The following is a 57671-nucleotide window of genomic DNA, read 5'->3' as shown; positions in this document are numbered from 1 at the left end:
CAAATAACTTATTTGATGTGTACCCAGATGAAAATACTATAGGTAATTCACGTACTGGTACTATTGTAGATGCCCAAGGCAATACCATTGTAAGCAGCCCAGGGGTATTTAAATACTCTCGCCGTTCAGCCCCATTTGGCTTTAACGGTGCGTATTACTACCTAGGTGCAGAATACCGCTTTTAATTATAGATACTCCCATTTTATACTTAATATAAAGCCCAGCATTTAAGAATGCTGGGCTTTTTTAATTGTTTAACCTGAACTCAGCTTTAGGTAGAGTTATTATCCAGAATTTAGGCTACTTACTGCTTTTTCATTCGGCTCATTTCAGCATGACAGCTTTGCATTGTTAGTAATGCTTTAGCTAGTACAGCTTCGCAGTCTGCGGGTTGTGGTTTTTTCATTGCATCTTTAATTTCTTCGAGGGTTTTATCCTCAACTTCTTCTAGCTCTTTAATATACGTATCGTCGTTATTGCTGCTAAATTTAGTGATAAGCGCAGTGTAAGCACGGCGCGCTTCTACCGCAAATGATGAGCCATCCTCACGTTCGCCTTGTTCATTAACAGCAAAAGGTTGTAAGCGTTCAACGGTTACCTTACGCGCATCAATCATGCGCTGGAAAAGGGCGGCAACAGCGGGATCTTTTACGTTCTGTTGGGCTTTTTCGTAAAAATCTATACCACTATTCATTACTTGGATGATGTCAGAAATATGATTTACTTCATTACTTTGATGGGTGTTCATAATGACCTCTCTTATAAATGAAATTAAATGTTCATTTATATAAAAGCAAAGGTTGTTCCACTATAAATACTTTCGTAATCATTTGTTTTTATTGGTATAAATATATTTTTAGGATGATGTTTGCTTACTTGTTAGATTAAGTAAGCAAATTTTACAAAATTTTTGTAACGGTATTACTTAAGTTCTTCAGCAACTTCGGCTACTTTTTGACGTAACCAAATATGACTAGCATCGCGATGTAACAGCGGGCTCCAAATCATATCTAACTCAAACGGTGGAATAGGAAAAGGAGGTTCTAATATTTTAAGACTAGGATCGTCTATATAAATGTTAGCGGCTTTGGAGGGCAATGTTGCTATTAAGTTTTGTACTTTGGCTAAATGTACCGCCACATGGTAGTTACGGGTAAAGGTGGCAATATTACGGTGTTTACCAAAATGAGCGAGTGCTTCATCAACCCAGCCGAGTTTTTGCACATCTTTAGGATCCATTCCTACGCCTACACCAAAACCGGTTTTACTTACCCAAATATGGCGTGCTTTTAAGTAGCTCTCTAGGCTAAAATTGTCAATAATCGGGTTATCGGATTTAACTAAACAGCAAAAACTGTCTTTCCAAATGCGTTTATGATGAAACGATTGCGGTAGGTTTTCAAAGCGATTGATTGCCATATCCACTTTGCCATTTTCCACATCATGAAAGGTCACATCACTAGGGGTGAGTATATCTAAGGTGGTGTCGGGGGCTTCTGCGTGTAATTTACTTAATAGCTTGGGCGCTAAGGTACTGGCCGCATAGTCACTGGCCATTATTCTAAATACGCGCTTACTTTGGCTTGCTTCAAACTCACGATTAGGCGCAAGTGTTTCCTCTAGGGTCATTAATATACCGCGAATAACGGGTTGTAACTCTAACGCGCGCTCTGTGGGTACCATGCCATCGCTGGTGCGTACTAAAATAGGATCGTTAAATAAGTTACGAAGGCGCTTTAAGCCATTGCTCATGGCAGGTTGAGTAATACTTAACCGGTTTGCTGCGCGGGTAACATTACATTCGCGCAATAAAGTATCGAGATAAACCAGTAAATTTAAATCTATTTTACTTATATTCATTGTGTGTCCTTAACGCTTTACCAGTGATGGATAAAACGTTGTGCTGTCGGGTATGGATAAATATGACTAACCAGACCATTTTTAATATTTTGCTGTGCTTGCTTCCAAAAGTTAACATCAATAAGCTCTGGATGTGTGCTCATTAAAAACTGCTTGTAGATTGGGTTAGGCATTACAAAGGTGCAAAGTTGCTCAGGAAATACATCTTGCGGTGCAACCGAATAGCTTTGCTCATCCATTAAGTAGTCGTCATACGTTTTTGCTTTAGGCAGTGCTCTAAAATTCATGTCGGTTAAATATTGCACTTCATCGTAATCATAAAAAATAATACGTTTGTGTTTACTAACACCAAAGTTTTTTAACAGCATGTCGCCGGGAAATATATTAACAGCAATCATTTCTTTTAGTGCCTGGCCGTACTCTTCAATCGCATCGGCGGCACTGGCATCATCGGCATTTTCTAAAAATAGATTAAGCGGTGTCATGCGTCGCTCAATATATAAATGTTTGATAATAAGCCAGTCGCCTTCAATTACCATGGATGAGCCAATGGTTTGGTGTAACTGCTGCAACAAGTTACTATCAAACCGCGCTAAAGGAAATACGACGTTAGAATACTCTATGGTGTCGGCCATGCGGCCAACCCGATCGTGTTTTTTAACTAACTGGTAGCGCTTTAACACGGTATCACGACCAAAAGGTTTACTTTCGCCAAATTTATCTTTAATAACTTTAAATACATAGCCGAATGAGGGCAGGGTAAATACCATCATCACCATGCCTGGTGTACCAGGGGCAATAGTAAATTCGTCGTTAGAGTGAGTTAAATGATTTAAAAACTCACGGTAAAACTCGGTTTTACCTTGTTTATGAAAGCCAATAGCGTTGTAGAGCTCAGCTATGGTTTTATTGGGCATTAATTGGTTTAAAAATCGCACTAATGCGCAAGGCGCATGGGTTTCTACCATAAAGTAGGCACGCGCAAAACCAAAAATAACTCGCATTTGCGACGATTTAGTAAGTAGTGCGTCTAGGTACAAGCCTTTATCTTCATGGTGTAGTACTGCAATAATAAACGGCTGTACGCCGCTTTGCGATACCACTCGCCCTACAATATAGGCGGCTTTGTTACGGTAAAATGGGGTGTGTAGTATATCAAAGCGCATTTGCCATGCTTTATGGTGCGTATCGGGCGCTTGTTTATAAAATGCTTTTACCAGCAGTCGTATGTCTCGCTCTAAGTTTACAAAGGGAGCTTTAAAATCAAAGTGATTAATGATCTGTTTAATTGTGGGCTTTAGGCCGTCAACCACAGGAAAATAGCTGCGATACTCAGCTTCTACGGGCACTGCAGGCGCATCTTTTAGAGTGGCTTCTACAAAAATAAAGTCGTTATGAAAATAACGGCGATGATACAAGCGGCAAAATACCGAGTTATAAAAAGTTTCGGCAAGCTCAGCCTGAGGATGAAAACATAAAAAGTGTTGATAGAGCTTTTTTACTTCTAGCCACAGCTGTTCGTCGAGTTGTTCGGTTTGTTGTTGTCGAAGCGTGGCGGTGGTTTCGTTAACCCGATCATCATAATGGCTAATACGTAATCGGCTTATATCATTAATTGCTTGCCAGTCTCTTTTAGCAAACGCCAGCGGTGCTTTTGCCGTGGTTTTTTGAAATAACAGGTAGTGCTTTTTAAAGCCCGTTAAAATTAATTCAGCAATATGACGAGGCTGCATCATTACTCCTTATTAGACGCTAGAGCTTATACTCTATCATTGTTAAGAGTATGTTATTCTCGATTTAAAACCAAGCTAAATTAAGATGTTATTTATTCATGAGATAAAGGTTACTGATAGTTGTCTATTTTTTTTTGTAATTTATTAATGCGCTTTTTTACCATATTAATTTGTGCTTTATAGTTTTTGTTAATTACTTTTTGTTTTTTAGCAATATCGGCGGCAATACGTTTTTTATCTTCCTTGGCTAAAATATGGTTAAGGCGCTGTTGCTGTTTATAATCAGCTTGGTCTTTTTTACGATCTAATATTGCTAACTTATGTTGATTACTGCGCAGCTCTGCCTGTAAGCCTGCTAGTAAGCTTTCGCGCTCCAGTTCGTTTAATTGCTTGGTGTAATCTACTTTAGGGCCTACTTGCTGATTTATTATGGTGTTAACTTTGTATACGGTGGCGTTGTTATCGCACGGGAATTGAGAAAATGTGGTGCCTTCTTGTGTAACACACTTGTAGTAACTGGTTGCACTGAAACTGTTAAAGCTTAAGGTTGTAAGCAAGAGGAAAATAAAAATACAGTTCAGTTTAATCATATTGGCTATCCCTAAGAGTGTTTTACTGCGTTAAATTAATAACGTTAAAGTAAAACTATAACCTAGCTTGGCGGTATAGCAAGCTAGGTTAATAATAGCCTTATTGAGTAAAGGTTTTTAACTTTTTGATACTGTGAACTAAAAATGGAATGTCTAAGCCTTGCTCAATCGAAAACCCTTCGGCGGCAGAAATATTTTTAAAGTCGCCATCAGGATCAATTAAGGTAATTCTATCCTTTTTATACGCTATAACCACGCCTTGAGAATAATTAACACCCATATTATCTTTTTTCTGGTGTAAGTTAACACCAAGCATAGTTTGCTCAGCAATAGCGTTGCAGTTTAAATACTGCCCAACAGCGGTCGCTATTATATCGCTAGGTTGAATAAGGCCATTAACGCGAGTGATCCGTTTATCTGAACTATAAAGCGTTGAGGTAATTACCACCTCTTTATTATTATCAGCCAAACTAAAAGCATAAACATGAGTATTTTTATCGCGAGGTGCTAAATCATCAGTGCCTTTAATAATTCTAATTGCACTATTAGTGTGGGTTTGATCGTTAATAAAATTTAACGCTGCAATACCCGTTACTTCAACACTGCGACGTTGGCTTTGCCATGCGGGTAATGTTTGCTCATTTATAATTGTAGATTTATAAAATGCTGGTAAACCATAAACTAAACTAAAGAGCATATCGTTATGATCGGTTGGTTGTAAAAACTGCTTAGTGCTATACAAGTTTTTATTACTGGCAAATTGAGCAAGCTGCTGCGCTGTTTCAAATACAAAAATATCAATTTTAGCCGGTGTGTAATCTTCGCATTTTGTCAGCGGAGTAGGCAATTGGTAGCTAATGTTTTGTTGATTAATTTGCACATTATGCGCTTGTTTATAGCTTTCTATGTCTAGTAGATCATTTTTAGCTAATAAGCTTTTAGCCGTTGTAGGGTAAGAGAGTGGTAAAAAGTTATCTTGTTTAGTTACATCAAACTTTAAATTAGCGTCTGCCCAAATATGAATACTATGACTTAAAGCAAAACAAATCACTAAAAATGAACTCGCGTAGCGAGCAAACTTGAGCTGCTTTAAACGCGCTAAATTTTGCCAAGTAAAATTACTGACCGTTAACTGAAAACCTAAAATAACTAAAACTATGCCACCGGCTAAAATAGTTGTTAAAGCGGGTGAGCTGTTTAAGCGGTGCCATAAAAGCGAAATGATCTCAGGTAAAGCAGAACTACTTAAGTGATAACCTAAATTAAAATAAACATAAGCATCAAGTGTGAGTAAAGAGGCGCCAAAGGTAGCAATAACTGCAGCCATACCGCGAATATGGCGAGGGTATGGAAAAACTAAACTGAGCGGAAATACCGTCAGCACAAACGCTAAAAAGGCAATAAAGCTAGTATGGCTAAGCCAAGTAACTAGCATATAAGTAATACCCATAAAGCTTGTAGGTGGCGAGTCGGCAAACAAGTAGCTTAAGCTAATTAAGAGCGCTAAGCCAATATTGGCAAAGGTAAACCAATGCCCCCAACTTAGTAATTGACTCGCTTTTGATGAAAACTGATTGTGCTGCGATAAATTCATAGAGTTTATTTAACCGACTGTGCGAGAGCTTTAGCAAAGTTCTCGGTAACGGCTTGTCTTTTCCCTGTTGGTACATGCTCTTTTAAGATATGCGTGATAGAATTTCCTAAACACATAAGACTCAAATCAACCGGCGCATTGTGTTGAGTTAACACATCAATAAGCTGATCGACGATTTGTTCTACTTGTTCATTAGAGTATTTTGATAAGATTGGCATCAGTTGGTTCAATTTAATAGTTATATTCTCACATTTTAACACCAGAGGCGTGAAAAACAAAGATGGCAACAGACGTTAAAAAACTAGTCGTTCATTATGTAGACAAAAAAGACGGCGATACTCAAATTCATTTACGTAATGATGAAATGCTAATCAACGATAAAGTAGCTGTGTTTATTGAGCAATTGCATCATGCATATAATGGTAAGCCAGGTAAAGGCTTTTGCGCTTTTAGTGGCGATAAAAATAGCGTAGTTGCATCGGCAATGCAAAGTTACCGTAACAACGAACTTGGCTTTTGGCATATGACAGATCAAGCATCGAGTGTGTTAAAAGAGGAACTTGATAAATACGCATTTAATGAAACCGGTTATTTAGTGTTTTGTCACTATCAGTATGTGGCTACAGACTACATGCTGATTGCGATGATTAATATTAAAGAGCATTACTCAATTACCTCTGAACTTGATTTAGCGTCGTCACGTCATTTAGATATTTCGCGTATGCAATTAGCGGCACGAATCGATTTAACCGCTTGGGACACCCAAGCGCAAGACAATCGTTATATTTCATTTATTAAAGGCCGCGCAGGGCGCAAAGTTGCCGATTTCTTCTTAGACTTTTTAGGCTGTGAAGAAGGTATTGATCCTAAACAACAAAGCCAAGTAATGCTCAGTGCTGTAGAGGATTACTTATCAGAGCAACAATTTGATAAATCAGAAAAAGATGATTTACGTAAACAAGTATTTGATTACTGTAATGATTGTGTAACGACAGGTGAAGATGCCAACGTAAGTGAGCTTTCGGCAACACTTACAAAAGGCGATGACAGTCCGTTTGACAGCTTTTGCAAAGAGCAAAGTTACGATTTAGAAGAGTCATTCCCCGTTGATAAAAAAACAGTGGCAAGTATGGTTAAGTTCTCCGGTTTAGGTGGCGGTGTAAGTGTGAGCTTTGAGCGTAAACACTTAGGTGAACGTGTTACTTATAATGAAGCAACCGATACCTTAGTGATCAAAGGCATTCCGCCAAACTTAAAAGATCAGTTACAACGCTTCATGGAAAAAGAACAAGACTAATGCGATTGATCTAAAGTTACAGGTACAAAAAAGCCCCGCTAGTTAATAATTAACTAGCGGGGCTTTTTAATGAGTATTGTTAATCAACACTCATTGTTTTAGTCATTGTAGAACTTGCACGACCAGCAGGTTTGATTGAACCCGCACGTAAACCACTGTCTGGCACTAGTTCACGTTTATCGTGAGCCATAGCAACAGATGTATGTTTTACTTCGCTATCAGCTACAGGGGTAGGCTGTGCCATTGGCGCACTTGCTGACCCTTGAGCTATCGCTGTTTTAACATGTGGTGCTGCAGTTACTACTGGAGTTTCAACTTTAGCTGGCTCTTCAGTTACCACTGGAGTTTCAACTTTAGCTGGCTCTTCAGTTACTACTGGAGTTTCAACTTTAGCTGGCTCTTCAGTTACCACTGGAGTTTCAACTTTAGCTGGCTCTTCAGTTACTACTGGAGTTTCAACTTTAGCTGGCTCTTCAGTTACCACTGGAGTTTCAACTTTAGCTGGCTCTTCAGTTACCACTGGAGTTTCAACTTTAGCTGGCTCTTCAGTTACCACTGGCGCTTCAACTTTAGCTGGCTCTTCAGTTACCACTGGCGCTTCAACTTTAGCTGGCTCTTCAGTTACTAATGGAGTTTCAACTTTAGCTGGCTCTTCAGCTGCTACTGGCGTTTCAACTTTAGCTGGCTCTTCAGCTGCCACTGGAGTTTCAACCTTAGCTGGCTCTTCAGTTACTACTGGAGTTTCAACTTTAGCTGGCTCTTCTACAGCTTCAACTTTGGCTAAGTCTTCAACCGCAACGGCTTGTTCAACTTGTTGCGCTGCATCCGCAGGTGTAGCTGCAGATTTAGCTTTAAGCTCTGCTTCATACTCTGCAGCAGCTTGGTCGGCAACAGGAACAAATGCCGGTGCTTCATCTGACTTAGCTTCATTGCCTTCACCTTCAGGGCGACGACGACGCTGACCTGATGCACGAAGATGACGAGGTGAGCGACGTGAACGTGTACGAGTTTGCTCTTGCTCGTCTTCGGTTGTAGGTGTTTCATCGTTAGAATCAACATCTTCAACTTTTTCTTCTTTAATATGAGCTGTTTTTTCTGCCGCTGTTTGAGTTTGCTTTTCTACAACAGGTGCTTGCTCTTGGGCTACTGGTGTTTCTTTTTCTGTAGCTTGTACAGGTGTTTCATCTGTTGTTTGTACCTGCTCAGCATTTTCATCTTGCAGGCGTACTTTTTTACGCAAATTACGACGCTGGCGACGAACCTTTGGTTTTTGATCCTTTGGCTCTTCGGCTTGAACTGGCTTAGTTTCAGCTTCTGCTTTTGCAGGTGCATCAACTTTTACTGCATCTTTATCTTCAGTGCGTGGCTCTGGGCGCTTACGTGAATTAGGATTGCGACGACGCTTATTGCGATTCTCGCCTCTCTCTTGGTTCTCGTTAGCTTGCGTTGCTGCTTCAGGTGTTGATACAGAGTTAGTTTTAACCTCTTCATCCGCAGTACGCTCAGTGCGTGGCTTAGAACGAGGGTTATTACGGCGACGCTGATTGTTTGTTGTTATTACGGCGACGATTATCGTTATTACGCGTATTATCGCGCGTTTCTTGTTGCTGTTTTTGTGTTTCTTCTTTTTTCACTTCAACGGTTTCGCTGGCGAATAAAGATTTAAACCACTTACCAATTGCATCCAGTAAACCGCTTTGCGCTTTAGTTTCAGCAGGGGCAACAACGTTAGCAGGAGCCGCTTGTGGAGCTGGTGCTGCAGGCATTACAACGCCTTTTAACATTGGCTCTTCACGTACTGGTGCTACAGGCGACTTAGACATTTCAAATGCTTCAGGCTCTGGAGCAACAATTTGTCCATAGCTTACTGTTTCAATCGTTTCGTCTTTACGTAAGCGCATTACTTCGTAGTGTGGTGTTTCCATGTGTTGATTAGGAATGATCACTATGTCGCACTTATGTTGTTTTTCCATGCGATGAACACTACGGCGCTGTTCATTTAATAAATAAGCGGCAACAGCAACAGGCACTTGAGCATTAACTTGTGCAGTGTTGTCTTTAATTGCTTCTTCTTCAATTAAACGCAAAATAGACAGTGCAATTGATTCGTTAGAACGAATCGTACCTTGACCACTACAACGTGGACATGGGCCTTGGCTTGCTTCACCTAATGAAGGGCGCAGACGCTGACGCGACATTTCGAGTAAACCAAAACGTGAAATTTTACCAATTTGCACACGAGCACGATCAGGACGAACAGCGTCTTTTAGACGGTTTTCTACTTCACGCTGATGGCGTGGTGGTGTCATATCGATAAAATCGATAACAATTAAGCCACCTAAGTCGCGAAGACGTAATTGACGTGCAATTTCATCTGCTGCTTCTAAGTTAGTATTAAGTGCTGTTTCTTCAATATCGCCGCCTTTTGTTGCTTTAGACGAGTTAATATCGATAGAGGTTAATGCTTCTGTAGGATCAATTACAATTGAACCACCTGAAGGCAAGCGTACTTCACGCTGGAACGCAGACTCAATTTGGCTTTCAATTTGGTAATGCGTAAATAATGGCGTATCACCTTGATAAAGCTTAACACGGCTCATAAAGTCAGGGCGAAAACGTTCAATATGCGCTTTAGCTTCTTCAAAAACACGTGGTTTATCAATTAATATTTCGCCAATATCACGACGTAAATAGTCTCGAATTGCACGAAATATTACATTGCTTTCTTGGTGTATTAAAAACGGCGCTTTAGCACTGTCGGCTGCAACACCAATTGCTTCCCAATGAACAAGTAAGGCTTTTAAATCGTAGTTTAATTCTTCAAACGATTTGCCAACACCAGCAGTACGAACAATTAAGCCCATACCTTTAGGAAGTTCTAAACGACTAAGTGACTCTTTTAGTTCAGTACGCTCATCACCTTCAATGCGACGAGATATACCGCCAGCACGAGGATTATTAGGCATTAAAACTAAGTAGCTACCGGCAACGCTGATAAAGGTAGTAAGTGCTGCGCCTTTTTGGCCACGCTCTTCTTTATCAACTTGTACTATAACTTCTTGACCTTCTTTGATCACGTCACGAATATTCGGACGGCCATGGAAAGTATACCCAGCTGGGAAGTAAGTACGGGCAATTTCTTTTAAAGGAAGGAAACCATGACGATCAGCACCGTATTCAACAAATGCTGCTTCAAGAGATGGTTCAATGCGAGTGATTTTGCCTTTATAAATATTGGCTTTTTTCTGTTCGTGACCTGGGCTTTCTATATCTAAATCATATAGGCGCTGGCCGTCAACCAGTGCTACGCGCATTTCTTCTTGCTGCGTTGCATTGATTAGCATACGTTTCATATTGTTACTCTACTAGTTTGTGTCGCTGACATGACGCTGTTTTCACGTCTGTTCAGTTATTCCTATTTTTAGAATGTGCAGCCTCACGACTGGGTCTTTAATGGAACGGCTCTGTTTTTTGCGTACGCAGTATTTTTAAATGCAGGCAAACAATAGTGTATTTATTACTATTAAATTCATAGCAGGGCTAAAACTGTCGGCTTTTCAGCTACGTTACACGTTTTACCCAGAAGTTGGCCTGTCATACTAATCTTATTAAATGCCGTTCATATTTAGGCGCATAGGGCTCGTTAAGTAAGTGAGTAATACAATGTGATGTACTACTAAAATCCATTTTTGTGAGCAAAAATCGCTGCCAATGTTAATGACGACTTATTTATTAGATTTTTTTAGTTCTAAATAAGCTGCTGTACGGTACTACAATTGAGCAAGTGCTGAACGACGTTTTTACGTCGTCACTATCAGACAAATTATCTGTTCATTGCTTTTTCAATCGCATTAAAAATCAATTCATGTTCAAACTTAACTGGCAATATATTACGCGCATTGCCGCTAATTGATCGCACGTGTTGACTGGGTATGTATAAAAGCTTTGGAAAACTTAACTCGGATCTGTATGATCAATTACCCAGAATGTGCATCACGAATGTATTACTGCGTTAAAAAGCACCGTTGTTATTTGCAAATACTAAATATTTGCGCTGCTGATTATCCCACTATTATAACTGTGTTAGCAACTAAATTATTTTTCTTAAATTAGTGATTAGGCAATGTCAGAAAAAAACGACTTACAAGTAACTTATGTCACGATCAACGAAGACCATTTAGGTCAACGAATTGATAACTTTCTTATTACCCATTTAAAAGGGGTGCCTAAAAGCGCAATTTATAAACTTTTGCGTAAAGGTGAGGTGCGCGTTAATAAAAAACGCATTAAGCCGGTATATAAACTGCAGCTAGAAGATGTTCTTCGTATTGCGCCAATTAGGGTGGCAGAACGAGAAGAGTTTGTGCCTTCAAAACTTGATAAAGTAACACGCCTTGAAAATGATATTATATTTGAAGATAAATACCTGATTGTTATTAATAAACCATCGGGTATGGCGGTACATGGTGGTAGTGGCTTAAGTTATGGTTTAATTGAAGCGCTGCGAGTATTACGCCCAGAAGAGCGCAGTTTAGAGCTTGTGCATAGACTAGATCGCGATACGTCGGGGTGTTTATTAATTGCTAAGCGCCGTTCAGTACTGACTGCTTTACATGAGCAGTTACGTGAAAAAACCATGGAAAAAAACTATTGGGCGCTAGTTGATGGCCAATGGGACTCTAAAACTAAAAATGTTACCGAAGGGCTGCGTAAAAATACGCTTAAGTCTGGGGAGCGCGTAGTGCGTGTAGATAACACTGAAGGTAAACCCTCACATACCCGCTTTAAAGTGCTTGAGCGCTTTAACGAGTGCTCGTTAGTGCAGGCGTCACCGGTTACCGGGCGTACTCACCAAATACGTGTGCATACACAATGCAAAGGGCATCCCATTGCGTGTGATGATAAATATGGCGATGAAGAGTTTGATAATTCGATGCGTAAAACAGGGTTAAATCGTTTGTTTTTACATGCTCATGACTTAACTTTTTATCATCCTAAAAACGAAACAACCATGCGCGTAGAAGCACCGCTTGATAAAGCACTGGCTAATTGCTTAGTTAAATTGCGTGCTAATAAAACGTGATAGCAGTCAGTTCGCTCAAAAAGTACAAGCTGGTTATTTTTGATTGGGACGGCACAGTAATGGATTCAATAACTAAAATAGTTAATTGTATTCGCAGCAGTGCCGTTGCGTTAAATATAGAACCGCCAAGCAATGAAGCAACAAAAAGCATTATAGGTTTGTCGCTTGATAAAGCCATTGCGGTATTATTTCCGCTGCATAGAGCGCAGCACCAAGCGTTAATTAGTGGATATAAGCAGCATTACCAAACAGATACTACGGCTACACCATTATTTGCCGATGTAGAAAAAGTGCTATTAGCACTACAGCACAGTGGCATTATTTTAGCCGTGGCAACAGGTAAAGGGCGCGCAGGACTCGATCGTTTATTACATCAAAGTGAGTTAGGGCATTATTTTAGTGCAACGCGTAGTAGTGATGACGCAAGCTCTAAGCCATCGCCGGATATGTTGTTTCAATTATTAGCAGAGCTTGGCATAAGCGCCGATGAAGCGGTTATGATTGGCGATACAAAAATTGATATGGCAATGGCGCAAGCCGCGGGTATGGATAGCATAGGTGTCACTATGGGTGTACATAACGCAAAGCAACTTAGCGAGTTTAACCCGATTGCAACTGTTGATAGTTATCAGCAGTTGCAACAGTTATTGCTGCCTGAGCATTAACTAAGGGGGGTATTTGATTGCGCACTTAGCACATCAAGGCCAAACTCAGCTAATAATTGGCTGAGTTTGATCAGTGGTAAACCAATTAAACTGTTGGGATCGTCTCCAGTTAATTTTTCAAATAAACAAATCCCTAGGCCTTCACTTTTAAAACTGCCTGCGCAATTATAGGGCTGCTCAGCATCGCAATAAGCACTTATTTGCGCATCAGTGAGTGTTTTGAAAGTAACATTAAATGGTTCAATGCAGGTTTTACTCTCCCCAGATGTAAGATCGTAAACGCACAGGCCAGTTAAAAATGTTACACTATGGCCGCTAAAAAGGGATAACTGCTTTACGGCATTGTGTTTATTATGAGGTTTACCTAAAATTTGCTCATTAAATACAGCAACCTGATCTGAGCCAATCACTAAGCCTTTACTAAAGTGTTTACTAGCTGCGCGGGCTTTTAATTCACTTAAACGCTTAACTAGTTGTGCAGGGGTTTCATTGTTTAATGCTGACTCGTCAACATTCGGTGAAAATGTATCGAATGGCAGATTGAATTTTTGTAATAAAGACTGCCTAAAGGGTGAGCTTGAGGCTAATATAAGTGGGTACTTCATAGATTGTTTTCCTAACCAAAATCAGATTGAGTTAGGATAAATCAGATCCGTGAGTAAAACACGTGAAAAACCACGTAAATATGGTTTTTTACTTTGACTAACCAACTAACTATCTATATGATGCAGCCCCTATGCAAAAGGTGAAAATTCCCATCACTCTTCATCCAGGCAAAGCAGCGCAACACCGTTTAAAGTATGACGGCATTGTACCGCTTGAGAAACTAACTCGTTTACGAGAAGTTGTGCAGGAAGAAGTAGGTGAAATAGCGGTAAAAATTCATTGCAAAAACGACGACCAAGGTTTTGTTGTGATTAGAGGCAATTTGTCCACACACGTAACTGTCACTTGTCAACGTTGTAATGGTGATTTAGGGTTGGATTTGGTGCAAGATTTTGTTTATTCACCAGTTGGTGATGAAACAGAATCAGACATTTTTCCAGAAGACTACGATGAAGTAGCGCTTGATGAAAATGGTGAAATTAACGTTTTTAATTTAATTGAAGACGAATTAATTTTAGCAGTTCCATTAGTCTCTACCCACAACGAAGCTTCATGCAGTTATTCAGCAAAGCCTGCCAGCTTTGGTGTTTTAAAGGCGGAAGATGAGAAACCTAATCCATTTGATATTTTGAAACAACTTAAGAAAGATTCTTAGGAGAAGACTATGGCTGTACAAAAAAGCAAAAAGTCTCGTGCAAGACGCGGCATGCGCCGTTCACACGATGCGATTAGTGGTCCAAGCTTAACTGTAGATCAAACATCTGGTGAGACTCATCGTCGCCACCATGTGACTGCAGATGGTTACTACAAAGGCGTTCAAGTAATTTCTAAATAAGAGATTTCTTTATGCTGAATAATCTAACCATAGCGTTAGATATGATGGGGGGCGATTACGGCCCCCGTTCATCTATCCCCGCTGCCGTTAACGCGGTAAATGCTCATGCTAATTTAACGCTAATTTTATGCGGTAATGAGCAAGTCATATCAAAACAACTCGAATCACTCGATTCACTAGCACACCCTCGACTTATTATTCGCCACTGTAGCGAAGTTGTTACAAATGCATGTAAGCCCGGTGTTGCTGTACGCTCCAAAAAAGATTCATCTATGCGCGTTGCCCTTAACTTAGTTAAATCGGGCGAGGCTCAAGCATGCGTAAGTTCAGGTAATACTGGCGCGTTATTCTTTATGGCACATTACGTGTTAAAAATGCTTCCTGGTGTAAAACGTCCAGCACTTATTTCTGCGGTACCTACAGAGCGAAAAAACCCTGTTTATTTACTCGATCTGGGTGCTAACGTACATTGCGATGCGCAAACCTTATATCAATTTGGCATTATGGGGTCGGTAGTCGCAGGACAAGCACTTGGCTGCGATAATCCCAAAGTAAGTTTATTAAATATTGGCTCTGAAGATATCAAAGGCCATGAAGATATTAAGCAAGCTGCACAATTAATGCAGCAAAGCCCTTTAATCAACTATATTGGTTACAGTGAAGGTAGCGATATATTTACCGGAAAAGCCGATGTTATTGTATGCGAAGGCTTTGTGGGTAATGTGGCGCTTAAAACCTGTGAAGGGATTGCAAAACTTATAATGAATAAGTTTACCGCCGCGCTTGAAAAGCACCTCGTATACAAATGCATGGCGTTTATGCTGAGCCCTATAATAAAAAAACTCTATAAAAGGGTGAACCCCGACCAGTATAACGGTGCAAGTCTGGTAGGATTGCGCGGTATTGTGGTTAAAAGCCATGGAAATGCCTCAGCTAAAGCATTTCAAGCAGCAATTGATGAAGCGGTAAAGGAGGTTGAACGCCAACTTCCTGACAAAATAGCCGCAATTTTTGAAAAAATACATTCTAAAGACACGGTGAACGAGTAGTAATTGAGTTGCCGTGTTTATAACATTATTTATTTGTTTAATTAAAAAGAGCAAAATATGGCACAACAAATTGCAATTCTATTTCCAGGTCAAGGCTCACAAAGTGTTGGCATGTTAACTGAGTTACTCCAAAGCTCAGACATTGTTAAAGCAACTTTTAGCGAAGCGTCAGCGGCGTTAGGATATGACCTAGCAGAACTGGTTCTTAATGGCCCAGAAGAAAAGCTAAATCAAACTCACCGCACTCAACCTGCATTATTAACAGCCAGTGTTGCTATTTACCGTGACTGGTTAGCAGCAAACCCAGATGCAGATGTTGTTATGGCTGGACACAGCTTAGGTGAGTACTCAGCATTAGTATGTAGCGAAGTAATAAGCTTGAGTGAAGCGGTAAAGTTAGTAGAAAACCGTGGTTTATATATGCAAGAAGCCGTACCTGCAGGTGTGGGTTCAATGGCTGCTATTATTGGCTTAGGCGACGATGAAACCAAAGCGGCTTGCGCCGCTGCAGCGCAGGGTGAAGTGGTTTCTCCGGTAAATTATAATTCTCCTGGGCAAGTTGTTATTGCAGGCCATAAAGCGGCTGTAGATCGCGCTTCTCAAGCGTGTAAAGATGCAGGTGCAAAACGTGCATTGCCACTTGCTGTTAGCGTACCATCGCATTGTGAGCTAATGAAGCCGGCCGCTGAAAAGCTAGCTATTGATTTAGCTGCGTTAACATTTAACACGCCTAAATGCGCTGTTATTAATAATGTTGATGTAAAAGCTGAAACGTCAGCTGATGCAATTAAAGACGCATTAGTACGCCAGTTATACAGCCCAGTACGCTGGACTGAAACAGTACAAGCATTAGTTGCACAAGGTGTAACGCAAAGCTACGAATTTGGCCCAGGCAAAGTATTAACTGGCCTTGCAAAACGAATTGATAAAGCAATGATCTGTGGTTCAGTTAACGACTGTGCCTCAATTGATGCTGCAAAATAAGAGTATAAAATATGACTAATTTATTTTCATTAGCGGGCAAAGTTGTCCTGATCACGGGCGCTAGCCGTGGTATTGGTAAAGCCATTGCAACTACTTTAGTTGCCCAAGGCGCAAAAGTAGCGGGTACGGCCACCAGTGAGTCGGGTGCTGCTAAAATTAGCGAGTATTTAGGTGAAAGCGGTAAAGGTTATGCGTTAAACGTAACTGATCCTGCATCTATTGAGGCGACATTGGCGGCGATTAAAGCTGATTTTGGCGATGTTGACGTATTGGTTAATAATGCCGGCATCACTCGCGATAATTTATTAATGCGCATGAAAGAAAGTGAGTGGGATGATATTATCGACACTAACTTAAGTTCTATATTCCGTTTATCTAAGGCGGTATTACGCCCAATGATGAAGAAAAAGAACGGTCGTATTATCAATATTGGCTCAGTAGTGGGCACTATGGGTAATGCTGGGCAAGCTAACTATGCAGCGGCTAAAGCCGGTGTTATTGGCTTTTCTAAGTCACTAGCACGCGAAGTAGCGTCGCGTGGTATTACGGTAAACGTAGTTGCGCCTGGTTTTATTCAAACCGATATGACTGATGGTCTTACGGATGAGCAAAAAGCAGCCACACTGGCAAATGTACCAGCAGGGCGTTTAGGGCAACCAGATGAAATTGCTGCTGCTGTATGTTACCTAGCGTCAGATGCGGCTGCGTATGTATCGGGTGAAACTTTGCATGTAAATGGTGCGATGTACATGGTTTAATAGCCTATGTGCAAAGAAAGTAATTAAATATAAGTAATTAAATTGCCAAAAAAGATTGAATTATTGGCAATCTTGCTTTAAACATACTTGAAATCGTGGTTAAAATAAGCGATAAAAGACGAAACGTACACTCAAGAGGTTTGACCAGACAATTATTTATGGTCAAAAGATTGAATCAGAGAATTATGCGACGTAAACTACGCCGCAATCTGAAAATAACGCATTGGCGTTTTTAATAAAGGAAAGAAGAATGAGCGATATCCAAGAACGCGTAAAGAAAATTATCATCGAACAACTAGGTGTTAAAGAAGAAGAAGTGAAGAATGAATCTTCTTTCGTAGATGACTTAGGTGCAGATTCTCTTGATACAGTTGAATTAGTAATGGCTCTTGAAGAAGAGTTTGATACTGAGATCCCTGATGAAGAAGCTGAAAAAATCACTACAGTACAATCTGCTATCGATTACGTTACAGCTCACGCTGAGTAATTAATCGCATATTAAGGGCAGCATTCGCTGCCCTTAATCTCTATATCCAAACCACTTCAAAGTATATGATTCAAAGCAAAGCTAAACATCAATCTAATTTACACTGATTTTATTGGTATTATGCGTTTTAAATCTAATTTGAGACGAGTACTTTGAAGTTGCTTGGGTATTATTATCCCCTTATAAAACACCTTATTGGAGGCAAACCGTGGCTAAACGTCGAGTTGTCGTAACTGGCTTAGGAATGTTGACGCCGCTAGGTAATGATGTGCAATCAACCTGGCAGGGCTTATTAGATGGCAAAAGTGGTATTCAAACTATCACACACTTTGATACATCAAAATTTGGTACGCATTTCGCGGGTCTAATCAATGATTTTGATGCATCGGCTTATATGCCAGCAAAAGATGCTAAAAAAATGGATTTATTTATTCAATACGGCATTGCCGCGGGGATCCAAGCATTTAAAGATTCAGGCCTTGAAGTAACTGAACAAAACGCGACGCGTATTGGCGTAGCAGTGGGTTCAGGTATTGGTGGTTTAACGCTTATTGAAGAAAACCATATAAAACTACTTAATAGTGGACCGCGTAAGTTATCCCCATTTTATGTACCTTCTACCATTATTAATATGATTTCTGGTCATTTATCAATAATGAATGGACTACGTGGCCCTAATATTTCTATTGTTACAGCCTGTACTACGGGTTTGCATAATATTGGCCATGCTGCTCGTATGATAGCGTATGGCGATGCAGATGCTATGGTAGCTGGCGGTGCTGAAAAAGCCTGTACACCAATTGGTATGGGGGGCTTTAATGCTGCTCGTGCACTTTCAACACGCAACGATGATCCACAAGCGGCTTCGCGTCCTTGGGATAAAGACCGCGATGGTTTTGTATTATCAGATGGTGCGGGTGTTGTGGTTGTTGAAGAATACGAACACGCAAAAGCACGTGGTGCAAAAATTTACGCAGAACTAGTTGGTTTTGGTATGAGTGGTGATGCATTTCATATGACTTCACCACCAGAAGATGGTGCAGGCGCAGCATTAGCGATGGAAAATGCGCTAAACGATGCGCAAGTAAATGCGGACCAAATTGGTTACATTAACGCACATGGTACATCGACTCATGCAGGCGACAAAGCAGAAACCTCGGCCGTTAAAAGTGTTTTTGGCAGTGCAGCAAAAGACGTAATGGTGAGTTCATCTAAATCTATGATGGGTCACTTATTAGGTGCTGCTGGTTCGGTTGAGTCGATTATTTCAATATTGTCGTTAACCGATCAAAAAGTTACCCCAACAATTAATCTTGATAACCCAGATGAAGGGTGCGATTTAGACTATGTACCGCACACTGCCCGAGATGCAAAATTAGAGTTTGCACTATGTAACTCGTTTGGCTTTGGTGGTACTAATGGCTCGTTACTGTTTAAAAAGGTATAATCTTTTTTAACAACAGACCAGACTATAAGAGCTCAGTTGTTTAACTGGGCTTTTTTTATATGCAAAAAACACAAAAAAACACACAAACTATTATTACAACAGTTAAAAACAGCACTATAAGCGCGTACGATCGAGGCTTAAATTATGGTGATGGCTTTTTTACAACTGCAAAAGTAGTAAATGGTCAAGTAGAGCATTGGTCACATCATAAAGCACGTTTAATTGAATGTGCTGCACGACTTGGTTTTCCATTAGTAGATATTGCTGAACTTGAAGCGCACATAGCTAAAAGTATAGCGGAGCATACGTTGTGTGTGCTTAAAATTGTAATAACGCGAGGCGAAGGAGGGCGCGGTTATGGTTTGCCGCAAACCTGTAATGTAACCGTGTTATTGAGTGTTTTAGAGTATCCTCAAAATTACAGCAGACTGGCAAATGAGGGTATAAGCCTTAACATCAGCCCCATTAAACTAGCCGCACAACCCTTGCTTGCAGGGCTCAAAACACTAAACCGCCTTGAACAAGTATTAATAAAAAAAGCGCTGCAAACGCAACTTTGTGACGATGTGCTTGTACTTGATTATAACAACAATGTGATAGAAGCCTCTGCAGCAAATATTATTGCTATTAAGCAAAATAAATTATTTACCCCAAGCCTTAATGAGTGCGGGATAAAGGGGGTTTATCTACAATCATTATGTGATAAATTAGCCGTTGATTTTAAGTGCGTGAGTATTGCAGACTTACTTGAAGCAGATGCGGTTTTTATCTGTAATAGCTTAATGGGTGTAGTACCTGTTAATCGTCTTGAGCAGCGTAGCTTTGATATTGTGCATAGCCAGTTATTATTAAATAAATTATTAGCCAAGGAGGCTAAGTGTTAAAAGTTACTTTATCGGTATTATTATTAGCTATAATTACCAGTGTTTTTGGTTATCAGCAATTACAAGCAACGCTCCACAGCCCATTAAAAGTAGCGAATAACACCCAATTTGAAGTGAAAAAAGGTACTGGCTTTAATCAGTTATGTAAGCAATGGCAAGCCAATAACTGGGTAGAAAACTGCTGGCGTTACCAATTACTTGCTAAACTAGACCCAACACTCACAGATTTAAAAACGGGGCTTTACGCACTTAATAGCGATAGTGTTATTAGCAATATAAAAAAAATAAATAACGGCCAACAAGTTAGCTTTAGTTTTACAATTATTGAAGGCCAAGCGCTGCGCGAAGTATTAGCTGCTATTAAAAATGCCAATAACTTAAAAAATGATTTAAAAGAGCAGCAACTAAGTCAGCAAATACTTGGCAGTGATATGCACTTAGAAGGCTGGTTATTTCCCGAAACCTATCACTATCATAATAACGACACAATTAGCAGTGTGCTAAAACGCGCTGCCCAAAAAATGCAGCAAACCCTTGATACTGCTTGGCAGCAGCGTGCACAAAATTTACCCTATAAAACAGCGTATGAAGCACTGATAATGGCCTCCATTATTGAAAAAGAAACGGGCCTTGCCAGTGAGCGGCCATTAATCGCCTCTGCATTTGTAAACAGACTAAATACTAATATGCGTCTACAAACAGATCCAACCGTAATTTACGGCATTGGGGAGAGCTTTGACGGCGATATTAAACGTAAAGACTTGCGTAACTACACGCCCTATAACACCTATCGTATTAATGGCCTGCCGCCAACACCCATTGCCATGCCATCAAAGGCAGCTATTTTAGCCGCGGTTAATCCACCCACAACTGAGTATGTTTACTTTGTTTCAAAAGGTGATGGCAGTCATCAATTTTCAACCACATTGAAGCAACACAATGCGGCAGTTAAAACGTATATATTAAACAAAAAGAACTAATTTTTTATGAAACCTAAATTTATAGTAATCGAAGGGTTAGAAGGGGCCGGTAAATCTACCGCTATTGCTTTGTGCCAGTCGTTTTTAAACAGCAAAAAAATTGATTTTATTAATGTGCGTGAACCCGGTGGTACGCCGCTTGCTGAATCGTTACGTACATTAGTAAAAGCACAACATGACGAAGAAATAGCGTTCGAAACTGAGTTATTAATTATGTACGCCGCACGCTCGCAGCTAATGCATAATGTTATTAACCCAGCACTTGAGCAAGGGCAATGGGTACTTGCCGATCGTCATGACTTGTCATCGCAGGCGTATCAGGGTGGTGGGCGTGGTATTAGTGCTAATACACTTGCATCACTTTCTTCCATGGTATTAAAAGGGCTAAAACCCGATTTAACCATTTACTTAGATATTGATCCGGTTATTGGCCTTGAACGCGCTAAAGGTCGAGGCGAATTAGATAGAATAGAACAAGAAGCGATTGAGTTTTTTCAGCGTACACGGATGCGTTATTTAGAACTTGCTAATGACGACAACTCCATTAAAACTGTTGACGCAAACCAAAGCATTGAGCACGTACATCGTGATATAACGAATGTATTACGCACATTTTTTGCAGAGCAAAAATAATATGAGACTGCCTTGGCTACACGATATAGAGCAACGCTTAACACAAAGTTTTAAAGCACAGCGCTTTCATCATGCGCAGTTGTTTAGTGGTCCTATTGGTGTTGGCAAGTTTGCTTTTGCAAACCAGTTAGCAAATGCATTGTTGTGCAACAATATAGCCGAGCAAGTTGCGGCAAAAAAAAGTGTATTATCGGCTTGTGGACAGTGTAAAAGTTGTTTATTAATAAAGGCAGGTACTCACCCTGATAAGCGCTTAACGCAAGTTGATGGGCAGAGTATTGGCGTAGACGATATACGTGGTATTAGTGATTTTATGCATCATTCGGCAGCGCAAAATGGTAATAAAGTCGCTATTATCGAAAACTGCGAAAAAATGACTACCGCTGCTGCAAATGCGTTATTAAAAACGCTAGAAGAGCCAAGTCAAAGCCGGTTTTTAATTCTCACAACCAGTCAAGCTACACAATTGCCAGCCACTGTTTTAAGTCGCTGTGCAAAAACGGATGTAAAAGTAACAAACTTAGCACTTGCTCAGCAATGGTTAGAATCGCTAGAAATAACTAATTACACCTGGTTGCCGCTGTTTTACAGCCAACCACTGCAAGTTAAATACTGGCAAGAGCAAAATCAGCTAAAAAATATAAATACACTTTATAAATTTGCAACTGAGTTTAAACAAAGTCATAATTTTACTGAGTTAATAGCAATAATAAATAAACAGCCTGAGCTTATTCGTATATTTACGTTGTTTTTAAGCGAGCAATTAAAACAACAGCTTATGCAAGGCATGAGCTTTGACGCTTATCAAAATGTGCAACATGCTCTAAACGAGTTTTTACAAAATAATACCAAAATACTCGGGCTAAATTTACCGCTAGCAGTATCGAGATTAGCGTCCGTACTGCGAAATAATTAAAGGACTGAGCATGCAAGAGCTATTAGTAGATATAGACGATTTAGATGAATTATATTGCTGTTATATGCCTTATTTAAAAAAAGGCGGCTTATTTGTACGCACTAATATGCGTTACGAAGTAGGGCATTCACTCGCTTTACGAGTTACCCTTCCAGATGCGTTAGAGGATGACGTTGTGACCGGGAAAGTGTCGTGGATCACACCACAAGGAGCGCAAAGCTCTAACCCGCCTGGCATAGGTATTAGTTTTTTAGATGATAAAACAAACCTAAACGCCAAGATCGAAAAACTACTGGGGACTATGTTAAACTCCGGTAATCCAACTTATACCATGTAAAGTAGTACCATGATTGTAGATTCTCATTGCCATTTAGACCGCCTTGATTTTGATAAGCTCGATTTAAACCTTGACCAAGTGCTTGATAAAGCGCGTGCAAAAAAGGTTGAACACTTTTTATGTGTAAGCGTAACACTTGATCAATTCCCGAATATGCTTGATAAAATTAAGCATTATGATGATGTGTCAGCTTCGTGTGGCGTACATCCACTTGATCAAAAAGATGCGCTTAATAAGCAACAATTAATCGATTTAGCGTCGCACGATAAAGTCGTCGCCATTGGTGAAACAGGACTTGATTACTACTACGCAAAAGACACGCATGCCGTACAACAGGCAAGCTTTGTAGGTCATATAGAAGTAGCAAATCAACTACAAAAGCCATTAATTATTCATACTCGTGACGCTCGTAGCGATACCATTAATTTAATGAAACAGCATAACGCCGAAAATTGTGGTGGTGTACTACATTGTTTTACTGAAGATTGGGATATGGCTAAAAAAGCCATTGATATGGGCTTTTATATTTCGATTTCGGGCATTGTTACCTTCAAAAATGCCGTAGAGTTAAAAGAAGTGGTAAAACAAATACCGCTCGATCGCTTGTTAATAGAAACCGACTCTCCATATTTAGCACCAGTACCGTATCGCGGAAAAACTAATCAGCCAGCATATGTAGAAGATGTGGCTTATTACATTAGTGAATTAAAGGGAATTAGCTTTAACGAGCTGGCAAAAGCGACTACAGAGAACTTTTACTCTTTATTTAAATTAGCAGCCAAAGGCTAAATACATGAAAACTCACACGGCGCAACTTCCTATTTTATTAATGGGGCCTATGGTGCGCCGTGCAGAGCAAACCAGTGTATGCATTCAGTTTGCTACCTCTAAGCCTGTAAACTGTCGCATTGAACTGTTAAATTATGAATGTTACAGCGATCAGCACAGTGTTTCTCTCGGCGAGCACTTATATCTGCATTTCGTCATTATAAAGCCAATAAATCATAAGTTTCCTACTGACAGCTTATTAAGCTACGAACTTATAGTTGACGATACCCCAATTGATTTATCGCCTTGGTGCTATAGCAATCAAGCAACACCTGCATTTGTAATTCCCAATAAACTCAGTGATATTTTGCACGGATCATGTCGTAATGCACATCATCCCGCAAAAGACAGTTTAGTTTCTGCAAGTCATTGGCAAAATACTCAGCGCGGTAATAACAACCAAGGTGCACAATTGCTATTACTGAGCGGTGATCAGGTTTATGCCGATGACGTAGCAGGACCTATGTTATTAGCCATTCATCAGTTAATTGAAGCCTTAGGTATTTATAAAGAGCAACCACTTACAGTTGAGCTACCGAACGATATAAATGAGCAGCTTTATAATCGCCATTTGTTCTTACCAAAAACACCTTGGCAAAAACGCTCAAAGTTAGGTGTTAGTTACTGGCTGAAAAAAGATGAACCTCACTTTTCAAGTGTAAAAGCCCACAATCACCTTATTCACTTTGAAGAATATATAGCACTTTATTTATTAAATTTTAGTGCTGCAGCTTGGCAATGTGTAGATATACAAAGCATAACGTATGCAGGTCAAAACGAGCAAAACAAGACTATTTTTAACGCCGAAAAATCAGCACTGATTGATTATACAAAAGGATTGAGTGATGTAGAGCGGTTGTTTGCCAATGTATCTACATTAATGATATTTGACGATCATGATGTAACCGATGACTGGAACCTGACAGCTGGATGGGAGCAAGCGATTAGTCAAAACCCAGTGAGTAAACGTATTGTAAGCAATGGTTTAATTAGTTACTGGTTGTTTCAAGGGATGGGAAATGATGCACTCACTAAAACGGGCACATTAATCGCTGCGTTTAAGCACAGCTTAGCGAGTAGTAATATTTGGCAATTTAAAGCATTTGATAAAACACTAACAGAATTTAGTCATTGGCATTATGAACTGACAACGGTTCCTAAAGTGGTGGTGCTCGACACTCGCACACATCGTTGGCGTAATGAGCAAAATTTTAATGAGCCCTCTGGTCTACTTGATTGGGAGCGACTTACTGATCTTGAGCAGAGCTTATTGAGCCATGATCAAGTTATTATTGTATCGCCCGCGCCAGTATTTGGCGTTAAATCGATTGAAGCTATTCAAGCGCTATTTAATATGTGCGGCCAACCGCTCACGGTAGACGTAGAGAACTGGATGGCTCACGAAGGCTCGGCAAGAAAATTGCTCGATACTTTTAGAAGAGACGATACCCCAAACGAAACGCTAATTTTATCTGGTGATGTACATTACTCCTTTTGTTTTTCGGTGCAAAAACGTTTTGGCGATCATCCTAATAGAGTGTGGCAGCTGACTGCCAGTGGTATAAAAAATGAATTTCCGCGTAAATTAATAAATATACTCGATAAACTCGATTCAATTTTATATAGCCCGAAAAGTCCGCTGAATTTCTTTACTAAACGTTGGCATATGGAGGTTGATAAACACCAAACCAAAGGCGATGGGCAAAAGTATTTAGTGAGCGATTCAGCTATTAGCTTAATAACGCTAGAACAAGGTAATTTGGCCCGCTATCAGCTTATTCATGGCGACGGTCACTTAACAGAGTTTGATTTAGCACAGCACTAGTCGGCTTGATTACGTCTTTTTTTTATAGTTTTAGGCGCAGGTAATTTATTAGTTAAAATAGCTAAGCATAAAATAGCCAAAAACAGCATTGAATTAGCGCCAGCTTGCAGCGAATAGTCGACTAAAGAATGCAGTAGCATAGTAATAATAGCTACTGCACAGCCAAATGCTACTCCTTGATAAAGTGCGGTTTTGCGTTGGCGCATGGTCGCAATACAGAGCCATAAACAATAAAGTATCAGCAAACCAAGTGCTAATGTTGCCGGTATACCTAGCTCCACAGCAAATTGTATATAATCGTTATGCGCATTATCGTAGTAGCCAGAAAAGGGCTCTGATTGATACGCAGGGAAAGCAGTGTAAAAAGTACCCCCACCTGATCCCAGCAATGGTTTATCTAATATAAGTGGTATAGAGTCGCGTACCACTTCGTCACGCGTTTCTGAGTGTATACTGGTTTCGCTAATACGCTGTTTTACTTTTTCAACGTCAAATATTGCACCAATAATAATTAAATCGATAATAAAAAAGCTAATAATAAGGTGTTTAAACGCTTTGGGCTTTTGTCTGTAAATAAATAAAGCCAATAAGCTCATAACCATTAAAGCGATAAAAAATGCCGAGTTACCCATGCGGCTGCGAGTTAATATTAAGGCAACAATAATAATAATTAATGATACGCGTAATACAATTTTAGAGCTTAATAATATACCAGCCCAGTCACGTAATGTTTGTGCGAGTGATTGTGTATTGTCGTTAGCAGAGCGTTTTAACTCACTGATCAACACACCTATGCCTAAGCATAAGCACAGCGCTAAATAGTTGGCTAAAAAGTTAGAATAAGTAAAAGTACCAATAGCACGATCGGTATGTTTATAACTAAATAATGGGCTAATAATATCGGGTGATAAGCTTAAATAACTTGCATATAAGGCCTGAAAAACCCCAGCAAAAATAACAGTGTAAACTAGTTTTTTAATTCGTAGGGAGTGGTTACAGTAAATAAAAATTAACCAGCAAAATAATAGCATAAACCAGGTTTTAATTAACATTTGCTGAGTTTGAAACGGATCAACACTTATACTAAATAGCTGTATTGTGCATACTAAAACAACAACGCCAAGAGCAATAAATATAGGCCAAGAGTATAAAGGAGGATAAAGCAGTTGTTTATTTTTAATAGCACTATTAAATAAATGCAATAAAAACGTAAAGCTAATCAGCACGCCTATAGCTAATATTGCCCATGGGCGGTAACTGCCAAGGGGTAGGGGGAGTAAAAAAATAATTAAACATATAACAAAAAATATAAAGCGATTCACAGCCATCTCAAAATATAAACGCAGCGCTAAGGCTGCATTTATATTTAATAAAGTTAGTTACCAACTTCAGATATACCAGTATCACCACCAGTACCACCCGATCCAGGAGGTGTAGGCAATACAGGTAAGCTAATAGGAGGATTAGGTTGTGCTTGGATAGGGCCTGCTGCCGTGGCTTGTGAAGCAATAGTAGCATCTATGCCCGCATTAATTGCAGCAAGTGTAATAGTGTCTGAATCTACTCCGTATGCAGAAAGTGCGGCTAATAAAGTAGCAACCATAGGGCTGTCTACACCAAAAGCAGCAATAACGGCAGTAATCATTTGATCAACCTGAGCGTTACTACAATTGCCTCGTGGCAAGGTTTTGTCTAGTTGGTTTTTTATATTGTTTTTACAAATAATTTTAATGGCGGCAACTAAGTCTTGTTGCAGTTGCTCAGGAGATACATTTATTGGTGCATTACTTAAAATCGAAATCAAGTTGTCTATCCCTGCAGACTGAACAGATTTTGATGTATTAGTTTGTGCATAAGTTTGCGGTACATAAAATACACACAGCCCTACTATTAGTCCAAATAAGATAATTGATTTCATGATCGACCCTTGTTTAAAAAATAGGCTACTTACAAAATTCTAATACATTTGGATGAAAAGTAAACTTTTTATTTGTGTTTTCATCAATAATGTTGATTACTTGTGAGGCGGAGCAAATTAAATTCCCTTGAACACCATCACAACCTAAGCTTTCGAGTATGTTTAATGTTTCGGGCTTTTCAATTAAACACGCTAAGACTTTAATACCAAAGCCATGACAAATATTATTTACAGTTTGAATATAAAAGCGACTTTGCGGATTATCAATTAAATCTTGAATGTAGCTACCGTCAATTTTCACATACTCAATATCAAGACCATGTAAATACTTAAAAGAGGTTAAACTGGTGCCAAAGTGCTCTACACACACACTAATACCAACCTCTTTTATCGCATCAATATGAAGTGCAGCAACGCGTATATTACTTAGTAAGCTCAATTCATGAAGCTCAAAAATAAGATTGTTTTTGAGGCAGGGGTAGTGTTGAGAAAACGCACCTAGCCATTGTATAAACTCCGGTGAATATAATGAGGACTTACTTATATTTAATGCGAATTTATCCTCTGGATATTGCATTTTAATATTAATAAAATCACGGATTAATTTTTTATCCAGTTCTTCTGTCAAATTTAACTTTTCGGCCATAGCGAATAAGTGACTATTGTTTATTTTTTCATTGTTATAGATAAAGTGCGCAAATACCTCAAAGTAGCACTGTGTAAACTCGGTATTACTTTTTTTCACAGGCTGTACTGAAAAGCTCACTTCCCCAGAGTTAATTATGCTCTGAATTATTTTTTGCCACTCTTCAACACTAAAGACTATTTTATTATCAATGTTAGCGTCAATCGTACTTTCTCCAATAGTACATTTGGTATCTAATGACGAAAGTAAATGACTCAGTGTTAAGCTTTTTTCAACATTTATAGAAGCTAAGCGGGCATAACCATTATTATGTGAGCTGTGCTGTTTTTGGCTAAACAGGTCAATAAGGTTAGCGTGTAAATTATATAAAAAAGTAATATCGTATGGCGCAATAAAAACAAAAGTACTGCCATTTATTCGGCATAACCTATAATTATTTAGTTCAGCTAAAGAGAGTTTTAATATTTTAGCAACGTCAGTCACATACTCATCACCCCTTTGATAGCTAAGTGTTCGATTAATGTTTACTAGCGAGGGAAGTGTGACCATTGTTGCTGTCATTGGACGCTCAGAGGTAATGGAGTGGGTAACGGCGTTAAAATAGTTTTCAAAAGATTTGCGATTACCTAACCCTGTTAGTGGATCACTATACACGGCGTTTGTTAGCGCTTGGGTTTGTTTAGCTAAAGAGTCGAATGTACTTTGCAAATTAAGCACCATATTATTAATTGCTTTGGTTACTATGCGCAATTCGTGGGCTAACGGCACTTTATTATTGAGTGTAAAGCGTTTGCGAGTAACAAGCAGTGCTTGCTTCTCAACTGCTTTTAAAGGTTTGAATATTGTTTGTAAAATAAAATAAGTGATCAGCAGTGAAGCAATTAATAATATGAGCGAACTATAAAAGCTACGCTTTGTGTGCAGCCATAAAGTTAAATATGACTCTCCTAAGTGGCTGGTAACTTCAAGTGTACCAGCAATGATCCAACCCGTATTTATTTCAGATTGCATTGTAGGCGCGCTTAATTTTACAGTGTTTGTAAACCAATGAGGCACAGAATCTACATGGGTAGGGTTTTCTAATGAGAATAGTGTTTCATGTTTTGTATTAATAAAGCGTATTTTACTATAATAACCAGAATCAAATATTGCGGTTGCCATAGTTTGCCCTATTATGATTCCATCTGTATCCAAATAAGGGGAGATAGAAAGTCCTAGGCTTGTAGCTGTGTCTTTTGCATGGCTTGCCATTTGTGTTTGTAAATAGTCTCGGGTTGTATCTACATCAATAATAATTCTTACAAAAAAAGATAAAATGGAAATACAAATTATTAGCCCGTAGATCTGTACTTTAAGACTCATACCTTGTTTAAAAGGGTGATACATTATTTTCATCTCCTGTATCAATTCCATTTACGAGTGCAAGCTCACCTTTTTCAATTCTTTTTAGCATAGTATCCCAAGCCGACACACCGCTACTATTTTTAACTTTATTACCAAGCCCTTTTGCTTTGGCTAACCATAAACCTTGGCCATTAAAACTGTATATAGGTGTTAAATCGTGACGTTTATTTGCGGGGAGTAACTGGGTATTAAAGTTACCCAAAACAAAAGGAATTTGGTCAGCTTCAGGAAAGTATATCAGTACCATGTGGGGCTGATTAATGGTGTGTTGACGCACATACATAAACCTTATTTTTTCTTCAGGAATACCAAGCGCAATTAAAGTAAAGTATTTAGCTATAACGTAATCCTCACAATCCCCCATACCTACACCCAAGCTTTCTATTGGTGTAGCCCAATAATCATTTTTATTCCAAAGCTCATTATCTGTTTTGTATTTTATATGTTCATTAAAAAAATTATTAACCAGATGTACCTGCCGCCATTCATTCTTATCAATCGATGCATCAATAAACCTAAGCCATTGCTTTATGCGATTATGTCCATCTTTACCATAATGTTGTTTTGCACGTTCAATTATTTCGCTATTACGCAAGTAATTGATTGTGTCTTGTGAGTAAACATAAAAAGATAACAAGATAACAATGCAGCACCCCAAACGCACAAGTAGTTCCTTAAAATTTAGATGCGACACTTATTATATTATTAGCATTAAAACCGAAACTAGCAATAAAGTAGGTTAAATAAGTTTTAATGAAACAATTTGTTAGCATTGACTAATTAAAAGGTGTGGTTTAATGTTTATTGAATTGCGTTGTTTTGTACTTTAAATGTACGAAATCGCGATTAGTGACCCCAACATATGCGTTAAAAGTTTTAAAGATTGCTCGTTGGATATAATAAAAATTGGCACTAAATTTTGACTTTATTAAATTGTATGGCAATTGATATAAAGTGCTATGTAGCAAATACACTACATTGTTAAGTTATACCATTGATAAACCATATGTATTAATTACTTAAAGCTTAAGTAATACATGAGAGGCTTAATATTAAACACAATCTCGGTGCACATGAAAATACAATGTTTACGAGTTTTTTGAGATCTGTTTTACTAAGTAAATTAAAAGTTTAATCTTATAAGTTGATCTATTATAAGATGAATTGTTCTATTTAAAACCAAGTGAGTTTGATGGTAGCTCCAATTTTGGAGTTAGAAAAATTATTTTACGTTTAGTAAATTTAAGAGAGTCAACGGATGGGTTTATTTTTGAAACTGTTGAAAAATAAATTAAAGGTATTGATACCTGACTCTATATATATTCGATATGAATATTTAAAGCTTCACCGTAAATTTTATTCAAAAAAGAAAGTGCTTACTTTTAGCGATAGGATTTTCTCCTGGAAACTAAGTAAGAAACTAACAGATTTTTCTATTTTTGTGGATAAATATAAAGTTAGAGCATTTGTCGCTGATAGGTGCGGTGAAAAATATCTTCCAACCTTACTAAAAACTTGTACCGTAGCTGAAGATTTTAATTTAACCGAAATGCCAGATAAATTTGTCATAAAACTAAATAACGGTAGTGGCTATAATCTTGTTATCAATAATAAAAATGATCATTGTAATGCTGAAATTCGCCAATTAATTACACAATGGCTAAAGTCTGATTTTTATGCAATAAGTAAAGAAAAACAGTATAAAAACGTTGAGCAGCTAGTTATTTGTGAAGAGTTTATTGAATCAACAGATGGCCTAAAAGACTATAAATTTTATTGTATAGAGGGCGCAATTGAATTTGTGCAGGTAATTTCACAAAGGGCAAGCAATAAGCAAACGCACAACTACTATTCAAGGTTATGGCAACCACTTCCAATCTTAAGGGCTGGATGTGATATTGGAGAAGTTGAACTCAAACCAAAAAATTTTGCAGAGGCAGTTGTAATTGTAGAAGCATTGAGTAGCTCATTTTCTTTTGTAAGAGTTGATCTCTATATTCAAGATAAAATATATTTTGGTGAATTAACGTTTACTCCTGGGAATGGGTACATTAAATTCCTGCCTGAACAGTTTGATAGGGAGTTAGCAAGTAAAATGAAATTAGCTTTTAAAAACAATGGTTAATAAATTAAGAGAATAAGTATATTTAATAAATGGTTCACGCTTTTACTTTAAGGGAGTGAAGATGAAAATAAAAAAAATTCTCAGTCTAGAAACACTCAGAGGGTGGGCTTGTTTATTATTAGTACTTAATCACTTAATAGGTGAACCAAATATATCAGGTTTAAAGTTACCCGAAAATAACGACTTTTATTTTTTTAACTTAATGTTAGAAAATGTCAGAATGCCACTATTTGCATTTTTAGGCGGCGTTATTTTCTCTTTTAGAGGAGTGACATCAGAGCAATTTTTTTCTATGTTAAAAGGAAAGTACTTTAGACTAATCATTCCTCTAATTTTTGTAGGCCCAATTTATCTATTTATTCAGGCACATACTTTAGGAGCAAATCAAAAAATAGAAATAACCAATATTACTTATTACTTTAGCGTGATATGGGAAAGTAAATTTCATTTTTGGTTTTTACAAGCAATGTTTTTGGTGTTTTTATTTTATGGCTTATCATCATTTATAAAAACTACAACTCAAAATAAATACATATTTGCGCTATTTACGGGGATTATTTTATGCGTATTTATGCCTACAGATATTTATTTTTTTTCATTATCTGGATTTTTCTTTTTATTACCTTTCTTCTCGTTAGGGTGCTTACTTAGCTCAAAAAGACACAGCGAAGAAAAGCTAAATATAAAGTTAGTTACAATATTATTAACTTTGTTTGCTGGCCTTATGTTGTATAAATTTTTACAACTACAAAGCCAGAGTAACTTTGAAAGAAACAGCCTAATGGGGCTAGTAACTGGCTTTGTTGGTTGTTCATTATTTTACTTTGCAAAAATAAAGATTATACCCCTTGTGTTTATTGGTAAATATTCATTTTCAATATACTTATACCATGTTTACTTTTTGGTTTTATCTAGAATGTTACTAGTTTATTTAGGTGTGCAATTGACAGAGCTTAATATTGTATTTGGCATGTTCTTTGGGATCTTTGGTCCGATTGCAGTTGAAATTGTATTATCAAAAAGTAATTACGCATCACGAATTTTTTTAGGGCAAAAAAGTACTGTTAAATATGCACAAAAGTCGACATAGGAAACGATGTTTGTATATGAGTACTAATTATGTGCGTATTTTTTACGTAGCAGTGATTAGTGAATTTTAATAAAGCAGTACACATTACTAATATGGTTACTACACTGAGATCTTTATAAATCTAAAACAGTCAGTTAATTTATTTAGTTATTGAATTTTAAAATTTTGATTTATTGAAGTTATAAATATGACTCTATTATTACAAGGTAAGTTTTTTGAGCCAATCGCCAGCTATTTTAAATAAGTTTTTAGGCACAGCCGGTTTACAAATGATAAGCCGTGCTTTATCCGTTATAGCAGGCGTAATACTTGCCCGTTATTTAGGACCTGAGCAATATGGCTTATATACCTATGTTTTATCAATTATTGCCATAGTCACAATACCTGTTATAGCAGGTTTACCACAATTATTGATCCGTGAAATTGCACATGCTGAATTGGAAGGTAAATGGGGAGAATTAAAGGGGTTACTCAGGTGGTCATCGGCATTTATTATCAGTATTTCTGCGCTTGTGATGCTTACGACCATGCTTATTTTATATTTAGGCTTAATAAGTTCCCAGACTGCTAGTTTACTTTGGTTTGCAATTTTTTTGATCCCTATAAAAAGCTTTTCTGCAAAACAAGGAGCTATTTTAAACGGTTTTAGAAAACCAATTCTAGGCTTATTTCCAGAGTTTATTTTGATGCCATTTTTAGCCATTTTAGTTTACTTATATTTTATTGTATCAAAAACTGAGTTCACCAGTTTACTGCTTATAAAAGTACAGTTAATAACATCGGCATTAACGCTGTTATTAGGCTTAGGGCTAATATTTAAAGAGCGATCGAATAACCTTAACCATGTTAAACCTACTTACTATTTTAAAAAATGGCATATTGCATTACTCCCGTTTACGCTAATGATATTTATTAGCACCATGAATGCACAGCTTGCAAACGTATTTTTAGGCTACTTTGATGATAAAGAGTCTGTCGCTTCTTTTAAGGTAGCTTTACAAGGGGTGACATTAGTTACCTTAGGGTTTGCAGCGGTAAACAATATTATAGGCCCTAAAGTTGCTAGGTTGTATAGAAGTGGCGATATACAGTCAACACAGGCTTTACTAACTAAAAGTGTAAAGTTAAGCGCCACTTTTTCAATACCAATAGCGGTTGTTTTAATTTTTTTTGGGGATTGGTTTATAAGAATACTTTTTGGAGAGCAATATCTGGCTTCCCATCCAATTCTTATTATTTTATGTATTGGCCAAATAATTAATATTTGTTTTGGCTCTGTTGGTTTAGTGCTGAATATGACAGGAAATGAAAAACGTTCATTAAAAGCATTGTTGGCTACATTATTAATAAACGTGTTGTTGTTATTTATTTTAGTGCCTATCTATCAAGCAATTGGGGCGGCTTTAGCTGTAAGCATGAGTCTAGTGCTGTGGAATATTTGGATGTCGATTGATGTATATAAAATAACAAAGTTAAAAACTTGGTTATGCTAAATTTCATTTATAAAAATTAAAAAGGATTAAGCTAAATGGTAGAGTTAAGCATCATTATTCCTACTTATGGAAGAGTCACAAAAATAAGAAATGCAATACAAAGTGCACTTATAAACTCACTTTGTGAGGTAATAGTTGTTGATGATAATGGTAAAGGGTCAGAGCATCAGCTAAATACAGAGTCTATTTTAGAGGATTTAATTGTCTCTAAAAAAATAAAATACATACCATTAGAAAAAAACTCAGGAGCAGGGATTGCCAGAAACATTGGTATTAAGCAAGCCAATGGCGAGTATGTTACTTTTTTAGACGATGATGATTTTTTTATAGATGGGAAATTACTCGAAAAACTTAACTTTTTTAAACACCAACAAGAGCAGCCTGCTGTCTGTTGTAGCCATATGCAAGTAGAAGAAAATGGTAAAGGTGTTTTAGCAAACGATGATAAGTTTGTAGGCCATGACGCTAAGACCTTTTTGCTATCTGGGAGTTGTTATACTTCAATGATAATGATTAAAAAAAGTGTTTTAGAAGCCATAGGTGGGTTTTATGATACACCTTACTTACAAGATCATACCTTAATGTTAAAGGCCTTTATTCAAAATTATAGTGTGTGCGTATTTGCTGAAAATGTCTTTGTGCATACAATCCACAATGGAGCGAGTATTACCACAGGTACTCGACCAATAGCAGGCGTACAGCTCAGGTGTAAATTAGAAAAAGAGCTAAGTAATAAGGTCACGTTGTCAGCTTCAGAGCAAAACGATTTGAATTATAGGTGGAGCACAATTGACTATCATAATTACTGGCTTGAACATGGGCGCAATTTCTCTTTATTTAAATTTTTGTTCACAAAAATAGTATGGCGCTCAAGAACAAGCGAACAACTTTATGAATCATTTAAGTTACTCGTAAAGTTTGGGATGAAATATCAATATTACTCAAAGTAAAAGGAAGCTTTATTTTGATCTATCACAATAAAACTTTTCTGTTAAATAGAACAATGTTGATTCTTGTTTTTGTATCATTAGTTTCACTGCTAGCGCCTTTTTATATAGGAATTTTTGCTTTATTCACGTATTTAACAACTAAAAGATCTGAGTGGCTTTACGTTTTTTTTATTAGCTTTATTTTGCTTTTTTGCAATATGAATTTACACAAAGAAGCATGGGCATTTGGCGATTTTTTAGGAATAGGCAATGACTTAGGCTGGTATTCAACCCAATGGTTTGCATTCAATAATTATCAATATGGTTTTTTGAGTATTTTTGATGAAGATTATGCAATTTTTATTAATGATGGCTTTTTGGTACAACCGAAAATATCGGAGCCGATTTATCATGGCTATTCTTACTTCTTTTCAAAATTAACGAATGGCAATTATATATTTTATACGTATACGATTACGTTATTTATCTATTTACCAGCATGTATTGTTATTTACAAGATATTAGATTCAGCTAAATTTAGTGAGGTGTTAATTGCGTTAGCGCTGATGTTTTTTATTTTTTATTCAATGAAATTTACAAACATGTTTAACATGATACGGCATTATTGCTCAGGTTCTTTCTTAATTATTACTCTATTTTTTTTATATTTTGACAAAATACGCTTCGCCATTTTTTTTGGTGTCATCGCATCATTAACACATAATGCAGCCGTGGTTGTTTGTGCAATTTATTTTGTTGTTTATTATGTTACGGCCTCTGATGAAAGAAGTAATAGATACAAAATTTTATATGTCGTTATGGGCTCTGCGGCAATATCAATATTATACCTTTTAGTTTATTACGCCACATTTACCAATTATGAAGAATTAGATGATAGAGGTTCAGGAATACTATTTAAGCTTTTAGATGTTGCTATCGTACTGCTTTCTATATTCGCCTATATGGTTAGGCGTAAATCGACATTTGATAAGATGTGGTTTTATTATATAGGTATTATCGTATTAATTTGTTTTATGCATACAACAAACTTCTTACAGCTACGCTATTATGCCTACTTTGATTATTTTAGATGGATTGGCTTGGTATATATATTTTCTTTAATACTACGTGTTGTCAGGCTAAAGCTACTGTTTTTTTCATTATCTTTAATCGCGTTTATTTTATTTTTGTGGTACAGAATTTATATTTCTGATTTCGATTTTAACGGAATGTTCCACCATTATTTCTTTATAAAATTTTAACTTCATATTATGTAATAACTACTTATAGGGATTGTAATGAAAATTTTATTATTAACAACATGTATATGTAATGACGAAAATATCAAAGACTTAAAAAGACTAATACTATCGATAAATAGTGTAAGAAACATTCAATTTGTACACTATGTACTATTACAAAGTGCAGATGGCTACAGTGAAGAGTGTTTACTTGGGCTAGCTAGTAACTATACGCTAATCACAATTAGTCAAAGTCATATTGTGTCGTTATCAAAGGCCAGAAATAAGCTTATTAAAGAAGTGAACAGTCGGTATTCATTGAATGATTTTGATTTCGTGTCCTGCCCAGACGATGACTGTTGGTACCCAGAAGGGTTTTGGAATAGCTTTAATGAACTACAAGCACTCAGTCGATTTGAATTGTTTTATACTCAATTTTCATCAGCACCAAGTATTAGCCCCTTTACTTCTAATGAACATAATTCGTCAAACTTAATACGATACGCATCATCTAACACTACATTTTATGCATCTAAAGTATTTAATGAAGTAGGGCTGTTTGATGAAAACTTTGGCGTCGGCGCTAAAAATAATGGAGGTGAAGATTTGGACTTTGCAATAAAAGCTTCACTTATTAGTAAGGTTATATTTTTTATGAACTCTGCAGCTATTGGCCATCGTGATCCATTACCAGAATTTAGATATAAGTATTTTCAAGGCTCTTTCGCGGTATTAAATAACCACAAACTAAAAAGTACTGCTCTTTACTATCACTATTTGCGAAAGCTTATGGTTGGTATTTTTTATTATTCACAAAGAAAAATAAAGTTTGCTGACTTTAAAGTAATAAAATAGGAGCTTAAAGCGATGGACCCTATCTTAAAGTCATTAACTTTAGTCAATGAGGTATCTTTAGCCAGTATTTTAGAGCGTATCACAAATACGGATAAAGCAATTTCGATCGGTTTTTTAAATCAGTATGCATATAACTTAATAAGTAGTAGTGATGCTATAAAAGCTAACTTTTTCGATTTAGATTATTTATTCAGAGACGGTAAAGGGGTTGAATTAGCGTGCTTGTACAACAATATTGACCCTCAATCTAACTTAAATGGTACAGACTTTATTCCGCGATTAATCTCGCAATTATATTTATCTAACAAGGAAATGACCCTTTTTGCGTACGGTACTCAGCAACCTTGGTTAGATATAGGTGCAACCTCGCTTTTTAACACCTCCCAATATTATAGTTTAAATGGGTTTAAAGATGTCGACTGTTATCTTGAGCACAATTTACAGTATCAAACTGAGAGTCTTAACGTAGTCGTTCTTGCTATGGGTATGCCTAAGCAAGAGCTGATAGCTACACAACTAAAACTACAGAGCAAAAATAAAATGATAATAATATGTGGTGGTGCAATATTGGATTTTCAAGCGGGTAGGGTAAAGCGCGCACCGACGATATTTAGAAAGCTTGGTTTTGAGTGGCTATACAGATTTGCTCTAGAGCCTAAAAGGTTATTTTCTCGTTATGTTGTCGGGATCCCATTGTTTTTTTTAAATGTATATCGCTCCAGTACTAAAAGAGTTTTGTAATTAAAGGGAGTGGTAAAAGTTAATTTCTATTAGCGTGAAGCTAACGCTTAAATCAAAGATATAATAACAATTTGATGGCTATTTTTGACGTGAGATCTACATTATTGCGATAAATTGTACTAACCTTAATAAAAGCAATGTAATTAATAATAATTTTAGTATGTTAGGTAAAATGTTTTTAAGGGAGGGTGATTCTAATGAATTATAAAAGTTATTGTCATTTAAGTCAGGATATAAAAGAACACTTGCCTAAAATACAGAGTTTAAACTTTGATTTAATTGTAGGCCTTCCAAGAAGTGGTTTAACACCAGCTAATATGCTGGCATTGTATTTGAATATTCATTGTACGGATTTGATTTCTTTAATTAATAATTCAGAGCTCAAAACAGGAAGTACACGAAAAAGTAAAAATCAATATTTAAAATACCCACAAAACGCACAAAAAATATTATTAGTGGATGACAGTATTGCAAAAGGTGACTCGATTAAAGCTGATATGGCTTTAATTCCCACATATTTACACAGTAAAATTACGACATGTGCAATTTACTCATCGCTAAAACAAAGAAATGATGTTGATTTTTTTCTAGAGTACCTACCATCACCAAGGGTGTTTGAATGGAACATTTTTCATCATCCAATTTTAACGACTGCTTGTTTAGATATAGATGGTGTTTTGTGTATTGACCCTACTGAAGAGCAAACTAATGATGCCGAAAAGTACATTGAGTTTATTTTAAATGCACAGCCATTATTTATACCCTCTAGAAAAGTTTATGCGCTTGTTACCAGCCGGTCAGAAAAGTATCGAGAACAGACTGAGATATGGTTAAAAAAGTATAAAGTAGAATACGAGTATTTAATTATGCAAGATTTACCTGGTAAAGAAGGAGGACAAAAGCAAATTAGTCATGCAAAGCATAAAGCTTTATTTTATCAAAAAAGTAGTGCAGAGCTTTTTATTGAAAGCGACTATAAGCAAAGTATTGAAATTAATCATATCACTAAAAAACCAGTTTTTTGTGCAGCTAGTAACCAAATAATTAACAACGGCTTTTATAATCTAAAGCATGAAGCAGTTACAAGCTTAAAAGAACGGTTGGCTTCGTTTATACCTCGTGGCATAAAAAATCAGATTAAAAAATTATATTAACTTTATTTACAAAGACTTATCTTGTTCTTTAGATAAATAGAGCCTAGCTTATATTATTGTTAATTTGCAAGTGTGTAGGGCTCCCATCAACTCAAAATATAAAAGCTAAGTTTTCAGTATTCACCGTATTTAGGCTTGATATTGTTTGCGCTTAAGCTCTTCAGTACTTAGCGTTTTTTGTTTATTAACTAACGCCAAACGTTTGTGTAAGCCTTACTGGTTAGTCATTGCCACCGTGTGCAGTATTATGTGACCACAGGCTACCCTAAAACCACCAAATAATAAAGATACACCATGCTTGTATTAAATCTAGAAGCAAACACTTATAACGTGTTTTCGGTTGTGTTATTAATTATTATCTAAACCAGTTAGCGGTCTGCTCTCTTACTTTTTGTACAGTCTATTATTTTTCTAAAGAATTACACTAGGGTAAAAATGTACTATTTCACAGGGTTTGGTTGATAGTAGTTTTTATATAGTCGCAGTTTAAACCTAAACACTGATAAGCAGGCTGTATAAAGCGATCTTTTATGTTTGTTTTTGTTTTATGTTTGTTTATTTTGTGTTTGTTTTATTAAGTTGTTTATTTTATTGGCTATAAATAAAACTATTAAAACCTTCAAGTAAACAGTAATTAAGCCCCAAGGTAATAGGTTGCTATTATGTTGTTGGTAAATGAATGTAGTTGCTAAAACTAAGTAGATGATAATTAAAAATAGCTGTAGGGCAAATTACACATCAAGAACAGAGCCAAAAATGTGCAAAATTTATTGTAATATTATGCTATTAGCTTTTATTCATCGGCATAGTTTTTACTGAGAGAGTAAGTTACGTATACCCTACTCATAATATTAACCAGATGGATTCATGCATTGTTTATTTAAATATCTAAGCATGATTACATAAAAAAGGGCTGTTGTTTAGATGAGGAGTTGTAGTTTAGATACATTTATATTTTAAGAAATATGTTTAATAAAATAGCTTTAACCTTTTGTATATTAGTAAACCCGCCTGTATGTTAATTGTGCAATTTGAGATGTTAATTTAGTATTAATTCCATAGTCTAGTGATGCTTCTTCTTACCTGAGACCAATTAATAGGAATTAATAGTTATGAGCTCTTCAAGGACATTTAAGTTATCAGGTTCGTCAGATGCCTGCTTTTATAGACTCTTCGATATTTTTGCATTATTTTTTGCTTTTCAATGCTCCGCCTTATTTTATAACTTTAATCTAAGCTCTTTTTATATGGTATCAGTGCTAAGTGTTGCATTAATTTACTTATATTGCGCTGAAATATTTTCTACTTATAGATCGTGGCGAGCAGGGAAGTTTAGGGTAATGATGTTGTGTGTTTGGGGCGCTTTATTAGTTTCATTCGCTTGTTTGTTTTTTATATCATTTATTTTTAAGTTTTCAGAATCCTTATCTCGGATTGGCATTAGCTTGTGGTTTTTATTAAGCATGCTTTATTTATATTTATGGCGCTTAGCTGTGTACTTGTATAAGCGAAATCGTCGTAAATTTGGTTCATATTTACGCAATGTAGCCATCATTGGTGCTACAGAAACCGCTGCTTACTTATATGATGAAATTGAGAAGAATGATGAGTTAGGCTTTAAGTTTTTAGGGTTTTTTGATGATAGAAACCCAGAGCGTTTATTTAGTAAATTAGCCTCTCATGATGTTGCAGGCAACATACAAAAAGCTGTGGATTTAGCAAGAGAGGGCAGAGTTGATGTGTTATATATTGCTCTTCCCATGAAAGCAGAAAAACGTATTGCAGACATTTTATTGCAGCTGGGTGATACCACTGTTGATGTGCATATAATACCTGACTTTTTGCTTTCTAATCTTATACATGCGCGTATTGAACATGTTGGCGAAGTTGATACTTTGAGTGTGTTTGAGTCGCCATGCATTGGTGCTCATGAGTTTATTAAGCGTACAGAGGATATTGTGTTTTCAATGATTATATTGTTATTGATTTCGCCATTACTATTAGTTATTGCCGCGGCAGTGAAATTAACATCAGCTGGTCCTGTAATATTTAAGCAAGATCGTTATGGACTTGATGGACGAAAAATAAAAGTTTGGAAATTCCGTTCAATGACAGTCACAGAAAACAGCAAAGTGGTAACTCAAGCTACAAAAAATGATGTGAGGATAACAAAGTTAGGCCGATTTTTGCGACGTACGAGTCTTGATGAACTTCCTCAGTTTTTAAATGTACTTGAAGGTGACATGTCCATTGTTGGCCCAAGACCTCATGCGGTTGCGCACAACGAAGAGTATAGAAAAAAAGTAGAGTTTTATATGTTTAGGCACAAAGCCAAACCAGGCATTACAGGGTGGGCGCAAGTTAACGGCTGGCGTGGTGAAACAGATACGTTAATAAAAATGGCGAAACGTGTAGAGTATGACCTACACTATATTAAGAACTGGTCATTACTATTTGATATAAAAATAATAATCATAACAATATTTAAAGGATTTAAGAATGAAAATGCCTACTAATACAATTGCCCCTTGCCTACTCGTTGTTTGTATTGGGGGCAGTCCTTATGCAACGGCTAACCTAAAACCAGGTAGTATTATTACAAAAGATGGTGCCGAAATAACGCCTACACTACAAACAGGAGTGAGTACTAATAATAACTTTTTTAGAACACCAACTAATGAGGAGTCGCGGTTAATATGGAATATATCACCTAACATTTCGGCTGTAATTGAAGATGGCCCAGACAATTATAAGCTTAATGTTGGAACAATAACGTCCTTTCATAATAAAGATACCACAGATAACTTCACTCAAGTGACCACAGCAGCGAGCGTTCATAAAGAGTTTACCCAACAGCATAGACTCGATATTAAAGGTGATGCAGATTGGTTATATGAACCCAGAGGAAGTGGTTTAACCGAAGGTTTGGGGGATATTGTTAATGAATTAGTAAAGTACCAACAGCAAAATGTAACAACGCGTTATGAATATGGCGCAAAAAGCTCTAAAGCTCAAGTTGCGCTTATTGCTGGTTTTTTCAATAAAAAATACCAAAATTTTAGACCTGTATCTCAATATCGCGATTATGATAAAACTTTAGTGGGAATAACCGGTTACTACAATACGCTTGCAGCAACGCGCACTTTTTTGGAGCTAACACAAGAAAAGTACCGCTATGATGTTTTGCAAGCCAATGGTATTTCACGAGATTCAGATGACAGAAAAATATTACTGGGAATAGAGTGGGAGGCAACGGCGGTAACATCCGGTACCTTCAAAGTCGGTTATCAAGACAAAGATTTTTTTTCTGACCTACGTGAAGATTTTACCGGTTTAAGCTGGGAAGCCGCAGTACTTTGGCAACCACTTACTTATTCATCGTTACAATTTTTAACTAGCCGCTCAGCTAAAGATCCCTTAGTAGCAGGTGATTATATTAAAGAGAGTGTTTATAACATTACCTGGGATCACAATTGGAGTAATTACTTTAGTTCGTTGGCAAGTTTAAATTATGCAGATGAGCAATACACTGGGGATGTTGGCAGACAAGATAAAACAACAGCGGCTCGACTAGGTTTAAACTATTTGGTTAGTAACTTTGGGATGGTATCTAGTTACGTTGATTTTATAGATAAAAACTCTAATCAAAATACGATTGAATATGATCGTGTCATTGTCGGGATTAATTTTACCTTTGTTTTAAAGGCTAATCGATGAAATTTTGGATGCTTGTTTGCCTGGCTTTTTTATTAAGTTTTAATAGTTTTAGCCAAAATGCGCAAAACTATACTTTAGGGCCAGGTGACAAAATTGAAATAAAAGTTTTTGGCCAACCAGATTTAGATGTGACGGCGTTATTAGGTAACAGTGGCAAAGTTAATTACCCTTTTTTGGGAAAAGTTAAACTCGCTGGCCTAAATACATCACAGGTTGAACAAATAATAATAAGAGGGCTACAGCCTGACTATTTAGTTAACCCCAATGTGTATGCGCAAGTTACACAATATCGACCTTTTTATATTCATGGTGAGGTAAATAACCCAGGTGCATACCCTTATCAGCCGGCAATGACAGTAAATCAAGCGATTGCACTTGGCGGTGGATTAACAGAGCGAGCATCGATAGATAAAATATATATTTTTAAAGAACAAACCAAAGAGCAACAAATTAGAGGCAGTTTAAACAGTCAAATTGCAGCGGGCGACACCATTAAAATAGAACAGCGCTTGTTTTAAGCCGTTAAAGGCAGTGATGAATGAATCAAAAATCAGAAAAATTAAATAATAATGATGATGTAATTGAGTTGGGCATTAACTTTAATGTTATTAAGCAAGCAAAGTGGCGAATTTTGAGCTTTGCGATAGTTATTACATTATTAGCGATAATGATTACGTTAACTTTAATACCTAAATATAAAGCAAGTGCAACGTTATTAATTGAAGCTGAGCAGGCTAAAGCGGTTAGTTTTGAAGAAATATATGGTTTAGACTCAAACCAAAAAGAATATTATTTAACTCAATTTGAGGTAATAAAATCAGACAGTATTGCACGTGAAGTTATTACGAAACTAGATCTGCAGTCACACACTGACTTTATTCCAAAACCTTCAATATTTAATGAAGTTAATATACTAATTAAAGAGTTGCTGCCTTTTTTAAATAAAAAAGAAGTTGCTGCGCTCTCGTATGAAGATCAAGTTGAGCAACAAATGCAAGATTTGCTTAGTATATTTAATAAAGCATTAATAGTTTCACCAATTCGTAAAACGCAATTAGTTAGGGTGAGTTTTGAGTCGAGTGATTCTAAACTTGCAGCCTTAGTAGCAAATACGGTAGGTGAGGTATACATAGACAGCCAAATGCGCGCCAAAATGGGGATAACGCAACAGGCAACAAGCTGGTTAAACACACGCTTGTCACAGTTACGGATCCAATTAGATGATTCAGAGGTTCGACTGCAGGCGTACCGAGAGGCGCAGCAATTAGTTGATATAGAAGGTATTGCGGGGCTAGTGACACAAGAGCTAGAGCAAATGTCTCAGCAGTTAGTTGATGCTCGAGCCGCAAGAAATAATTTAAAGAGTATAAACAGAGTAATCAAGGAGTACGGAAATAATAATATAGAATTTTTAGGTAGTATGCCGGAAATAACATCACATAAAGTAGTACAAGATGTAAAGCGCGAGTTAGTACTTGTTGAGCGAAAAGTGAGTGACTTGGGCGAAGTATATGGCAATAAGCACCCAAAAATGATTTCTGCTAAAGCTGAACTTGCAACTGTAAAAGCTAATTTAAATAAGCAAATTAAAGGCCTAGTTACAGGTATCGAAAAAGAGTTAAACAGAACAACTCGAACCGTTAATACATTAGAGGCTGATCTAAAAAAAATCCGAGATGATTATCAATATATTACACGCAAAGAAACGCAGTATAATCAGTTAAAACGTGAAGTTGAAACTAACCGAAATATATTTAATACATTTTTATCTCGCTCTAAAGAAACCGAAGTAACCAGCGACTTCACCTCAGCAGCAGCTCGCTTTACCGATAGAGCATACACACCTAAATATCCCAGTAAGCCCAATAAAAAGCTTATTGTAATAATTACATTTATAGCTAGCTTTGCCTTTGCAGTAGTGATGAGCTTTATATTTGATGCATTAAACGATACGGTAAAAACAAAAAATGACGTTGAAAGTAAACTAGCGCAACGCATGCTAGGTTTATTACCCAAAGTTAAAATATCGAGAAAGAATCCGTTTCCGATATACGCATATTTAGAGGATAAATACCGTCGCTTTGCAGAATCTGTGCGTACATTTAGAACAAGCTTATTGCTTACTCAGTTAGATCGAAATCATCAAATAATAGCAGTTACATCAAGCGTCCCAGGTGAAGGGAAAACCACCACATCAGCTAACTTAGCCTTATCGCTTGCGCAAATGGGGAGCGTTTTACTGATTGATGCTGATTTACGTAAACCCAGCTTAGCAAAACGGTTTGATATACCTGTATTTCACCCGGGCTTAAGTAATTTAATTACTGGTACAGAGCAGTTTTCTGAGTGCGTACATTTAGATGAGCGCTCTGGTGTTGCTATTATGCCAAGTGGGCAAATACCATCAAATCCGTTAGAGTTACTCTCTAGCGCCCGGTTTGATGAGTTATTAAAGGTTTTAAAAACCAAGTACGATCACATCATTATTGACACCCCCCCAACACAAGCGGTTAGTGACGCATTAGTAATTGCACAAAGTGTTGATTCGGTAGTGTATGTAGTGAGAGCAGACGTAACCAGGGTAAAACCGATTAAAGCTGGGTTAGAGCGTTTGTTTGAGGTAAAAGCACATGTGGCAGGCGTTATACTTAACCAAGTAGATATGAGCAAAACTAAAGATGAGCATAGCTACGGATACTATGATTATTATGATTACTCACAACCGCCAGAAAAACCTCAACCTAATGGCTAAATTATGATTGATATTCATTCGCATATTTTACCCGGTATTGACGATGGTGCTAAAAATTTAAATGAATCTTTAGCATTATTAAAGCTAGCGCAAAGTGATGGAATAACACATATGGTGATTACTCCGCATATTCATATAGGGCGATTTGATAACTCCGCGGTACAACTTCGCAGAGACTTAGCTGATTTAAAAGAGCATGCAAAACAGGCTCAAATTACTATAAAGCTAGCAGTAGCGGCAGAAGTACGCCTTGATATAGAGTTAATGGCACTGGTAAAGGCAAATAAATTGCCCTTCATTGGGAATTTAGCCGGAGCAAATTACTTATTGTTAGAGCTACCACATTCTCATGTACCATCAGGCTACGATAAGTTTATTGGCTGGTTAACAAAACAAAATATTAAAGTGATTATACCTCACCCTGAACGTAACCGTGATATTCAGGCTAATCCTTTTTATATAGAACATTTAAAGCAGTTAGGTTGTGAGTTTCAATTAACCGCTTCAAGTATTGAAGGGGGGTGGGGGGATAAAGCAAAACAAATTAGCAATAACATGCTTAAAGGTAATTTAGTTAATTATGTTGCCTCTGATGCGCATTCGGTAAAACGTAGGCCGCCAATACTTAGTAAAGCAAAACACATTGTGAGTAATTTAGTAGGGGAGGATAAAGCACATATGTTATTTGTAACTAACCCTTGGCGCTTAACTGAGTCACTATTTTGTGATTAGTTTTAAATTAAATAGGTTAATCCCTATTATTGTTTTAGCGCTTATAACCTTGTTTATTGCCTATTACAGTATAAAAAGCATACGCGCCAATGCTTGGTATTTTAATGCTAGAAATACGCTGGAACAGCTGTCCTCTCCAATTAAGCGCTCAGAATTAAAGCAGGCCGAAAAAGCTATTACTTTAGCGGCTAAGTTTGAGCCAAGCCATCCTCATTATTGGCACTTGAATGCGTATATAAAAATATTATCAGTAAGTATTTTAAATCAGCCGACTGTAATTAATGCTCCTACACATCAGCTGGCTTATAAACAAGCCGAACAAGCGCTTTTAAAGTCTATTGAATTAAGGCAAACATGGGCAGAAACTTGGATAGCATTGGCGCAAGTGGTGAGTTATCAAGATGGGCCCACAGAGCAGGTTTATGATTATATTCAACAAGCAAAAAAAGTAGGACCTTATAAGCTTGATGTACATTTAGGTATTATTCAAATAGCGTTGATTCATTGGTCGCAACTAACTCCACAATACAAAGCTTTATATGTTAACGAATTGAAGTTAGCAGTTAAATATGGCTATAAATTCAATCAAGTATTTGATATTGCAAAACAAAGTAATAGCTTACCCATATTGTGTTTATCGTTACAATTTGGTGGCGATTTCGATTCTGTTCGCAAAAGTTATATATTTAAAAAACATTGTGGTAGTGGCAAATAAAAATGCCCAGAGTTATAAAAACTCTGGGCTATAAAATGACTCTTAGTTGAGCCTTACGTTAACTGAAGACGCTTTCTTGATTATAGGGAGAAGAAGAAAGTACATATAAGTATAGCTAATATGATTAAAACCGCACATTTATTATCCGAATTTAAGTACTTTTAACAACTCAATCATATTCACAAATGTATGCATGTTTTAATACTCACATTTTACATTAAACGCTGTTTAATTGCTTTGTGCCCATGTTATTAGCTGCGTATTTTGTACTAGATCGCGTGGGAGTGAGTTTTTAACTTTATTTTTTTGCCATTTACCTAAGCCAATAGGGCAGCCACATAAAGTTAAAATAACTTCTCCTGTATTTTGGCTTACATCAGCTAAGCGAATATCCTTACCCTGAAAGTAGTCGTTAGCTTGAGTGTCGGTTAAAGGCAATACATTACTTTTACACTGCTTACCAAATGCGGTTGCAAACTCGTGGGCTAAACGCACGCCATTATTATGAATGGCACCAAGTTGAATGCCTAAACGGGCGTATTTAATTTTGTTTTGCACAGCTTCAAACTCCTGCGGAAATAACCACAGCTCTTTATCGCGCTGCATTAATGTGCCCGGTAAGGTATTTAAACCAAATTGTTGCTTAAGTGTTTGCATAAAAACAGCACTTTTTTTGCTCTCAAATTGCTGAAACGGAAAAGCACCTTTTTTGACTTTTAGATTAGGGTTGTCACTACTTGCTTGTTTTTTGAATTTGGCAATAAAAAAGCCTTCACTGTCAAACGTTTGCGGCCACACATGTAAATACCCCTCTGGCGTAGTTGCTTTACTTGCGCCAGGAAATAGATCACTTAAAGACTCGGGTATTATACAGTCGCCAAATTCACTGAGTAAAAAGTCGCACACGTGTTGGTTTTCAAGTGGAGTAAGCGTACAGGTTGAATACACTAAGGTTCCACCGGGCTTTAAGGCGTAAAATGCACTTTTAATTAGATCTTTTTGTACTTGGGCAATTTCAATATTAGAGTCGATTGACCAATTTTTTAGTGCATCTGCATCTTTTCGTACTGTGCCTTCGCCAGAGCAGGGGGCATCGAGTAAAATGCTATCAAAGCACTCAAACATATAATTACCAAAAATCACCCCATCAAAATGCGATAACGCACAGTTACCTACTCCCATGCGTTTTAAAGTAGCGCTAAGTACTTTTAAGCGTGATGACGAAAGCTCATTTGCAACCAACACCCCTTGGTTATTCATTAGTGCAGCAAGCTGCGAAGTTTTAGAGCCAGGTGCAGATGCCATATCAAGAACGTAATTAGTGTGCTCTATACTTTGTTTTAGTGCTATGGGGGGCAGCATGGAGCTTGCTTCTTGAACATACATAGCACCGCTAAGGTGAAGATCGGTATTGCCAAGTGCTAGGTTTTGCTCTTCTGCGGCAGGGCGCTCTAACCAAAAACCTTCCTCGCACCATGGAATAGGAGTGAGTAGCCAATTTTTTTGCTTAGCGTATTGCTTAAACTCAGTAACAGATATTTTTAAGGTATTAACACGAATAGATTTTCGTAGTGGCCGCCGGCAAGCATTAATAAAGTCGTCTATATCTAGGTGTGCAGGTAAATAGGTTTTTACATCATCGATAAAGTGCTCGGGGATAAAGGTATTTGCGTCCACGGTTTGGCCAGTCGTTATATTAAAGACAAATAATAACATTTCTTAAAGTGTGTTTCAGTGCTTAACAGGTAAAAAATTAGTTTTTATTGGTGTCGACACTTAGCAGTGGTTTATCACTTTAGAGCAGATAATTATTATACTTTAGGCTAGTGATGTCGACAATAAGTGTGTTTTTTAAGTTTTACATACTGTTTTAGGGTTGACACTTAGTGGTAGTGAGTTCATAGTGGCTTTATAAATTGTCGACAATCTAATAGTACCTATGACGCAAAGCCTGTTAAATGAAACACCTATTACAACCGCATCAGATCAAGTGTTTGTAAATATGCGCCGAGAAATAGTAGAGGGCAGCATAGCACAAGGCAGTAAAATATCTGAGCCAGAACTGGCAAAGCGTTATGGAGTGAGCCGTGCAACGCTGCGTGAAGCGTTAAATCGTTTAGAAAGCTGTTATTTAGTTGAGCGTAAAGCCAACATAGGTTGCCGAGTTGTATCGTTAACAGCAGATCGCTTGATAGAAGTTTATCAAGTGCGCAGTGCCTTAGAGGGCTTGGCGTGTCGTCTTGCTGCCGACAATATGGCAGCCGATGAAGTCCAAGGTCTAAAGCAATTACTTAATCAGCATTTAAAAACGCAACGAGTAAAAGAAGGCGAGTCGTACTATCAAGAAGCAGGTGATTTAGATTTTCATTACCGCATTATTAAAGGCAGTAAAAATGCCCACTTGATTCATTTGCTATGCCACGACCTTTATCAATTAATAAGAATGTACCGCGTACAAATGGGTATGGTTGGTCCGCGGGTATCAAAAGCATTTGATGAGCACTTAGCTATTATTAATGCGATTGAAAACCACGATGGTGAATTAGCCGAAATGTTGATGAAGCGCCACATAAGTGCTTCACAAGCCAATATTCAAACTAAATTTGATTTACTTGCAGCGCAAACTAAAGCCAGTTAAATAAATCGTTTTAGTATTTAAAATATCAAAACTGCCCCAGAGCAGCCACCGTTCAAAGTTAGGAGAAACGAATGTCAGCAGGATCAAAGTTTAAACAGGCTATTGCCAATAATCACCCATTACAAATAGTGGGTACTATTAATGCGTACACAGCAATGATGGCTGAAAAAATGGGTCATCAGGCAATTTACTTATCGGGTGCTGGTGTTGCCAATGCTTCTTTTGGTATGCCTGATTTAGGTATGACTAGCCTTGATAACGTGCTTGAAGATATTCGCCGTATTACCGGTGCAAGCGACTTACCTTTATTAGTAGATGCTGATACAGGTTGGGGTGGTGCGTTTAATATTGCCCGTACAGTAAAAGAAATGACTAAAGCAGGCGCTGCCGGTTTCCATATTGAAGACCAAGTAGCGCAAAAGCGTTGTGGCCACCGCCCAAATAAAGAAATAGTTAGCCAAGGTGAAATGGTTGACCGTATTAAAGCTGCTGTAGATGCAAAAACCGATAGTGACTTTTACATTATGGCACGTACCGATGCGTTTCAAAAAGAAGGTTTAAATGCCGCTATTGAGCGCGCAGCAGCGTGTGTTGAAGCCGGTGCAGACGCCATTTTTGCAGAAGCCGTGCACGACCTTGCCGACTACCAAGCATTTACAAAAGCGATTAACGTTCCTGTATTGGCTAACATTACTGAGTTTGGTCAAACGCCTATTTATACTAAAGAGCAGTTAGGCGATGTAGGCGTTGAAATGGTGCTTTACCCATTAAGCGCATTTAGAGCGATGAACAAAGCAGCCTATAATGTATATAGCTCAATTTTAAATGAAGGTTCGCAACAAAGCCAAATTGAAAATATGCAAACCCGTGCTGAGCTTTATGATTTTTTAGATTATCACACCTATGAAAATACCCTAGATAACCTTTTTTCATCAACTAAATAATAATAACAATTTAAGGAGATAAATTATGAGTACTAAAGTATTAGCGGGTGCAGGTTTACGCGGACAAGTAGCAGGTCAAACTGCATTATGTACAGTAGGCCAAACAGGTTCAGGTTTAACTTATTGTGGTTACGATATTAGCGAGCTTGCTGAAAAAGCGCAGTTTGAAGAAGTATCGTTTTTATTATCTCGTGGCGAATTACCAACAACCGGTGAGCTTGCAGAATACAAAGCTAAACTAAAAAGCTTACGCGGCTTACCACAAGCACTTAAAACAGTGCTTGAGAACATTCCAAAAGACGCACACCCAATGGATGTGATGCGCACAGGTTGCTCTATGCTGGGTAACCTTGAAATGGAAAATGATTTTAGCGAAGCCAATGATGCGATTGACCGCATGGTTGCAGTATTTCCAAGTATTATTTGTTACTGGTATCGCTTTACGCATGATGGCGTACGCATTGAAACGCAAACAGATGATGACTCAGTTGGCGCGCATTTTTTAACCTTATTACACGATAAAGCCCCGTCTGAGCTATTTGCTCAAGTAATGAATGTGTCACTAATTTTATACGCAGAGCATGAATTTAATGCCTCAACCTTTACTGGTCGTGTGTGTGCATCAACGCTATCTGATATTCATTCATGTGTAACCGGTGCCATAGGTACGTTACGTGGGCCATTACATGGTGGTGCTAACGAAGCGGCAATGGATATGATTGAAAACTTCACCAGCGCAGATCAAGCAGAGCAAGAAATTATGGGCATGCTTGAGCGTAAAGATAAAATTATGGGCTTTGGCCACGCTATTTATCGCGAATCAGATCCACGTAACGTAATTATTAAAAAGTGGTCTGAAAAGCTCGCAGCAGAAGTAGGTGATGATGTACTTTACCCTGTGTCTGTTCGTTGTGAAGAAGTAATGTGGCGCGAGAAAAAGTTATTTTGTAATGCTGATTTCTTCCACGCATCGGCGTATCACTTTATGGATATTCCGACCAAATTATTTACGCCAATATTTGTAATGAGCCGCGTAACAGGTTGGACAGCACACGTTAAAGAGCAACGTGCAAATAACCGTATTATTCGTCCAAGTGCTGATTACACTGGGCCAGATGCACGTAGCTACACACCTATCGAATCACGTTAAAATTATTTGGTGGGCACGTAAAGTGCTCACCTTTTTTATTTGCTGCACACTATTTTAAGGCTCATCACTTTTCACTCCCTCCTTAAATAAGCTAGTAGTGCACAACCACCGTCACCAAATTAGCGAATATTTTAATGACTATAATAAATAATACTGAATATCGAAAACCCTTACCTAATTCAAACGTTGATTATTTTGATGCTCAAGCAGCTGTTGATGCAATTAAACCAGGTGCATATGCAACACTGCCTTATACATCACGTGTATTTGCCGAAAACTTAGTGCGCCGCTGCGATCCAGCAATGCTTACCGATGCACTAAACCAGTTGATCGAACGCAAACAAGATTTAGACTTTCCTTGGTATCCGGCGCGTGTAGTGTGTCACGATATTTTGGGTCAAACTGCACTGGTTGACTTAGCTGGACTGCGTGACGCGATTGCAGCTAAAGGTGGCGATCCGTCTAAAGTAAACCCAGTTGTACCTACGCAATTAATTGTAGATCACTCTTTGTCGGTAGAGCATGCAGGGTTTGATCCCGATGCATTTGAAAAAAACCGTGCTATAGAAGACAGACGTAACGATGACCGTTTCCATTTTATAAACTGGACCAAAACAGCGTTTAAAAATATTGATGTGATCCCGCCAGGTAACGGCATTATGCATCAAATTAACCTTGAAAAAATGTCGCCGGTAATTCAAAACCGCGATGGTATTGCCTTCCCAGATACCTTAGTAGGTACAGACAGCCATACTCCACACGTTGATGCACTGGGTGTTATTGCTGTGGGTGTAGGTGGCCTTGAAGCAGAAAGCGTAATGTTAGGGCGTGCTTCGTACATGCGCCTGCCAGACATTGTAGGGGTTGAGCTAACAGGTAAGCGCCAACCGGGTATTACCGCTACCGATATCGTACTGGCTATTACTGAGTTTTTACGCGCGCAGCGTGTGGTATCAGCATACTTAGAATTTTACGGTGAAGGTGCCGATGCACTTACGCTGGGCGATCGTGCCACTATTTCAAATATGACGCCTGAATTTGGTGCCACAGCGGCGATGTTTTACATCGACGATATGACCATAGATTATTTGCGTTTAACGGGTCGTGAAGAAGAGCAAATTGCACTGGTAGAAAACTACGCTAAAACCACCGGCTTGTGGAGCGATAGCTTAAAAACAGCGCAGTACGATCGCGTGCTTAAGTTTGATTTATCAAGTGTGGGGCGCAACATTGCTGGGCCATCAAATCCACATCGCCGTGTATCTACAAGCGATTTAGCTAAAGAAGGTATTTCAGGCGTAGTTGAAAACGAAGCAGGCTTAATGCCAGATGGTGCGTGTATTATTGCCGCTATTACCAGCTGTACAAACACCAGTAACCCACGCAACGTGATTGCCGCGGCATTACTTGCGCGTAATGCTAACGCCAAGGGGTTAACGCGTAAACCTTGGGTAAAAACCTCATTAGCACCGGGCTCTAAAGCCGTGCAATCGTACCTAGAAGACGCTAACTTACTTACCGAACTTGAACAGCTAGGTTTTGGTATTGTTGGTTTTGCTTGTACTACGTGTAATGGCATGAGTGGCGCGCTTGACCCTGTAATTCAAAAAGAAGTGATTGATCGCGACTTATACGCCACCGCGGTACTGTCGGGTAACCGTAACTTTGACGGCCGTATTCATCCTTACGCCAAACAAGCGTTTTTAGCATCGCCGCCTTTGGTTGTTGCTTATGCAATTGCCGGTACGATTCGTTTTGATATTGAAAAAGATATACTAGGTAAAGATCAGCAAGGTAACGACGTTACCCTTAAAGATTTATGGCCGTCAGATGAAGAAATTGACGCAGTAGTTAAGCAAAGCGTTAAGCCAGAGCAATTTAGAAAAGTATACGAGCCCATGTTTAACTTAACCGTAGATTACGGTGAAGATAACGACCCGCTATACGAATGGCGTCCAGAAAGCACTTATATTCGCCGACCTCCTTATTGGGAAGGTGCATTAGCAGGCGAGCGTACCATGACAGGTATGCGTGCACTGGCAGTACTTGGCGATAACATTACAACCGATCACTTATCGCCTTCAAATGCGATAATGGCCAGCAGTGCCGCGGGTGAATACCTATTAAAAATGAACGTACCTGAGGAAGATTTTAACTCATACGCAACCCATAGGGGCGATCATTTAACAGCGCAGCGCGCTACGTTTGCTAACCCTAAATTGCTAAATGAAATGGTACTAGATGAAAGCGGCGAAATTAAGCAAGGTTCGTACGCGCGCATAGAACCAGAGGGGAAAAATACTCGCATGTGGGAAGCTATCGAAGCATACATGCAGCGTAAGCAACCACTTATTATTGTGGCAGGCGCAGATTATGGCCAAGGCTCGTCGCGCGATTGGGCGGCAAAAGGCGTAAGACTCGCGGGTGTTGAAGTAATTGCAGCTGAAGGGTTTGAGCGTATTCACCGTACTAACTTAGTGGGTATGGGTGTTTTACCGTTAGAGTTTAAAGCGGGAACAACTCGTAAAACACTCAAACTAGATGGCAGTGAAAGTTACGATGTAACGGGTGAACCAACCCCTGGTTGCACACTTAACTTGTCGATCACTCGTAAAAATGGCGAAGTACTAAACGTACCAATGAAATGTCGTATAGATACACAAGAAGAGCTGTCTATTTATGCTGCAGGTGGTGTATTACAACGCTTTGCACAAGACTTTTTAGAAGCTACAAAAACAGCATAAGGGCAGGGTTAATTATGTTTAAACCACAAATTAAAGTACCTGCCACATACATGCGTGGCGGTACTAGTAAAGGGGTGTTTTTTAACCTTAGTGACTTGCCAAAGCCTGCCCAAGTGGCAGGTGAGGCACGTAATAACTTATTACTGCGCGTTATTGGCAGCCCAGATCCGTACGGCAAACAAACCGATGGTATGGGCGGTGCTACATCTAGCACCAGTAAAACGGTTATTTTAAGTAAAAGTGCGCAAGCCGATCACGATGTTGACTATTTATTTGGCCAAGTGGCAATAGATAAAGCGTTTGTTGATTTTAGCGGCAACTGCGGTAATTTAACCGCAGCTGTCGGTGCTTTTGCTATTAGTAATGACTTAGTTGATAAAAGCCGTGTACCCGATAATGGCGTTGCTGTTGTACGTGTGTGGCAAGCCAATATTAAAAAAAGCATTTTAGTGCATGTACCTATGACTAATGGCGAAGTACAAGAAACCGGTGACTTTGAGCTAGACGGCGTTACATTTGCAGCAGCTGAAGTAAAACTGGAATTTATTGACCCTGCAGATGGCGACGGGGCGTTATTCCCAACTGGCAATGTGGTTGATGACCTAGAAGTGCCGGGAGTCGGTACTTTAAAAGCGACGATGATCAACGCAGGCATTCCCACCATTTTTGTTAATGCAAGCGACATTGGTTATACCGGCACTGAATTGCAAGATGATATAAACGCAGATGCAGCAGCGCTTGAAAAGCTTGAAACCATTCGTGCCTATGGCGCAGTTAAAATGGGACTCATACAAAATATTGATGAGGCAGCAGCACGCCAACATACACCTAAAGTGGCATTTGTTGGTGCAGCACAAAATTACAAAGCGTCAAGCGGTAAGCAAATTAACGCCAGTGAAATTAACTTGTTAGTGCGCGCTATGTCTATGGGTAAATTACACCATGCAATGATGGGCACAGCAGCAGTAGCTATTGGTACCGCTGCGGCAATTGACGGTACGTTAGTTAATTTAGCCGCTGGTGGCGGGGCATTGAGTGAAGTTAACTTTGGTCACCCATCGGGCACCTTAAAAGTAGGCGCACACGCTACAAATACGGATGGTAACTGGCAAGTAACTAAAGCCAGTATGAGCCGCAGTGCACGGGTACTAATGGAAGGCGTGGTAAGAGTACCGCAATAAAGCATTGTTTTAATTACGATTAAGTTATTTATAATTTATGCATAAGTTGATGCGGTAATACTTTAGGGTATTGCTCATCAACTTTTTTTGGTTATGGGCTATTTTTGATACTCGTTGACTCTCGTTTGACCAAGCGGGGTAAATATTTATGCTCACTGTGACTGACACTTTCAACTATTTCATTTTTAAAGTGTGTTAACGCCAACTGAGCTGCGTGCTGCGCCATTTTTTCAATGGGATAGTTTAGAGTGGTTAGTTTTGGCCTTGAATAACGTGCAATCAGCACATCATCAAAACCAATCACCGACACATCACCGGGTACTTTATAGCCATTATCTTCAAGTGTTGAAATAGCACCAATAGCCATAGCATCGTTATAAACAAAAATAGCGCTGAAGGGCTGCCCAGAGGCTAATAAGTTTTGCGCAGCGCTTTGTCCGCCTTGTAGGGTAGGCTCCGCGTATTTAATCAGCGCAGGGCTAATGGGGCTGCCTGCCATATTTAGTTCTGCCGAAAAGCCATTAAGGCGTAGCGCAGGATCTTCAATTTGATATTTACTGCTTATACAGGCAATGTTTTTATGTTTGAGCGTCATTAGATGGCGCGCTGCTATTTTTGCGCCTTCTTCGTTATCTAACCAAATACATTTATGTTTTATTTGCTCAATGTGTCTATTGATAAGCACTAAGCCGGGGAGTTTTTCACATAAAGTAATTAGTTCGCAGTCAGGAATTATTTTACTATGCATAACAACAGTTTGGCAGCGGCGCTCAAGTAATAAATTGATAGCAGCGCGTTCAGATTCTACACTTTGTCCTGCGGTACTTAACAACAATTGCATATTATTTTCGCGGGCTACTTTATCTACCCCGCTGGCTAATAATGCAAAAAATGGGTCGGTAAGTTCGGGGATCACCACGCCTATGGTCATGCTTTTTCGGGTTACTAAAGCACGTGCATTAGCATTGGGCGTGTAGCCAAGCTCTTGCATTACTTTATTTACTTTTTCTATGGTTGCCTTACTTACTTTAGGGCCATTATTAATTACACGAGATACCGAGGCGATAGACACGCCTGCAATTCTGGCTACATCTTTTATTGTTGTCATTGGCGGGTAATCGTTTTCTACATCCTGTTTATAATAAAATTTACACTATTTAACGTGGGCTGTATATGTTGATTTTTTAGGTTGCAAATAGCGGGGTAAGCGTTTACCCTTTTCGGTTTTATCATAAACCACATTTGAGATACTTATGGATACAATTTTTGACCCTACTGAGCATCCACATCGTCGCTACAATCCATTGATTGACGAATGGGTGTTAGTTTCACCGCATCGTGCCAAGCGACCTTGGCAGGGACAAGTTGAAACTCTCGATGAAGACGTTAGAGAAAGTCATGATGAAAGCTGTTTTTTATGTGCTGGTAATACTCGCATAAACGGTGAGGTTAATGACAACTATAAAAAAACTTATGTGTTTACTAATGACTTTGCAGCTCTGAAAATTGATACTCCAGAATTTAAAACAAATGATCCGCTATTTAAAATGGCCACAGAGCAAGGCGAAAGCCGTGTTATTTGCTTCTCTCCAGATCACAGCAAAACCTTACCGCAACTTAGTATTAGCGCTATTACCGACATTGTTAAAACGTGGCAAAGCCAGTGCTTAGAGTTAGGCGAAAAGTATAACTGGGTGCAGGTATTCGAAAACAAAGGGGCGATGATGGGGTGCTCAAATCCGCATCCGCATGGCCAAATTTGGTCGCAGCAGCAATTACCTACTTTGGTAAATAAAAAACAACATGCGCTGAGCGACTATGCTAAAAAATATAACAGTAACTTATTACTTGATTACGCTCAGCGTGAAGCGCAGTCGGGCGAGCGTGTTGTTGTTAAAAATGAAGATTGGCTGGTGGTTGTACCGTACTGGGCAGGCTGGCCATTTGAAACCTTATTATTACCGCGTTTTGCGTTAACACGTATGGTCGACTTAACCCCAGAACAAGCGGTAACTCTAGCCGATGCATTAAAACAAATTACCACTAAATACGACAATTTATTTAATTGTTCGTTCCCATATTCTATGGGCTGGCACGGCGCGCCTTATGAT

Annotated in this window: 51 protein-coding genes and 1 pseudogene (2 of these 52 cut by a window edge); 38 read left to right on the top strand and 14 right to left on the bottom strand. The window is 38.1% G+C overall.

Annotated features, from left to right (window positions below):
• Positions 1–185: the 3' end of a TonB-dependent receptor gene (locus RB215_RS08910; protein WP_309216234.1), read on the top strand. It extends 2815 nt beyond the left edge of the window; 185 of the gene's 3000 nt are visible here — the last part of the coding sequence; its start codon lies beyond the left edge, outside the window; it ends in the stop codon at positions 183–185.
• A 119-nt stretch (positions 186–304) separates the two neighbouring features.
• Here the strand turns inward: RB215_RS08910 and RB215_RS08905 are convergent, their stop codons facing one another.
• The 6 genes from RB215_RS08905 to RB215_RS08880 form a co-directional block, all read right to left on the bottom strand.
• Entirely contained in the window at positions 305–748 is a 444-nt protein-coding gene (locus tag RB215_RS08905; RefSeq protein ID WP_011328498.1) for a PA2169 family four-helix-bundle protein, read from the bottom strand.
• 173 nt (positions 749–921) lie between these two features.
• Complete coding sequence (locus RB215_RS08900) at positions 922–1860, bottom strand: LysR family transcriptional regulator (RefSeq protein ID WP_011328497.1); 939 nt, start codon at positions 1858–1860, stop codon at positions 922–924.
• Between the two features lie 17 nt (positions 1861–1877).
• Positions 1878–3593 (bottom strand): bifunctional isocitrate dehydrogenase kinase/phosphatase, encoded by a 1716-nt coding sequence (gene aceK, locus RB215_RS08895; RefSeq protein WP_309217161.1) that lies wholly within the window; start codon positions 3591–3593, stop codon positions 1878–1880.
• 110 nt (positions 3594–3703) lie between these two features.
• A complete protein-coding gene (locus tag RB215_RS08890) occupies positions 3704–4183 on the bottom strand; it encodes a DUF4124 domain-containing protein (protein WP_309216233.1) in 480 nt (159 codons plus the stop codon).
• A 100-nt stretch (positions 4184–4283) separates the two neighbouring features.
• Positions 4284–5777, bottom strand: coding sequence for a DUF3413 domain-containing protein (locus tag RB215_RS08885; protein WP_182679242.1), 1494 nt, complete (start codon positions 5775–5777; stop codon positions 4284–4286).
• Between the two features lie 5 nt (positions 5778–5782).
• The gene (locus RB215_RS08880; protein ID WP_011328493.1) at positions 5783–5995 is read right to left on the bottom strand and encodes a DUF1414 domain-containing protein; all 213 of its coding nucleotides are present in this window, start codon (positions 5993–5995) and stop codon (positions 5783–5785) included.
• 62 nt (positions 5996–6057) lie between these two features.
• Here RB215_RS08880 and yejK point away from each other — a divergent pair, with 62 nt between their 5' ends.
• Positions 6058–7074 (top strand): nucleoid-associated protein YejK, encoded by a 1017-nt coding sequence (yejK, locus tag RB215_RS08875; RefSeq protein ID WP_011328492.1) that lies wholly within the window; start codon positions 6058–6060, stop codon positions 7072–7074.
• Between the two features lie 79 nt (positions 7075–7153).
• Here the strand turns inward: yejK and rne are convergent.
• A pseudogene (rne, locus tag RB215_RS08870) lies at positions 7154–10427 on the bottom strand (ribonuclease E).
• Positions 10428–11197: 770 nt separating this feature from the next.
• Between rne and rluC the strand changes: the two are divergent.
• On the top strand, positions 11198–12157 hold the full coding sequence (rluC, locus tag RB215_RS08865; RefSeq protein WP_011328490.1) for a 23S rRNA pseudouridine(955/2504/2580) synthase RluC: 960 nt from the start codon (positions 11198–11200) through the stop codon (positions 12155–12157).
• A 59-nt stretch (positions 12158–12216) separates the two neighbouring features.
• A complete protein-coding gene (locus RB215_RS08860; RefSeq protein ID WP_244363699.1) occupies positions 12217–12822 on the top strand; it encodes an HAD-IA family hydrolase in 606 nt (201 codons plus the stop codon).
• Here the strand turns inward: RB215_RS08860 and RB215_RS08855 are convergent.
• Entirely contained in the window at positions 12819–13427 is a 609-nt protein-coding gene (locus RB215_RS08855; protein WP_058373622.1) for a nucleoside triphosphate pyrophosphatase, read from the bottom strand. The genes RB215_RS08860 and RB215_RS08855 overlap by 4 nt on opposite strands.
• A gap of 131 nt (positions 13428–13558) precedes the next feature.
• On the opposite strand from RB215_RS08855, the gene yceD reads away from it, so the two are divergent.
• From yceD to RB215_RS08785, 14 genes are all read left to right on the top strand, one after another.
• Positions 13559–14083 carry a 23S rRNA accumulation protein YceD gene (yceD, locus tag RB215_RS08850; RefSeq protein ID WP_011328487.1) on the top strand — a complete coding sequence of 175 codons (525 nt, stop codon included), beginning with the start codon at positions 13559–13561 and terminating at the stop codon, positions 14081–14083.
• 9 nt (positions 14084–14092) lie between these two features.
• A complete protein-coding gene (gene rpmF / locus RB215_RS08845) occupies positions 14093–14263 on the top strand; it encodes a 50S ribosomal protein L32 (protein WP_011328486.1) in 171 nt (56 codons plus the stop codon).
• 11 nt (positions 14264–14274) lie between these two features.
• Positions 14275–15312, top strand: a complete 1038-nt coding sequence (plsX, locus tag RB215_RS08840; RefSeq protein ID WP_011328485.1) for a phosphate acyltransferase PlsX — start codon at positions 14275–14277, stop codon at positions 15310–15312.
• A gap of 57 nt (positions 15313–15369) precedes the next feature.
• Complete coding sequence (gene fabD, locus RB215_RS08835) at positions 15370–16296, top strand: ACP S-malonyltransferase (RefSeq protein ID WP_089368444.1); 927 nt, start codon at positions 15370–15372, stop codon at positions 16294–16296.
• Positions 16297–16307: 11 nt separating this feature from the next.
• A complete protein-coding gene (gene fabG / locus RB215_RS08830) occupies positions 16308–17054 on the top strand; it encodes a 3-oxoacyl-ACP reductase FabG (protein WP_011328483.1) in 747 nt (248 codons plus the stop codon).
• 250 nt (positions 17055–17304) lie between these two features.
• Positions 17305–17541 (top strand): acyl carrier protein, encoded by a 237-nt coding sequence (gene acpP / locus RB215_RS08825; RefSeq protein WP_006792304.1) that lies wholly within the window; start codon positions 17305–17307, stop codon positions 17539–17541.
• A gap of 208 nt (positions 17542–17749) precedes the next feature.
• A complete protein-coding gene (fabF, locus tag RB215_RS08820) occupies positions 17750–18988 on the top strand; it encodes a beta-ketoacyl-ACP synthase II (protein WP_011328482.1) in 1239 nt (412 codons plus the stop codon).
• A 59-nt stretch (positions 18989–19047) separates the two neighbouring features.
• Positions 19048–19872, top strand: a complete 825-nt coding sequence (pabC, locus tag RB215_RS08815) for an aminodeoxychorismate lyase (protein ID WP_309216229.1) — start codon at positions 19048–19050, stop codon at positions 19870–19872.
• Positions 19866–20852: an endolytic transglycosylase MltG gene (gene mltG / locus RB215_RS08810; RefSeq protein WP_011328480.1), complete on the top strand. Its 987-nt coding sequence runs from the start codon at positions 19866–19868 to the stop codon at positions 20850–20852. Before pabC ends, mltG begins: the two co-directional genes overlap by 7 nt.
• Positions 20853–20858: 6 nt before the next feature.
• A complete protein-coding gene (tmk, locus tag RB215_RS08805; RefSeq protein WP_011328479.1) occupies positions 20859–21485 on the top strand; it encodes a dTMP kinase in 627 nt (208 codons plus the stop codon).
• Position 21486: 1 nt separating this feature from the next.
• Complete coding sequence (locus RB215_RS08800; RefSeq protein ID WP_182683387.1) at positions 21487–22401, top strand: AAA family ATPase; 915 nt, start codon at positions 21487–21489, stop codon at positions 22399–22401.
• 10 nt (positions 22402–22411) lie between these two features.
• Positions 22412–22738, top strand: a complete 327-nt coding sequence (locus RB215_RS08795; RefSeq protein WP_011328477.1) for a PilZ domain-containing protein — start codon at positions 22412–22414, stop codon at positions 22736–22738.
• A 9-nt stretch (positions 22739–22747) separates the two neighbouring features.
• Positions 22748–23527, top strand: a complete 780-nt coding sequence (locus tag RB215_RS08790) for a TatD family hydrolase (RefSeq protein WP_011328476.1) — start codon at positions 22748–22750, stop codon at positions 23525–23527.
• Positions 23528–23531: 4 nt separating this feature from the next.
• Positions 23532–25391 carry an alkaline phosphatase D family protein gene (locus tag RB215_RS08785; protein ID WP_309216228.1) on the top strand — a complete coding sequence of 620 codons (1860 nt, stop codon included), beginning with the start codon at positions 23532–23534 and terminating at the stop codon, positions 25389–25391.
• Here the strand turns inward: RB215_RS08785 and RB215_RS08780 are convergent.
• From RB215_RS08780 to RB215_RS08765, 4 genes are read right to left on the bottom strand one after another with little or no spacing between them, the layout of a single operon-like run.
• On the bottom strand, positions 25388–26713 hold the full coding sequence (locus RB215_RS08780) for an O-antigen ligase (protein ID WP_208833885.1): 1326 nt from the start codon (positions 26711–26713) through the stop codon (positions 25388–25390). The genes RB215_RS08785 and RB215_RS08780 overlap by 4 nt on opposite strands.
• A 53-nt stretch (positions 26714–26766) precedes the next feature.
• Complete coding sequence (locus RB215_RS08775; protein WP_011328472.1) at positions 26767–27309, bottom strand: hypothetical protein; 543 nt, start codon at positions 27307–27309, stop codon at positions 26767–26769.
• Positions 27310–27334: 25 nt separating this feature from the next.
• Entirely contained in the window at positions 27335–29341 is a 2007-nt protein-coding gene (locus RB215_RS08770; RefSeq protein ID WP_309216227.1) for an EAL domain-containing protein, read from the bottom strand.
• The gene (locus RB215_RS08765; RefSeq protein ID WP_089368437.1) at positions 29325–30023 is read right to left on the bottom strand and encodes a transglutaminase-like cysteine peptidase; all 699 of its coding nucleotides are present in this window, start codon (positions 30021–30023) and stop codon (positions 29325–29327) included. Before RB215_RS08765 ends, RB215_RS08770 begins: the two co-directional genes overlap by 17 nt.
• A 594-nt stretch (positions 30024–30617) precedes the next feature.
• Here RB215_RS08765 and RB215_RS08760 point away from each other — a divergent pair.
• The 14 genes from RB215_RS08760 to RB215_RS08695 all read left to right on the top strand — a co-directional run bounded on the left by RB215_RS08760 (position 30618) and on the right by RB215_RS08695 (position 46903).
• On the top strand, positions 30618–31484 hold the full coding sequence (locus RB215_RS08760) for an ATP-grasp fold amidoligase family protein (RefSeq protein ID WP_011328468.1): 867 nt from the start codon (positions 30618–30620) through the stop codon (positions 31482–31484).
• Positions 31485–31545: 61 nt separating this feature from the next.
• The gene (locus RB215_RS08755) at positions 31546–32574 is read left to right on the top strand and encodes an acyltransferase (RefSeq protein WP_011328467.1); all 1029 of its coding nucleotides are present in this window, start codon (positions 31546–31548) and stop codon (positions 32572–32574) included.
• Positions 32575–32789: 215 nt separating this feature from the next.
• A complete protein-coding gene (locus RB215_RS08750) occupies positions 32790–34067 on the top strand; it encodes a flippase (protein WP_011328466.1) in 1278 nt (425 codons plus the stop codon).
• A gap of 35 nt (positions 34068–34102) precedes the next feature.
• Positions 34103–35017: a glycosyltransferase gene (locus tag RB215_RS08745; protein WP_089368435.1), complete on the top strand. Its 915-nt coding sequence runs from the start codon at positions 34103–34105 to the stop codon at positions 35015–35017.
• Between the two features lie 53 nt (positions 35018–35070).
• Positions 35071–36258: an EpsG family protein gene (locus tag RB215_RS08740; protein WP_011328464.1), complete on the top strand. Its 1188-nt coding sequence runs from the start codon at positions 35071–35073 to the stop codon at positions 36256–36258.
• Positions 36259–36294: 36 nt separating this feature from the next.
• Complete coding sequence (locus RB215_RS08735; protein WP_011328463.1) at positions 36295–37092, top strand: glycosyltransferase family 2 protein; 798 nt, start codon at positions 36295–36297, stop codon at positions 37090–37092.
• A 12-nt stretch (positions 37093–37104) separates the two neighbouring features.
• A complete protein-coding gene (locus RB215_RS08730; protein ID WP_089368434.1) occupies positions 37105–37833 on the top strand; it encodes a WecB/TagA/CpsF family glycosyltransferase in 729 nt (242 codons plus the stop codon).
• Between the two features lie 197 nt (positions 37834–38030).
• Positions 38031–38987: a phosphoribosyltransferase gene (locus RB215_RS08725; RefSeq protein ID WP_011328461.1), complete on the top strand. Its 957-nt coding sequence runs from the start codon at positions 38031–38033 to the stop codon at positions 38985–38987.
• A 1112-nt stretch (positions 38988–40099) separates the two neighbouring features.
• Positions 40100–41503, top strand: coding sequence for an undecaprenyl-phosphate glucose phosphotransferase (locus tag RB215_RS08720; protein WP_011328459.1), 1404 nt, complete (start codon positions 40100–40102; stop codon positions 41501–41503).
• The gene (locus tag RB215_RS08715; protein ID WP_011328458.1) at positions 41487–42704 is read left to right on the top strand and encodes an outer membrane beta-barrel protein; all 1218 of its coding nucleotides are present in this window, start codon (positions 41487–41489) and stop codon (positions 42702–42704) included. Before RB215_RS08720 ends, RB215_RS08715 begins: the two co-directional genes overlap by 17 nt.
• Complete coding sequence (locus RB215_RS08710) at positions 42701–43222, top strand: polysaccharide biosynthesis/export family protein (protein WP_041454467.1); 522 nt, start codon at positions 42701–42703, stop codon at positions 43220–43222. Before RB215_RS08715 ends, RB215_RS08710 begins: the two co-directional genes overlap by 4 nt.
• A gap of 20 nt (positions 43223–43242) precedes the next feature.
• Positions 43243–45456: a polysaccharide biosynthesis tyrosine autokinase gene (locus tag RB215_RS08705; protein ID WP_089368428.1), complete on the top strand. Its 2214-nt coding sequence runs from the start codon at positions 43243–43245 to the stop codon at positions 45454–45456.
• Positions 45457–45459: 3 nt separating this feature from the next.
• Positions 45460–46188, top strand: a complete 729-nt coding sequence (locus RB215_RS08700) for a CpsB/CapC family capsule biosynthesis tyrosine phosphatase (protein WP_309216225.1) — start codon at positions 45460–45462, stop codon at positions 46186–46188.
• Positions 46181–46903 carry a VpsP family polysaccharide biosynthesis protein gene (locus RB215_RS08695; protein ID WP_182683399.1) on the top strand — a complete coding sequence of 241 codons (723 nt, stop codon included), beginning with the start codon at positions 46181–46183 and terminating at the stop codon, positions 46901–46903. The genes RB215_RS08700 and RB215_RS08695 overlap by 8 nt, the downstream gene beginning before the upstream one ends.
• A gap of 228 nt (positions 46904–47131) precedes the next feature.
• Here the strand turns inward: RB215_RS08695 and rsmF are convergent, their stop codons facing one another.
• Positions 47132–48580: a 16S rRNA (cytosine(1407)-C(5))-methyltransferase RsmF gene (gene rsmF / locus RB215_RS08690; RefSeq protein ID WP_182683400.1), complete on the bottom strand. Its 1449-nt coding sequence runs from the start codon at positions 48578–48580 to the stop codon at positions 47132–47134.
• 262 nt (positions 48581–48842) lie between these two features.
• Between rsmF and RB215_RS08685 the strand changes: the two genes are divergently transcribed.
• The 5 genes from RB215_RS08685 (at position 48843) to prpF (ending at position 55560) form a co-directional block, all read left to right on the top strand.
• Positions 48843–49541 (top strand): GntR family transcriptional regulator, encoded by a 699-nt coding sequence (locus tag RB215_RS08685; protein WP_011328452.1) that lies wholly within the window; start codon positions 48843–48845, stop codon positions 49539–49541.
• Between the two features lie 71 nt (positions 49542–49612).
• Entirely contained in the window at positions 49613–50485 is an 873-nt protein-coding gene (gene prpB, locus RB215_RS08680; protein ID WP_011328451.1) for a methylisocitrate lyase, read from the top strand.
• Between the two features lie 25 nt (positions 50486–50510).
• A complete protein-coding gene (prpC, locus tag RB215_RS08675) occupies positions 50511–51635 on the top strand; it encodes a 2-methylcitrate synthase (protein WP_086994992.1) in 1125 nt (374 codons plus the stop codon).
• 134 nt (positions 51636–51769) lie between these two features.
• Positions 51770–54379: a Fe/S-dependent 2-methylisocitrate dehydratase AcnD gene (gene acnD, locus RB215_RS08670; protein WP_011328449.1), complete on the top strand. Its 2610-nt coding sequence runs from the start codon at positions 51770–51772 to the stop codon at positions 54377–54379.
• A 14-nt stretch (positions 54380–54393) separates the two neighbouring features.
• A complete protein-coding gene (gene prpF / locus RB215_RS08665) occupies positions 54394–55560 on the top strand; it encodes a 2-methylaconitate cis-trans isomerase PrpF (protein ID WP_197108147.1) in 1167 nt (388 codons plus the stop codon).
• Between the two features lie 91 nt (positions 55561–55651).
• Here prpF and RB215_RS08660 read toward each other — a convergent pair whose 3' ends face one another.
• Positions 55652–56668 (bottom strand): LacI family DNA-binding transcriptional regulator, encoded by a 1017-nt coding sequence (locus tag RB215_RS08660; RefSeq protein WP_011328447.1) that lies wholly within the window; start codon positions 56666–56668, stop codon positions 55652–55654.
• 145 nt (positions 56669–56813) lie between these two features.
• Here RB215_RS08660 and RB215_RS08655 point away from each other — a divergent pair, with 145 nt between their 5' ends.
• Positions 56814–57671, top strand: partial view of a UDP-glucose--hexose-1-phosphate uridylyltransferase gene (locus RB215_RS08655; RefSeq protein ID WP_192532089.1) — the 5' portion only. It continues 186 nt past the right edge of the window; only the first 858 of its 1044 coding nucleotides appear in the window; it begins with the start codon at positions 56814–56816; its stop codon lies beyond the right edge, outside the window.

This window comes from Pseudoalteromonas sp. HL-AS2 (assembly GCF_031198805.1).
Classification (GTDB): Bacteria; Pseudomonadota; Gammaproteobacteria; order Enterobacterales; family Alteromonadaceae; genus Pseudoalteromonas; species Pseudoalteromonas nigrifaciens.
This window is presented reverse-complemented; position numbering and strand designations above follow the sequence as displayed.

Excerpts from the sequence above, each read along its gene's own strand:
- RB215_RS08705 (WP_089368428.1), top strand. The coding sequence starts at position 43,243 with ATGAATCAAAAATCAGAAAAATTAAATAATAATGATGATGTAATTGAG.
- acnD (WP_011328449.1), top strand. The coding sequence starts at position 51,770 with ATGACTATAATAAATAATACTGAATATCGAAAACCCTTACCTAATTCA.
- rluC (WP_011328490.1), top strand. The coding sequence starts at position 11,198 with ATGTCAGAAAAAAACGACTTACAAGTAACTTATGTCACGATCAACGAA.
- RB215_RS08880 (WP_011328493.1), bottom strand. The coding sequence starts at position 5,995 with ATGCCAATCTTATCAAAATACTCTAATGAACAAGTAGAACAAATCGTC.
- yceD (WP_011328487.1), top strand. The coding sequence starts at position 13,559 with ATGCAAAAGGTGAAAATTCCCATCACTCTTCATCCAGGCAAAGCAGCG.
- RB215_RS08790 (WP_011328476.1), top strand. The coding sequence starts at position 22,748 with ATGATTGTAGATTCTCATTGCCATTTAGACCGCCTTGATTTTGATAAG.
- fabG (WP_011328483.1), top strand. The coding sequence starts at position 16,308 with ATGACTAATTTATTTTCATTAGCGGGCAAAGTTGTCCTGATCACGGGC.
- RB215_RS08720 (WP_011328459.1), top strand. The coding sequence starts at position 40,100 with ATGAGCTCTTCAAGGACATTTAAGTTATCAGGTTCGTCAGATGCCTGC.
- RB215_RS08760 (WP_011328468.1), top strand. The coding sequence starts at position 30,618 with ATGGGTTTATTTTTGAAACTGTTGAAAAATAAATTAAAGGTATTGATA.
- RB215_RS08685 (WP_011328452.1), top strand. The coding sequence starts at position 48,843 with ATGACGCAAAGCCTGTTAAATGAAACACCTATTACAACCGCATCAGAT.
- RB215_RS08710 (WP_041454467.1), top strand. The coding sequence starts at position 42,701 with ATGAAATTTTGGATGCTTGTTTGCCTGGCTTTTTTATTAAGTTTTAAT.
- RB215_RS08795 (WP_011328477.1), top strand. The coding sequence starts at position 22,412 with ATGCAAGAGCTATTAGTAGATATAGACGATTTAGATGAATTATATTGC.
- RB215_RS08770 (WP_309216227.1), bottom strand. The coding sequence starts at position 29,341 with ATGTATCACCCTTTTAAACAAGGTATGAGTCTTAAAGTACAGATCTAC.
- RB215_RS08905 (WP_011328498.1), bottom strand. The coding sequence starts at position 748 with ATGAACACCCATCAAAGTAATGAAGTAAATCATATTTCTGACATCATC.
- RB215_RS08775 (WP_011328472.1), bottom strand. The coding sequence starts at position 27,309 with ATGAAATCAATTATCTTATTTGGACTAATAGTAGGGCTGTGTGTATTT.
- tmk (WP_011328479.1), top strand. The coding sequence starts at position 20,859 with ATGAAACCTAAATTTATAGTAATCGAAGGGTTAGAAGGGGCCGGTAAA.
- RB215_RS08755 (WP_011328467.1), top strand. The coding sequence starts at position 31,546 with ATGAAAATAAAAAAAATTCTCAGTCTAGAAACACTCAGAGGGTGGGCT.
- RB215_RS08785 (WP_309216228.1), top strand. The coding sequence starts at position 23,532 with ATGAAAACTCACACGGCGCAACTTCCTATTTTATTAATGGGGCCTATG.
- RB215_RS08660 (WP_011328447.1), bottom strand. The coding sequence starts at position 56,668 with ATGACAACAATAAAAGATGTAGCCAGAATTGCAGGCGTGTCTATCGCC.
- prpF (WP_197108147.1), top strand. The coding sequence starts at position 54,394 with ATGTTTAAACCACAAATTAAAGTACCTGCCACATACATGCGTGGCGGT.
- RB215_RS08855 (WP_058373622.1), bottom strand. The coding sequence starts at position 13,427 with ATGAAGTACCCACTTATATTAGCCTCAAGCTCACCCTTTAGGCAGTCT.
- RB215_RS08890 (WP_309216233.1), bottom strand. The coding sequence starts at position 4,183 with ATGATTAAACTGAACTGTATTTTTATTTTCCTCTTGCTTACAACCTTA.
- plsX (WP_011328485.1), top strand. The coding sequence starts at position 14,275 with ATGCTGAATAATCTAACCATAGCGTTAGATATGATGGGGGGCGATTAC.
- RB215_RS08800 (WP_182683387.1), top strand. The coding sequence starts at position 21,487 with ATGAGACTGCCTTGGCTACACGATATAGAGCAACGCTTAACACAAAGT.
- rpmF (WP_011328486.1), top strand. The coding sequence starts at position 14,093 with ATGGCTGTACAAAAAAGCAAAAAGTCTCGTGCAAGACGCGGCATGCGC.
- prpC (WP_086994992.1), top strand. The coding sequence starts at position 50,511 with ATGAGTACTAAAGTATTAGCGGGTGCAGGTTTACGCGGACAAGTAGCA.
- RB215_RS08740 (WP_011328464.1), top strand. The coding sequence starts at position 35,071 with ATGTTGATTCTTGTTTTTGTATCATTAGTTTCACTGCTAGCGCCTTTT.
- RB215_RS08735 (WP_011328463.1), top strand. The coding sequence starts at position 36,295 with ATGAAAATTTTATTATTAACAACATGTATATGTAATGACGAAAATATC.
- RB215_RS08730 (WP_089368434.1), top strand. The coding sequence starts at position 37,105 with ATGGACCCTATCTTAAAGTCATTAACTTTAGTCAATGAGGTATCTTTA.
- aceK (WP_309217161.1), bottom strand. The coding sequence starts at position 3,593 with ATGCAGCCTCGTCATATTGCTGAATTAATTTTAACGGGCTTTAAAAAG.
- RB215_RS08885 (WP_182679242.1), bottom strand. The coding sequence starts at position 5,777 with ATGAATTTATCGCAGCACAATCAGTTTTCATCAAAAGCGAGTCAATTA.
- fabD (WP_089368444.1), top strand. The coding sequence starts at position 15,370 with ATGGCACAACAAATTGCAATTCTATTTCCAGGTCAAGGCTCACAAAGT.
- RB215_RS08725 (WP_011328461.1), top strand. The coding sequence starts at position 38,031 with ATGAATTATAAAAGTTATTGTCATTTAAGTCAGGATATAAAAGAACAC.
- RB215_RS08700 (WP_309216225.1), top strand. The coding sequence starts at position 45,460 with ATGATTGATATTCATTCGCATATTTTACCCGGTATTGACGATGGTGCT.
- pabC (WP_309216229.1), top strand. The coding sequence starts at position 19,048 with ATGCAAAAAACACAAAAAAACACACAAACTATTATTACAACAGTTAAA.
- RB215_RS08715 (WP_011328458.1), top strand. The coding sequence starts at position 41,487 with ATGAAAATGCCTACTAATACAATTGCCCCTTGCCTACTCGTTGTTTGT.
- RB215_RS08745 (WP_089368435.1), top strand. The coding sequence starts at position 34,103 with ATGGTAGAGTTAAGCATCATTATTCCTACTTATGGAAGAGTCACAAAA.
- acpP (WP_006792304.1), top strand. The coding sequence starts at position 17,305 with ATGAGCGATATCCAAGAACGCGTAAAGAAAATTATCATCGAACAACTA.
- RB215_RS08860 (WP_244363699.1), top strand. The coding sequence starts at position 12,217 with ATGGATTCAATAACTAAAATAGTTAATTGTATTCGCAGCAGTGCCGTT.
- RB215_RS08900 (WP_011328497.1), bottom strand. The coding sequence starts at position 1,860 with ATGAATATAAGTAAAATAGATTTAAATTTACTGGTTTATCTCGATACT.
- prpB (WP_011328451.1), top strand. The coding sequence starts at position 49,613 with ATGTCAGCAGGATCAAAGTTTAAACAGGCTATTGCCAATAATCACCCA.
- yejK (WP_011328492.1), top strand. The coding sequence starts at position 6,058 with ATGGCAACAGACGTTAAAAAACTAGTCGTTCATTATGTAGACAAAAAA.